Below are 57,671 nucleotides of genomic sequence, written 5' to 3'. Positions count from 1 at the left end.
TCTTTTTCTGGTCTGTTCATTCATACTGGCGTTGGGTATTCTGTCTAATAAAAGATTCGCCTTTGCAATTCCCTGATAATAGTCCTTCCAGTAACTGGCAGGCATAATGATAGGATTAATTGAATAATTGGAAAATCCCTGAATTCCTGCGCCATCTGAAGAATTTCCTCCTCCTGAATAGAAATCATCAGAAGCACCGTTAAAGAAGGTCACCATATTTTCAAATCCTCCAGCATATTTTCTCAGCATATCGTAAGTAGCTACCAGACCACTGAATGCCTGTTCTTCATTTTTAAAATAGTTTCCTGAATCAAAAGTTCCTGTGTTCTTCACATCTTCCAGATTTCCTTTATCGCAGGATACGGCTCCAAAACTTATACCTGTTAATAATAAAACAGTTACGCTTTTATAGATAAATCTCTTGTTTTTCATTTTTTTGTCTTTAAAATTGAACATTAGCCCCAAAAAGGAAGGTTCTTGCCTGTGGATAGAAAGCTCTGTCGATACCATAGGTATCAGTACCTGCAATTTCAGGATCATATCCTGTATATTTTGTAAAAGTTACAAGGTTTTCCGCTGTTACATAGAATCTTATTTTTGAAGCTCCGACAGCTTTTGCAGCATCTTTAGATAAAGTATATCCTAACTGAACTAATTTAAGACGTAAATAATCTCCTTTTTGAAGATAATAATCAGACATTCTGGTATAGTTCTGATTATCATCATTTCTTGTCACTCTGGCTATCGTATTGGATGTTCCTTCTCCTGTCCAGCGATCCAAAATTGCTGTTTGATAATTAGCCTCCTGAATATCCAGCCTTCTAAGTCCCTGGAAAATTTTATTTCCTGCCTGCCCTTGCGCAAAAATCATCAAATCCAAATTTTTATAATTCATATTGATGGTTAAACCAAATGTATATTTTGGTACAGAATTACCCAGGTTTACAAAATCTTTTTCATCAATCACACCATCACCGTTGGCATCAAGTCTCTTAAAATCTCCAGGTTTTGCGTTAGGCTGAATCAAAGCTCCATTAGCATTTTTATAAGCATCAATTTCTGCCTGATTTTGAAAAACACCAAGGTTTTTATAACCATAGAAAGAGCCATAGGATTCACCAACCTGTAATCTGGAAACAGTTCCAAGAGTTTGGAAGCCTGCAAAGTTTACATAGGGTCTGTTATCTTCAAGTCTCGTAATTTCATTTTTCAAATAAGCAAAATTACCATTCGCAGAGAAGCCGAAATCTCCCCAATTCTTTTTATATCCTAAACTTACTTCAACTCCATCATTATTCATATCCCCAATATTTCTAAATGGGTTATTAATTAAGCCTAAATAACCTGGAAGTTCAACTCTTCTTAAGATATCTGTACTCTTTTTTCTGTAAACATCAACACTTAGATCAAAATTTCTGAAAATCTTAAGATCTGCAGCAACATTGAGTTGTGATGTTCTTTCCCATTTCAAATTAGGGTTTTCAAGAGTACTCGGAGCATAGCCAACTCGGATAATATTATCTCCAAATGTATAATTGCTTCCCGCAACCAGGAAATTAGCAAATTGGAAATCATCAATAGCATCATTACCAAGCACCCCGTATCCACCTCTCAGTTTTAATGAAGTAACTACTTTATTGTCCGGCCAGAAATTTTCGTTAGATACATTCCAACCTAAAGACATTGCCGGGAAATTTCCCCAGTGGTTATTACCTCCAAATTTTGAAGAACCATCTCTACGGATAGTCCCCGTGAAAAGATATTTATTGTCATAATCATAAACTACTCTGGCAAAATAAGAAGCTTTGTGGGTTTGTTTTCCGTCCCATGCATTCCCTGTTTTATTTTCCTGGGCAATATCAAAATTGAAAGAAGCATCTTCCCAGTTATTAACAGGAAGATTAGTAAATCTTATATTCTGTCCTGAAGAGATGTTATACTCATAGTAGCCTTGTCCTAATAATACATTTAAACTATGTAATCCAAACTTATTTTGGTATGTTAATGTATTTTCAGTACTCCATTCAAATTTTTTATCGGTCTGTCTAAATAAATTGTTGATGTCATTTTTATTAGCAGTACTCAAATAGTTAGTGGGAGTAAACACCTGCTCGCCCCAATAAGAAAGTTTCCCGTTCATACTTGATTTAAAGCTGATGTGTTTATTAAGCTTTAATTCTGCAAATACATTCGCTATAATATCATCGGACCACTTATATCCTCCTAGTTTAGTTTGTCTGAAGGCCAGCGGATTGCTCATTTCTTTACTTACGTATTGAGAAATCCCATAAGGATTTCCATTAGGATCTCTTACATAATTTGGATTATTGACGTAGTCACTAAAGTTGGGTTCATTATTAATCCCATTAGTCACAATGACAGGTGTTAATGGATCCAGATTTATCGCTGAGCTTAACGGCCCGCCAAATTCTCCATTATCAGTAACTCCCTGAGATCTTGTGTGAGTGTATGCAAAGGTTTGGCCTATTGTCAAAAAGTCAAACACTTTATGGGTTGAATTTAATCTTGCATTAACTCTTTTATAATTTGAAATATCTCTTAATACAATTCCCTGCTGATCGTAGTATCCGAAAGATGAATAAAAAGTAGATTTATCATTTCCTCCATTAATACTGAATTCATGTGACTGACGCTGCGCACTGTTAAAGATCTGTTTTTGCCAATCTGTTCCTGTACCATAAGATGAAGGATCTCCTAATACAGGTTTCAAGCCGTCATTAATATAAGCCTCGTTCATAATGGTTGCATATTGAGATCCATTCAATAAATCAAGTTTTTTAGAGACTGTTCCAACACCAAAGAAACCATTATAAGAAAGATTTAATTTTCCTCTAGCTCCTTTCTTGGTGGTAATAAGAATAACTCCTTTCGCAGCAGATACCCCATAGATAGCAGCAGATGCACCATCTTTTAGGACTTCCATTCCTTCAATATCAGACTGGTTCAACCAGCCAATATTATCTACCACAATTCCGTCTACTACCCATAAAGGATCATTACTCCCAGCTCCAAAACTAGTAATACCACGAACGCGAACTGTTGCCGCAGTTCCCGGCTGGCCTGAATTTGATACGACAGAAATACCAGCAGCTCTTCCCTGCAGTACCTGTTCTGGTCTTCCTGCTGTGGGAGCATTCTCTATATCACTGGCTTTAATACTGGCTATAGCTCCTGTCACATTACTCTTTTTCTGAGTACCGTAACCGATAACTACAACTTCGTCTATTTTGTTTTCTTTAGCAAGTGTGTCCTTCACCTGTTTGGTCTGGGCACTGAAGTTGGCCGTAAAATAGAGGACGGCAACCACTCCTACGCTTCTTGATATTCTTACATTCATATACAGTTATTGTTTAATTCTCAAATTGAGACAATAAAAATATATTTTTTTTTAATTAATTAACATTCTATTCATAAATATTTTAATTTTTCTTTTATTTTTCAGGGTTAGAAGCCCTATCTTCGCATCAATATTTCATAAAATATCATAAAAAATTAATCAAGTTATCTCCCAAAATGATCGTCAAGCCTTCAAAAATATCTCTTCCTTTAAAACTTACCTTTCTTATTTTTTCAATGGTTTTAAACTGTATGGGACTTGTCATTCTGCAGTTATCTGAGGAGAAAATCACTTATGGAGAATTGGGGCTATTAGAGTCTTTTAAAGATTTACCTATTGCCTTCATTTCGCTTTTTGCGGTGAGCTTTATTAACAAAACCGGACCTAAAAAAGCTTTGATTTTAGCTTTGACGATTGTTGGGCTCTGTTCCTGCCTGCTTCCGTTTGTGGAGGTTTTCTGGTTCTACAAATTGTGGTTTGCCATTATAGGAGCCTGTTTTGCTATTGGTAAGATCTGTGTCTTTGGAATCATCAGGAATAATATTTCGGATGAAAAATCTTTGGCAAAAACCATGAATAATGTAGAGGCTTCTTTCATGATCGGAATTTTCGTGGTAAATACCGGGTTTGGTTGGGTAATTTCCAGCCAGTATTCAGAATTCTGGAAATTTGGTTTCTTATTAATTGCTTTATTAGCTGTGTTTACCATTTTTCTGCTTTCAAAAATAGAAATAGTAGAATCCAAGCCTATAGAAAACAAAAGTATTCTCTCTGAGTTATCAGGATTTACTACCCCGGCTGTAGCTTTATTTTTAGGAGTCGTATTTTTTATCGTTTTTGTAGAACAGGGATTCAATTCCTGGCTTCCATCTTTCTACAAAAACCATCTGAAAGTCAATTCTTTTTTTGCTCTTCAGGCTACTTCTTTTTTATCCATTTTTTCTTATGCGGGGAGAACTGCTACGGCTAACATTATCAAAAGATTCGCATTACCAAGATACTATATTACTTGCATGGCTCTTATTATCACGTTGCTTATCATGATAGTCTGCATACAGTATTTTGATTCGGAAGATTCCAGAATGCTTCTTTTCCTGTTTCCGGTTATTGGTCTATTCCTTTCGCCACTCTACCCTGTTATCAACTCGAGAATGATTGCGCAGGTGGATAAAGATAAAATCAATCTGTTCACATCCCTAATTGTGATTTTTTCTTCTTTGGGAAGCTCTGTCAGTTCAATTATTATGGCCGTTTTATTCGAAAAACAGCTGTTAAATTACTATCCATTATATATCTTATCCTCTGTAATTCTGCTTTTTGTGATTAGTTTAATATATTTTACTGTCACAAATAGAAAATAGTTTTATTTTTACTACCATGAAAATCAAAGACACAAAAAGTAAAGAAACGCTTCGGGAACTTATCGATACTAAAGATTTCGTAGCACATATTTCTGTTGACTGCACTATATTCGGCTTTCATAATAATATTCTGAAAGTTCTGCTTTTAAAATATCATGATCTCGATCTGTGGTCACTTCCAGGTGGTTTTGTTTTCAATGATGAGGACCTTAGAGAAGCGGCTGAAAGGGTTTTGCATGAAAGAACACATCTTAAAGGATTATTTTTGAAACAGTTTCACACATTTGGAAGGATAGACCGTACTGAGAACAATGTACATCAGATTCTTCTTCAAAATAAAGGTATAGCTGTTCCTGAAGACCACTGGATCTTTCAGCGTTTTGTGACGGTAGGGTATTGCAGTCTTATTGATTTTTCATTAGCTGATACTTTTCCGGATGCTTTCAATGAAAGTTGTGAATGGTTTGAAGTAAATAACCTGCCCAAAATGGCTTTCGACCATGACCGAATTATAGAAACCGGGCTGGAATATCTTAGAATGAACATCAATACAGAAGTTGCAGCAAGTAACCTGCTTCCGGAAAAATTTACGATGAAAGACCTTCAGGCTCTCTATGAAACTATTTTAGGACAGAAATTCAGAAGAAATAACTTTCAGCGAAAAATTTTAAGTTTAAATATCCTTGACAGAATGGAAAAATTGTACGACGGGTCGGCCAATAAAGCTCCCTATCTGTATAAATTTAAAACTGAAGTTCATAATTCTACCAATCAGTATCCCATCTCAAATGATGAGGAGTCATAAAAATATAAATTTAACCAAAATCATCAATAAAATAGCAGTATATTACTGAAAACCAATACAGAAATAAGTTTCTAAAAAAACTTTTCAGACATCACGAAAAATGCTATTTTTAACAAAATCAAAAAATCATGTCATATTATCCTCTTACAAGCATCCCTGATTATTATGGAATTGATGCTTTACTTACTGAAGAACACAAACTAATCCGCCAATCTGTAAGAGACTGGGTTGAAAGTTTTGTAATGCCGCAGATTGATCAGGCCGCTCAAAATCATACAGATCTACCTAATCTTATGAGAGAATTGGGGAAAATCGGAGCGCTGGGACCTTACATTCCGGTTGAGTATGGCGGTTCAGGATTAGACCAGATTTCTTATGGTTTAATTATGCAGGAATTGGAAAGAGGAGATTCTGCAGTACGTTCTGCTGCTTCGGTACAGAGCTCTTTGGTGATGTTTCCTATCAATGAATTCGGTTCTGAGGAACAGAAAATGAAATATCTTCCTAAGCTTGCTGCAGGAGAAATGATCGGATCTTTTGGATTAACAGAGCCTAACCATGGTTCTGACCCAAGTTCTATGGAAACTTATTTTAAAGATATGGGAGATCATTATCTTTTAAATGGTGCTAAAATGTGGATCACCAATTCTCCTCTATGCGATATCGCAGTGGTATGGGCAAAAAATGAGGAAGGAAAAGTACAGGGGTTAATCGTTGAAAGAGGAATGGAAGGTTTCACCACTCCTGAAACTCACAATAAATGGAGCTTAAGGGCTTCCAAAACAGGAGAACTGGTATTCAATAATGTAAAAGTGCCTAAAGAGAACCTTCTTCCTGGAGTAACAGGGTTGAAAGGACCTCTATCTTGTCTTAATTCAGCAAGATATGGAATTTCTTGGGGAGTAATAGGAGCAGCAATTGACTGCTACTGTACTGCTGTTCAGTATTCTAAAGAAAGAAATCAGTTTGGAAAACCAATCGGTTCTTACCAGCTTCAACAGAAAAAATTGGCTGAATTCTTAACAGAGATTACAAAAGCTCAGTTATTATGCCTTCAGTTAGGAAATCTTAAAAATGCCCACACGGCAACTCCAGCTCAAATCTCAATGGCAAAACGTAACAACGTGAAAATGGCTATTGACATTGCCAGAGAATCAAGACAGATTCTTGGCGGTATGGGAATCATGGGTGAGTTCCCAATGATGAGACATGCCGCGAACCTGGAATCTGTAATTACTTATGAAGGAACTCATGACGTTCATTTGTTAATCACTGGTTTAGATATTACAGGAATTAACGCTTTCTAAAGAAAGATAAACCTATAAAGAAAGAGTCTGGCCAATGGTCAGATTCTTTTGTTTTACTCACTTTTCAGAGAATTGATATTCAATGAATAATTATTGATGCTATAATGTTTTTGTCTGTTTATTAAAGTTATTACCTTAAACAACACAAAAAACCATCAATATGAAAAAAATTACGACTTTTTTATTGGGTCTTACGGCTCCATTTTATTTTGCACAACAAGCTGGTGATGTTGTAAGCGCCGAACAGAAACTGGATCTTACCCCACAGGGAGTTATCAATTTTATAGCCAATAATCTTGGCGATCAGAATGCACCGGAATTTGCCAGTTATCTAAACAGCTTTAATATTGGCCTGAAAGGATACAAGATTACTTACTACACCAAAAATGAAAACAATGTACTTGTAAAAGCAACCGGATTGCTTATGTATCCTAATGTACCTTTCAAACTTTCAACTGTGGTATCAGATCACGGAACAACGGACAGCAGAGATAATGTTCCTTCCAATTTCAAAGGGGCTTTAACTGCAGGATTTGTTGTGGAATTATCTTATGTACTTAACGGTTATATTCTAATGGCACCTGACTATGTAGGTATGGGATCTGGCGACGGAGTCCATCCTTATGTAGATTACGCTACAGAAGCCGGTGCGACCATTGATTTCGTTACTGCTGCCAATAAAGTATTGGCACAATTGAACATTAAACGTTATGACGAATATTTCTTAGCCGGATATTCTCAGGGCGCACATGCTGCCATGTCTACCCTAAAAAGATTAAGCATTTCGAATCCCAATAATATAAAATTCAAATATGCGTATATGGGAGACGGACCGTATGATTTTTCCGGAGTAACTTTAAATAAAGGCGTCCTGGAAAAAGATATTTATCCGTTTACTTCATTCCTGGCTAACGTTCTTCATACCTGCAACAATACAGGCTATAAAACGTACACTAACAACATTTCAGAAGTTATTTCTACTGAATATCTTGACAAATACAATTATCATGTTGTTCAGGATAATGGCGGGCTTTTATGGGGTCCTGTGATATGGAGAAAGCTCTTTACAACCAGCTTCGTGAATGATGTTACCAATAATCCCAATAACAAGCTCAGACTATGCATGAAGCCTAAGGATGTGTACGACTGGTATAATAAAACACCGATGACATTGGGGCATTCTACTATAGATTTAGCTATTCCGCCGGAAAATACTTCCAAAACGATTGATGTTCAGCGCGGATATTATCCATGGTGGGATCTGAATAAATACAAACTGGATTCTTTCTACTGGGGACCACTAGGACATGTGGGAGGAATTCTGCCATTTACTTTAGCTTCCAATGCGAAATTCAATACGTTGAGAAGCGGCGGACTTCTTAATGAATGGGCTATTGCAGGATCAATTTTTGGCAAACAGTCAGCAGAGAAAACTTCTGACAAGCCTACCCTTTTATCCTCACAGATAAAACCAGATTTAGGCAGCATGCAGCTGGTTGAAATTACTGATTTCAATAAAGAAAAAGCTCAGAGCAGAACAGCCAGTGGTGACGGCAGCTTATCAGCTTTAAAAGACGGAGTTTATCTGTTGAAAGTATCGGAAAACAATGAAAATAAAATAATTCCATACATCAAAAACACACCGAAAGAAGTTGCTGAAAACGAAATCGTACAATCTGCGAATGCATCACTTCTCCAATTAAAAGTGGATCAGGAAGAACTTACTGCAGTGAATATTTTTGACGAAAATAAAACGCTGATCAAAAGTATTTCTCAAAAACAATATCGAGAAGCCAGAGGGATCAACGTCCAGGATCTGGAGAATAAAAACTATACGTTTGAGGTAGTTACTCCTTATTATAATCTTCAGTTCAATAAAGCTGTTGGTGGTACTCCTTCACTGGAAAACAATACCGATATCTATGCTCAAAAGCAACAAATTGTTGCCAGATCCAGCAATGATATTAAAAATATCAGCATCTACAGTATTTCCGGTACTCTGATTGTTCAGCAGGAAGTTAACAAACCGTTGTTTGAATCCAGAAACCTAGAACCTGGCGTATATCTTGTACAAATCACACTTTCTAACGGAAAAGTCATCAATAAAAAAATAAAACTCTAGCAACAATCCTCTTCAATAATCTCATTTCAAGTTAATTTTTGGCACTTCAGCGATGAAGTGCTTTTTGATATCAGAAACCAAATAACTCCACAAAAAATAATTAGATATAAATTTCAATGAGAAACTATAAAATTACGTAATCCATTATTGCCTATCATTTTACACTCTTCAATTTTAACTTTTAATAAAAATAAGATTAAAATTGTATAAATGATTCTTGTCATTTATTTTAAATTATTCTAAATAAAATTAGCAAACTAATATTGAGGCTCCTACTTTTGCCGAAAGAATAATGCCAGATGGTACATAATGACTCCCGATTCCCTTTGAGGCTCCGATTTTTCAGTTTTCTTATTTTTTTCATCACGATTACAGCAGTCAAGTCACAGAATTTACAGTTTACAATTACTTTTGAAGTAAAAAGCAAAGATCAATCTTCGTTGAAAGACACCGAAATCAAGATTTCCAATGAAGAAAATTCCTATTCAATATCTACCGATGAAAAAGGAATCGCTACCATTTCTATTATCCCGGGAAAATACAAAATAGAAGCATGGAAAAATGGAATTCCAGGATATTCCAATAAAATATTTGTGACAAAAACAGAAACTTTCACTCTGCCATTTCAGGAAAAGCTCAATACGATTGAAGAAGTAGTGATTACGGCTAAAGAAGGAAAAGGACTTACCTCTTCTTCCATCATTAATCAGCGGGCTATGCAGCATTTGCAGCCATCCAGTTTCTCTGATCTTCTGGAACTTCTTCCCGGTGGAAGGTCAAATGATCCTGTTCTTAATCAGGTCAATAAGATCAGTCTCCGCGAAACCGGAAGACCCGGCACCGATTATAATACGTCTTCTATGGGAACTACATTTTTGGTGGATGGTGCTCCTTTGAACTCCAATGCCAACCTGCAGTATTCTTATGATTTTTCAGATAAAACAAATAACGGGCTTAAACGAAGGCTTAATATAACCAGCGGTGTGGATATGCGAACCATTTCCACAGACCAGATTGAAAGTGTGGAAGTTCTCCGCGGAATCCCTTCCGTCATCTATGGAAATCTGACTTCAGGAATTGTAAAAATCACGAACAAATCCGGATATACAAAATGGAAAGCCAGATTTAAAGCAGACGGCTACAGTAAGCTTTTTGCAGTGAGCAAAGGTTTTGAAAACAAAGAAAAAGATCTCAAAATAAATACAGGTCTGGATTATCTGAATGCAAAGACCGACCCAAGAGACCGTCTGGAAAGTTATAAAAGAATTACCGCTCATCTTGCCATAATAAAAGAAAAAAAATATGATCATGGAACAGCAAAATGGCAGAGCAATATTAGTTATACAGGTTCTCTGGATGGTTCAAAATCAGATCCTGATATCGATTTATCTGAACTCAACTCTTATGAAGTGAATAATCATTTGTTGAGTCTTTCTAACCTGTTCAATTATACTAAAAATGAACCTTCATTCTACCGTTCTACCGAAATTCAGGCAACAGTCAACCAGAGATTTGACAAAATCAAGCAGACTAAATTTATTCAACTTGAAAATGCAACCGCCTTTCCTCTATCCACAACGGAAGGAGAATATGATGGCTACTACCCTGAACCCCGCTATATTTCAAATTATACAGTAGACGGAAAACCTCTTGATCTGTTTGTCAAAATGATTAATAATTTTCAGATTAATTATAAATCGGTAACGCATGAGTTCAATGCCGGATTTGACTGGCAAATGAGCAAAAACTGGGGTAAAGGACAATTATTTGATAACTACAGACCGATTGATCCCAAAGCAACATTCAGACCGCGTGCTTACCGCGATATTCCTGCTTATATGACTTCTGCATTGTTTCTGGAATCTGTCAACTCATTACAAGCAGGTAAACATCAACTTATACTGGCATTAGGACTCAGAGGAAACACAATGATGAATCTGCCTTCTCATTTCAAAATGAATGGGAAATTGTATGCAGACCCAAGAGCCAATTTCCAGTGGGAACTTCCCTCTTTTGATTTGATGAATAAAAAGGCAACCTTAGCTTTAACATTAGGATATGGAAAACAAAGTCTCTTCCCTGATCTCAACCTTCTGTATCCGGAACTTATTTATAAAGATATCCAGCAGCTGAATTATTTTCATAATAATCCAAATTACAGAAGAATCAATTATAAAACACTGATTTACAATTCACAGAATCCGGAGATAGAACCCGCTGTGAATGAAAAATTTGAAGCAAGAGTTGATTTCAGTCTGGGAGCACATCAGCTTTCGGTGACTGTTTTTAAAGAAAATATGCGCAATGCATTCCGTTCTATGAATGAAAATGCTTTGTATCAGTACAAAAAATACGATACTTCAGGACTGAATCATGATGCCATCACTTCCCCACCGGATGTGAACACACTTCCCTATCAGACAGTGAATGAAAACTTTCTTTACACCACTCAGCGAAATGGAAGCAAAGTGGATAAAGAAGGTATTGAATTTCAATATTCCTCCAATAGAATTCCTGTAATTAATACAAGGTTTACTTTAAATGGAGCGTGGTTTCGCACAAAATATGGTAATAGTCTTCCGGTCTATAGAGGAAGAGATTTATTGATCAACGGAAGGCCTTATCCTTATCTCGGGTTATATGAAGGTATGGAACCCAATTCGGTGAATGAAGTTTTGAATACCAATCTGATGATGGACACTTATATTCCCCGCCTGGATCTTGTTTTTTCTTCATCATTTCAGTTTTCATGGTATTCTATGAGAAAAGTTCTTCCTATGAGCGGAATTCCAAGTCATTATGTAGATCAAAATGGTACTGTTCTCCCTTACAATCCGGATGCTGTAAAAGGAACGATATTGGAAAGTCTTATGATTGCTCAGAATGAGAATTTATACAATACCACCAGAAGGCCTATGGAAATGAATCTCAATCTGAAAGTAACCAAAAGTTTCAGAAATAAAGCGGTGGTCGTTTCCATGTTTGCCAACAGACTATTCAGCTATTATACCCCTTACAACATCAACGGATTTACCATCAATAGAAAAGGCGCTTATGATCCTTATTTCGGAATGGAAATCAATTTCAATTTATAAACAATTTCAATTCAATAAATTATGTTAAAACATGTATTAAGAACACTGTTCGTTTTGTGTGCAGCTTTTGCCATTACAGCTTGTTCTTCAGATTCAAACGATGCTCCGGAAGCAAAAACCTCATTAAAGCTTGAACTTAAATTAGTTCCTGACAATATTCAGGTTAAAGAATATAAAAATCTTACCATCAGTTTCAAAGAGTTAAATTCAGGATTTACCATTACTCAGGAGCTTAAAAACACTAACGTTTTGCAGGTTGTGCTTCCTTCAGGAACGTATAACATTACTGCAGAAGGAAGTATTATGTATGGTGATAATTCCGGTTCAATAGAAGCTAAAGTTGCCGGTGTACAGAATGGAATCGTAATCAATGGCAGTGAGACCAGCAAAACTTTAGAACTTTCTTTGAAATCAGGTGCCAGCAGTGATCTGATCCTGGAAGAAATTTTCTTTACAGGAACCAAAACACCACAGGGAGCCATGTATTTCGGTGATCAGTATTTTAAAATCACCAATAATACGGACAAAACTTTGTATGCCGATGGTATGTTGTTAATACAATCCAGCTTTATGACGAATGAAAAACAGGATTACAGCCCCAACATCATGGGAACTACTCTATCTGCCGGTGCTATTATCAGAATTCCAGGAAACGGAACGATGTACCCTGTAAAAGCCGGGGAATCAATTATTATTGCGGAAGATGCCATTAATCATAAAGATTTTAATCCCTCTTCCATTAATCTTTCCAGTGCCAACTTCCAGATTTTTAAAGAAGATTCTGATGATATTGACAATCCTGCCGTTCCGAAAATGGTAAATGTTTTTGAAAAAATGGTAATTCATACACAGGGCTATTATGCGTATGCTTTGGCACGTATGCCGCAGGGAATGACCAACGAAGCTCTGGTTGCCCAAAACACTTATACCTATACCTACAACCTTACGATAAATGGTGATGTGTATCCTATGGACGGAACCGCTGTCAAAATCCCAAATGAATGGATCACAGATGCTGTCAATTTAAGTGTACAGGATTCTTTCCAATGGCAGGTAACTTCTCCTTCTTTGGATATGGGATGGACTTCCGTAGCTGCTTTTGACAGAGATAAAAACCGTTTTGGAAAAGCTGTACGCAGAAAAGTAACCGGAAAAACAATGGATGGTAAAAATATCCTTAAAGATACCAATAACTCTACAACAGATTTTGAACATGGTGTAAAGCCATCTTTATTCAATTAAAATGAAATATTTTCTTTCCATATCGATCCTGTTACTATCTTTTTCTGGTGCAAAACTGCACGCTCAGGCCAATGATACCATCATAGAAAAAGTACGTGAAGAATACAGCTTTGAAAGGCTTATTAAAAACAATATTATGCTCAATCCTGCCAGTTATGCCGGAGGAAGGAAATACAGCATCACAACCTTTAATGTGTTTACGGAAAAAAGCAACACTCCCAATCAACTGAAACAGAAAGGAAAAGGGAAAAACCTATGGGGTGCAGAAGTTTACAGCTTACAAAAGCTCGATGACCAAACATCAGTCTGGGGGAATGCCTCATACACACAGGGGAAAAATAAGCAGGTGGTATGGAATGAAAATTCAGATTATGAACTCATTTATCCTTATGTAGCAGCAGATAGCGTGGGTGGTAATATGAAATTTGAAAACTATAGTTTTTCAGGAGGATATTCCCGAAAAATCAATACCTATACTTTAGGAATTACTGGAAGTTATCAGGCAACATTGAGTTATAGAGATGTAGATCCTCGACCGAAAAATACTGCGGCTCATTTTTCTCTGGCAATGGGAGCCAACAAACTGATGTTCCAAAAGTTCAAAATCGGAGCTTATGTGAATGCTGAAAAATATACTCAAAAACATTATCTGAGCTTTGTCAGCAATCAGGGATACCCTCTGATTTATAATATGAGCGGAATGGGAAATTACAATGAATTGCTTTCCGGGAAACTCCGTCAGGCCTATTATGAATGGTGGTCTTATGGAGGAGGTTTACAGATCTTTGAAGCTGAAAGCAGAAACTGGTATCTGAATATTGGCCTTAAAAAGTTTAATCTTGATAAACTATTGACAGAATATGCAGATCTCAACGCTTCAAAAATTGATGAACAGCAATTCAGCTTTTCCGCCGGAAAATTCTTTGATTCAGGAAAAACAGTCTGGGGAATTTCTGCCGAAGGAAACAGCACAGAGAGAAAAGGAACTGAAAACCTCTTTCTGAATGAAAATTCAAGAAATTATATACAGATCGGAAGTGTGGAAAAATATAATCATAAGATCAATACTATCATTTTCAAAGGGCTTATACAGATGGGTAATGAAAAGGCAAAATCCTCTCTGATACCCTTCTTTGGATGGATTCAGGAAAAGGAAAAATACAGCAGCCCTCTATCAAGAATAGAATTAAGTAAGCTTATGTATGGTGCGGATTATCAATGGATGAAAACTTTTGATCATCAACAGATATTGTCTGTAACAGCGGGACTTTCAGGAACCAATGTCTATCAAAAGGATGCTCTTTTCAACAATTCCGGAAAGCAGTCTATCAACGCTATGCTTCAGGAAAACTATATATTTCAGTCTTCGGATTTCTGGCAGGCAAAGCTTGATATCAATTTTCATTTCAACTTCCCGGTTGTTAAAAATGCTTTTGTAGGAGGCAAAATCATGTACACCAATTTTAAAAATGGCAGCAATGCTTTATTGGCAGTCAGCATAGGAAGTATTTTTTAAACACATTATGGTAAAATTTTCAGATATTAAATTAATTGCAGTTCTTGGAGGAATTTCTCTGTTCTTTATGCAGCATACTCTTCAAAAGTACAGAGTAGATTATGGAGAAACTGTGGAGCAATATAAAAAGCCTATAAAATACTGGCCAAAACCTTCAGTGGATGAAGAGGTCAATTGGAAAGAATTTGAGGCTATTGAATGGGATTCCAACTATTATGACACCCAGGAACTCCCTGAAGTAATGCTTGGAAAAAAGCTATTTTTTGATCCCAAATTGTCACAATCCAGTCAGGTATCCTGCAGCAGCTGTCACAATCCTGAATTGGGTTGGGGAGATGGCCAGGAGGTGGCATTGGGAACAGATCATTTGCAGGGAAAAAGAAATACACAGTCTCTGTTCAATATTGGAGACCGCCAGTCCTATTTCTGGGACGGAAGAGCCAAAACACTGGAAAAACAGCTTGTAGGACCTATTTCTGCTCATAACGAAATGAATATGAAACCGGAAAAACTGGCTGGAAAGCTATCTAAACTGAAAGAATACAGACAGCTTTTTAAAGAAGTTTATCAAACTGATAAAATCACATTTGATAAAATCGCAAAAGCATTGGCTACTTTTCAAAGAACAATCAGAAGCCAGCCCAGCAAGCTAGATAAATTCATCAAAGGTGATTATAAAGCCATGAGTGACAAGGAAATTTATGGGATGCATCTATTCCGTACCAAAGCAAGGTGTATGAACTGCCACTACGGAAAAAACCTTACAGATGAATCTTTTCACAATATAGGACTTACATACTACAAACGAGAGTATGAAGATCTAGGGCTTTATCATATCACTAAAAATCCGGATGATACGGGGAAATTTAAAACCCCTTCTCTGAGAGATCTTGATTATACCGCTCCATGGATGCACAACGGGCTGATGGATGACATGCATGGCATTGTTAGTTTATACAACAGCGGTATGCAGATGATTAATCCTACTCCCGAAGAAAAGAAAGCTGATCCTAATTTTCCGGTTACCGATCATCTGATAAAGCCTTTACACTTAAATGAGCAGGAAATGGATGCCATTGTTGCATTTTTAAAAAGTATGTCCGGAAGCTATTATAAAATGCCAAGACCGGAAATCCCAAGAAAATAGATTTAAAAAAGATTAAACAATTGATCCTATAAACAGCAAATCCTTTTATCTAAATCAGTATTTTAGATAAAAGGATTTTTAATATCTTCTAAATTGATACGTTATTCTTTAAAACTTGAAGCCTACACTGAAATAGATCCTTGAAAAATCAAGCACGTCATTTCTGGAAATATTAAGACTGATAGGACCTATAACAGATTCATATCCTAAATTCACTCCATAACCAAATATATCTTCGCTTTCATTAAAAGGAGAAAATTCGCCACTTGCTTTTCCATAACTAATTGAAGGGGTAAGATATAGTTTTTTCATAATTCTGTACTGAAATGATAGGGCTGCCTTAGCAACCGAAGTCACAGGAATCTCTTTCTGACGAAGCCCATTGAATTCAGGGCTTAGCATATCATAATTGTATTCACTTCCTCCAAGATTATATTTCTGATTGAGAAAAAGGTAAGGAACCTGATCATCCCTCTTTGAACCAAAACTTGCTCCCAAAAATATATTTGCTTTTACCGTTAACCTTCTTGTGATCGGATGATAGAAATTTTCATTTAAAGTAAAAGATATCAGATTTTTAGGTCGGAAGTACCCTTCCGTTTCAGGGTTTAGTATAACATTTAAAATAGGTTGTACTGTTTCCAGATCATAAAGCTGATACCTGTCACCGTAATAAAATCTTGTGCTCACCTGAAGATGGTTCCCTTTTGTTGTAAAGTATCTCTTATTAAGATTGTTCTGTTCAAACTTCAGAAATGTATTGAAATTGCTGTGGTTATACAATTTGTTACTGTAATTGTCCACTTTTGACTGATCTACTTTATCCAGTAAACTGTACATTCTTTCTGTACTGAACTCTGTTCCCAATGACAGATATGCGTTGGGAGTAATATTATAATTAAGAGCAATCTTTCCGGTTATGTTACGGTACATATGGTTAGGAAAGCGGTCACTGCCATCTTCATTGATAGAGTACAGTCTGAAGTTCAAATCATTACTTTTAAGATTAATCATCTTAGCCTCCAGATCCAGCCACAAACGATCTCCGTTATCCAGGAACTGCTGATAAGCTAATTTAGCCTTAAAACGTTCGGAAATATCTACCGTTGCCAAAAATCTTGATCTGTTCAGAATAATATTCCTGTAGGTATAATTAACAATAATTCCAACCGACTGCTCTGTATCATAGTGCAGAGCCAGTTTAAAAGCTCCTTTCTTTGCTCTTTTAACAAAAATATTCATTACAAGACCGTCATTTACATTCGTGTAAGTATAATACACTTTTAGATACAGGCGCATTCCGAATACCCGGTCTATTGCTTCATTAACAGTTTTCGCATCGTAATACTTCCCTTCCGTAAGTCCCATCTGCTTTTTCATTACTTCAATCTCTGCAGCATCTGTCATAGGAGTTCCATCTTCTTCATTAAAAGTGAATTTTACAGTAGGCAGCTGGACTTCTTCAATCATCGTGTGTTCATACTTGATTCCTAATTTTCTTTGAGCTTCTGCCAAAGCCACAAACTCAGGAAGATGCTTCTTTGCCTCAATCTCTCCTATTTTAATAATCTTTCTGAATTTGTCAAAATCTTTTGTTGTAATCTCTCCTAATGGATTTACGAAATCTACGAGGATGTTGGACAATTCTTTTTGATGCTTAAAATCTTCCACAGAACGGATGGCATGAGTCTGATAAATCATTTTCATCGGATTCTCAATTTCTTTTTTGGTAAAAAGTCTGAAACCGGTATACCCTCCGATTACAAAATCAGCTCCCATCTCCCGAACCTCATTAGCCGGATAATTACGATCCAATCCGCCATCTACCAGAAGCTTTCCGTCAATATAAACAGGAGCAAAAGCCGCAGGAATCGCCAATGTAGAACGAATAGCTAATGGTAAGGATCCTTCTTTCTGCATCACCAGACCTCCGTTTTCAATATCGGATGAAGTAAGCTGAACAGGAATTCTCAGTTTACTGAAATCGTTGATATGTTTTGCATTGAAAGTAAGCGTATTAAGAACTTCCCCCATATATTGCCCCTCAATATAAGAACTTGGAAGTGTAGGAATTCCTTTCACTACCGGAAATTCAAGGATGTATTTATCATATTCGTCTTTCTCGCTGATATTGATTTTATTATAAGGGATTTTATTACTCAAAATCCTGCTCCAGTCCATTTTATAAACGGTATTCTTCAACTCATCAGCATTATATCCCATAGCATAAAGCCCTCCCAAAATACCTCCCATACTGGTTCCTGTAATATAATCCACTTTAATCCCTAGTGAATCAATCATTTTCAGAATGCCGATGTGGGCAAATCCTTTCGCACCACCACCACTAAGAGCCAGACCAAATTTGGTATCTTTAGTTATATTCTGAAGGTTAGGATTAAGAGAGTCTTTTTTTTGCTGAGATTTGATAATAAGAGAAATGGCTATAGCTAAAAATATCAATATTTTTTTCATGTATATGCTTCTTCTAGTGTTTAATTTAAATCTTTAAAGTTTCCAAGAGTTAAAGATACACAAAAAATACACCCACATCATCTACATTATCAACAAAGTAAATAATTCTAATTCAGCCTATTCATCGAGAATAAACAAAGATTTAAACACAATTAAAACTAAAAATTTTTAATATGTTTTTATTGTTTCTAAGAAATTTATATCCGGATTCAGAATTTCAAGGATAAGGCTTTTAACAGATTTCATGGCATCATCAATATTTCCTTTATCAAACTGTAGAGAAACCATACCCTTTTTGGCATCTGCAAAACTCCAGATTCCGGTTTCAATCGGAAAGCCCCAAAACTCAGGAAGATGCTGCACAACGTAATGATAAATACAAAGCTGAAGCGCCTGTTTTCTGTCACTGTTATGGAAATATTCATCTACATTATCCTGATCAATTTTTACAGTAAGATTTTTAATCTTGGCCGTTTTATAATCAATAATTCTGAGGGTACCGTTCAGTTTATCAATTCTATCAATATATCCTAAGAAGGAAATTTTATCATTCCCATCGAGAGGAAAATCGATGTTTTCAAATTTTCTTTCGATATCAATTATCTCCAGTTTATTACCCTGCTTTATGAGTTCAAGATCGTGATTAAGGACATTTTCAATTACCTTTTTAGCAATCGCTTTATGGATATAGTTCATTCCTTTTTCATAGAATTCCGGCTGGTGTTTCAGCTTTTCTATAGCAATATTTATATATTGATCTATTGCTTTAACTGAATTCTTTAAATCACTTTCTTTTAAAACCTTACCCTTTAATACCTCATATACTTCTTGAAGTGAGTAATGAACCAAATTTCCGTAATTCTTTATAGAAAGTTCTTCTTCAATTTCATCCGTTTCGGAAGTATTTAAAATCTTGGAAAGATAGAAATCAATAGGATTATAGAGATAACTTGTAAGATGGGAAGCAGATACTTTTTCCTTCCATTTCTGAAGACGATCCTGTACAATCTGCGTCTTGGAAATCTCTATCGGTTTGGTCGTAATAGGCTCTGAAGAATTTTCAATAATCAGGTGCTCGATCTCATGTGAACTCTCCATTTCGATCTGGGTAATGAACCGGCTTTTTTCTCCGGTATTCACTCCTGAACTTAATGCATTATACAGCAAATGAACATTCTTAGCATCCTGAATCAGTCTGTAAAAGTGATAGGCATAAATGCTGTCATTTTCAAGGAAAGTATGCATATCAAAAAACCTTCGGATATCAAAAGGAATATAGGTATTCTGCGAGTTTCCAAGGGGAAGTTTACCCTCGTTTACAGAAAGCAGAATAACGTTTTCAAAATTCAGGAGACGTGTTTCCAGTAATCCCATGATCTGAAGCCCTCTCAAAGGTTCACCCTGAAAATCGATACTTTCAGAGTTGATATGCTGGTTGATCAGGATTTCCAGGGTTTCCATTTTGATCTCAATATTGTAAGGAGTTAGCTGGTTTTTGATAATCCTGAATGCATTTTCAAAGTGAGAGACATTCTCATACTGAATATCATCTATTTCAAGCCATTTAACCTGCTGGCAGAACGCAATCAACATATCCAGATAGACATTGGTTCCTGATGCCTTCTGCAGAAGTCCAAAATAAGACAATCCACCGAGCAGTTCGTGTAAAAGTTTCTTAGAGATATAAACAATATTCCTTTCTTCTACTTTGGCTTTAAAATCATTAATAACCTGCTCGTCTTCTGCAGATTTCGGCAGTTCTTCCAGAATAGGGAAAACATCCCTGTAATAGTAAGAAGATTTGTTTTTTTCAAGCTGTTTCTGCAGGTAAAAAAGACGTTTAACGGCATTGGAGAAAGATAAGTTCTTCAATGGAAATCCCATTGTAATATTCAAATTATCAACTCCATGCATTACGTCAAGACTGGCAGGAAGAAGATTTTCGTCCAGCAATACTACTGCAGTATTGGAATAGGTTTTATTATTGATCTCTTTAAAGATCTCAGGCAGCACTTTGGTCTGGGTTACATTCCCGGACACTTCGTATACCTTAATTTTTTTAGGTTGGTTAAAATCGTCTTCTATCCATTGGAAAGTTCTGTTTTCATCAAATTCTTTCCATGTTTTATGATTTCTAAGGAATTTTCCGGCTTCCTGTCTTTCATCATCGAAATAATAACGGTCGGCCTGAAAAAAGCATTGAGCTTTGTTCCACTGCAGGAGGCTTCTCACCAATTTTTCCTCCACCGGAGTAAAGGCGTTGAAACCGCAGAAAACAAATTCTTCTTTGGTATTTTTAGCAAAATCAACAATTCTGGCTTTAGCCGCTTCATGGATCATTCCGGAAGTTGCCCAGTTTTTTTCCTGTAACCTCTCCTTTAAAACAGGGAGAAAAACGTTCATATTCTGCCAGAAATTAAGAAACTTTTTTCTTGGGACATCATCATCCTCACCCAAGTCCTGGGCCCATTCTTTGATCCTTTCTTCATCAAACATATATTGAAGAACAGCCTGATCACTGTCGGAGAACTTGAGAATATCATCCCAATCTTTCTGGAGCGTAGGAAACCACTTCAAAAAGTCTGAAAAATCATCTCTTGGAATAAGATTCAAACTTCTGTAGACATCAAATGAAAAAAGCCACAGCGGAATTCCCTGAATGGGCTGCTGATCGGCAATTTTATTAATAAGTTCTTCTACAGTAAAAAAGTTGGGAAGAAACCCTGAATAATTATTTTCCTCAAGAATCTGTCTGATAAATACAATGGGACGTTTTCCGGGCAGAATGATATTAAACGCAGAAAGATCCGTGTTTTGTGCTAGCAGTTCGTGGATGATCTTATTGAGGAATTTCAAGGTGCTTGGTAGCTTTTTAAGTTGTTTAGTTGTTCAGAAATGGCATTATTATATTCTGTCTGTTTTTCTTTATCTATTCCATGGCGGGTATCTCTGTCATAGGCCATCTGGAAGTTTTTATAATCTGCGGATATTCCATCATAAATAGACTGGAAATATCTGTTATAATCCCCTGATGTTCTGATTTTTTCAGCGACTATCTTTCTGAATTTTCTTACAAATAATTCTGCAATATCAAAATGTTTTTGTTCATGAAGCAGGATGTAATCATCCATTTTTCTCACATCTTTCCAGGACTTTTCTTCGTGAAACAGAGTTTTAATGGTAACCGTAACCGGTGCTTTTGGATCAGAAGATTTTCTTGAATAAAACTCCCAGCCGCAGTGGGTGTATGCTGCTACATCAGGATTCTTTTTCTTGTTAACAGGGCTTTTAAAATTGTCCCACGTCAGTTTTTTGCCTTCTTCCCAGAAAATTTTCTGTCCGGACACAGCCTGAGCTGCCAATAAACACAATACAATTGTCAATCTCATTATTCCACTACAATTGTTTTGGTAATCCAATTATTCCCTCCATTCCAGAATTTAAAAGTATAGGTTCCTTTTTTCTGCGGACTGAAGTTGATTTGATTTGCTCCTACATAATTTCCCTGTGTGCAAGGGCCGTTTGTAATATATTTATAGGAAGTTACTGTTCTTTCCAGATTATTGTTATAAATGTAATCATATCCGTAAAAACCTTCGCAGTGAGACGGATAGGTAGAATAAGTCTTTATGCTCTGTATTGCAAAAACGCCCATGGTATCATTGACAATTTTTACGCTGTCTATTTTGATTTTATCAATAGACTCGATGGTATGATAATCGTCATCATTACACGAAACCAGAAGCATGCTCAACACGAATACTGAAAATCCAATATTTAAAAGTTTTTTCATAACCTTTACTTTTCTGATTATTAACAAATATTTAGCAAAAATTATTCCCTATTTACATAAAATCAGGAATTAAAATTACCTTTTGATACATAAACTACTTTTTTAGTATCAAAAAATTCTTCATCAAAATAGTGTTTAAGATTGAAAATTTCACATTTAAGTCCAGCCAGTTCTTCTGCAAGATCGCCACCTTTTAAATATAAAATCCCGTTATGTTTAGCGTTAAACTGTTCTTTTTCAAACTTTCCTTTCAGCCATCTTAAAAATTCAGGCATCTGGGTTACTGCTCTGCTGACTACAAAGTGGAATTTTTCTTTCAGTTTTTCCGCCCTTCCGTGGATAGCCGTTACATTGGTTAATCCTACTCCTTCCGCTACAGCCTGTACTACACTGATCTTCTTTCCAATAGAATCAATCAGGGTAAACTCTGTTTCAGGAAAAAGGATTGCCAAAGGAATTCCAGGAAAACCACCTCCTGTTCCGATATCCAAAACCTTGGTTCCCGGTGCAAATTCCATCACTTTTGCAATTCCCAAAGAGTGCAGAATGTGCTTTTCATACAGCGATTCCATATCTTTTCTGGAAATTACGTTGATCTTTTCATTCCATTCATTGTACAGATTTTCCAGTTTAGAGAACTGTTCTTTCTGTTTTTCAGTAAGATCCGGGAAATATTTTAATAGTAACGATGCAGACATGTGAATTATTATAAGCCACAAAAATAAGTTTTATTTCTTTTGTATTCAAATCTACTTTTCCTGATCTGGCTGCAATTTCAGCTTTTCATAGAATTGATTACTTCGCAATACCCGGAATTACAGGCACACTCAGGTTTCCGGACTGGCTGACGCTTTGTACGGCAAAAATATAGTTGTCTTTAGAAAGCGGAACCTTCATAGATAGTTCTGCTGTAAATATTTTTTCCTGCCATACCGGGCTGTCTGTCTCTCTTGCCAGCACATAATATCCTGCCGGAGTTCCTGATTTCGGTTTCTCCCAATGCAGCGTTGTTGAATTGGTCAATTCTTTTACATCCATTTCCACCTTCTCTGGTTTTGAAGTGGATTTTGCAAGATTCGCCAGCACCGCAACATTGGCAGCAACATTCTTTTTCAGATATTTAAAATCTATAAACTCAGGAAGATCACCATATTGTTTATTGTTTTCCGTTCTTATATCCTGATGCTGATGATCATAGTTTTCATAATACTCCGTTAATCTCACGGAAGGAAATCCGTTATTCACAAAGCTGGTATGATCTCCTCCACGCAAAAACCGGTCGTTTCTGTAGATCAGTTTTATCTCCAGCCCTTTCACATACTGTTCTGTAATTTCTTTGATGTAACGGGCAAGCTGTCTGGATTCACTGTCATTTTCAAATCCAAGATTCCTGATCATCATTGCTTTTTTATCCAGATCCTTATAAGGCAAACCTTCACTGAATACACGAAGCATACGAGTATTAATTTCTCCTGTTTCTCCGGATTTGGGATTACCAATCATATCATTATTAAGAACCGCTTCCAGTTGTAGATTTTCCCTTTTAATCTTTTCAGCCAGCTGCTTAGAGCCCAATAATGACTGTTCTTCTCCCGAAAAAGCCACAAAAATGATCGATGCAGGAAATGAAGATTTACTCAATATTCTCGCAGATTCTATAACCGCACTTACTCCACTGCCGTCATCATTGGCTCCGGGTGCTATAGAAGTCCTGTTCATCACATCGGTTACTCTTGAGTCAAGATGTCCTCCGATCAGGAAGATTCTTTTATCATTTGGGTCAGTTCCTTTCAGAAAAGCGACTGCGTTTCCAAGATTTACGACTTTATCAATTCGTTTTCCATCGGGCTGAATATCTTCCTGTTGAAGATAGACTTTCATTCTACTTCCGGAATTTTTTGCATAATCGTTGAATTTTTTAACCACCCAGCTTCTTGCCGCGCCTATTCCCCGCTTGGGATCATCTGTTGTACTTAAAGTGTGTCTTGTTCCAAAGCTTACCATTTTACCGATGTAAGATTTTAGCGAGTCTTCATTCACTTGCAAAACATATTTTTTCACTTCCTCATCTTTTGAATGTCTCTGAGAGAAAACAGTACAGGAAATCAGCAATAAAAAAACGGAATATTTCATAGAATATATCTTAGATTGTTAAAGATACAAAACCGTAGGCTCAATATCTAGTTTTTTATTTTAATGAAGTTCACTATTGGTTAATATATGCTAAACCGTAAAAAAAGAGATAATGATCCAAAACAGGTTAAATTTGGTTAAAACCTGATAAAAATCTTCCCATCTAACCCACTTTTATTATCCCTGCAAGACGTTTTTATTATATATTTGTTAAAATTCAAAAAATACAATGGATAAACTTTCAGATAGAGTAAAAAGATTAGGATACTCACAGACATTTGTAATGTCAAACAAAGCCAGAGAAATGAAAGCGAGCGGAATAGATGTGATCAGTTTAACTCTTGGCGAGCCGGATTTCGATGTTCCGGACAATATCAAACAGGCTGCCTTCGATGCCATCAATCAAAATTACAGCCATTACTCTCCTGTTCCAGGGTTCCTGGAACTGCGTGAGGCTATTGCATATAAATTAAAAAGAGATAATAACCTGGAATATAAGCCTGCTCAGATTTGTGTTTCCAATGGCGCCAAACAAGCTATTATCAATGTTTTGGCAGCTATTATTAATGATGGTGATGAAGTACTTCTTCCTGCACCTTATTGGGTAAGCTATGATGAAATGGTAAAAATGATGGGTGGAACTTCCGTGATACTTCCAGCCTCTTACGTTACCGATTTCAAAGTGACTGCAGAACAGCTTGAAGAGGCTATTACAGAGAAAACCAAAGCTGTACTTTTCAGCTCTCCATGTAATCCATCAGGAGGATATTATACTTATGATGAATTAAAATCTATCGCCAAAGTGATTGCTAAATACCCTCAGGTAACAATTATTTCCGATGAGATTTATGAATATATCAATTACGAAACTAATACAACTTCGATTGCTCAGTTTCCGGAGGTATATGAACAGACAGCCGTAATCAACGGAATGTCAAAGGCATTTGCGATGACAGGATGGAGAATCGGGTATTCTGCATGTCCGGAATGGCTGGCAAAAGCTTGTGAAAAAGTACAGGGACAAATGACCAGCGGAGCTAATACGGTCGCACAGAGAGCTTCTATCATAGCTTTGAAAACAGATCCTTCCGAATACAAATACATGATTGATGCTTTCAAAAAAAGAAGAGATCTTGTCTATGAGTTAATCAAAGAAATTCCAGGATTTAAAGTTGTTCTTCCAAAAGCAGCCTTCTATTTCTTCCCAGACATTTCACATTACATCGGAAAAAACCTGAACGGAACAGAAATTAAAAATTCTGATGATTTTGCCATGTTCCTTCTGGAAAATGCTCGTGTAGGATGTGTAGGCGGATTCTCTTTTGGAAGTCCGGAATGTATCAGATTCTCATATGCTGCTTCTGAGGAAGATCTGAGAGAAGCGATGAAACGAATTAAAGAACTATTGGAACCATTCAATTAATCAACTAACCATCAACAATAAAACACAACAGCAATGAATCTGTTAAAAAAACTAACCATCGCTACAAGTATTGCCGCTGCAAGTTTTGCAGGATATGCTTTCGGCCAGGATTTCCAATGGAAAGAAGGTACTTCCAATGGCTACAAGTACAAGTACGTAACCAATGACCCTACCTCCGCAAGGTATTACACCCTGAAAAACGGATTAACGGTTATTTTGAGCCCTACAAATAAGGACCCGAGAATACAAACGTATATTGCAACAAAAGCAGGAAGCAAAACCGACCCTGCAGACCACACAGGTCTTGCCCATTATCTGGAGCACATGCTTTTCAAAGGAACTAATCAGTTCGGATCTAAAGACTGGGCAAAAGAAAAACCACTTTTAGACCAGATTGATGCTCTTTACGAAAAGTACAACCAAACGAAGGACGAGGCTAAAAGAAAAGAGATCTACAAAGAGATTGACAGAGTTTCAGGAGAAGCGGCCAAGTATGCCATTGCCAATGAATACGATAAAATGATGGCTGGTATGGGAGCTGATGGAACCAATGCCTTCACTTCCTTTGAACAGACAGTGTACACAGAAGATGTGCCTGCCAATGTTCTTGACAAATTCCTTGCTGTACAGGCTGAAAGATTCAGAGAGCCGGTTTTGAGATTATTCCATACCGAGCTTGAGGCTGTATATGAAGAAAAGAACAGATCTCTTGACGATGACGGAGATAAAGTTTTTGATACGATGTTTGCCAATCTTTTCCCTAATAACAATTATGGAAAGCAAACAACCATCGGAACCATTGAACACCTGAAAAACCCTTCTCTACACGCAATCAGAGAATACTATAACAATTATTATGTTCCCAACAATATGGGAATCATCATGTCCGGAGATTTTAATCCAGATGAAGTCATTGCAAAAATTGACAAGGCTTTTTCATACATGAAGCCAAAAGCAATTCCTGAATATAAAGTAGGACAGGAAAAACCTATTACAACTCCGATTGTAAAAGAAGTTGTAGGACCCAACCCTGAAAACGTAATGCTTGGTTTCAGATTTCCGGGAGCCTCTACAAAAGATGCCAGAATGCTGAATCTTGTCGGAAATATGCTTACCAACGGACAAGCAGGATTAATCGACCTTGACCTTGTAAAAAAACAGAAGTTATTAGGTGCTTATGCCGGATCTTATGCTTTAAAAGATTATTCAGTTTTACTTTTACAGGGAAAACCAACCGAAGGACAGTCTCTGGATGAAGTAAAGAATCTTCTTCTTCAGGAAGTAGATAAGTTAAGAAAAGGAGAATTTTCTGATGATCTGATCCAGTCTATCGTCAACAACGAGAAGAAAGGAATTATTCAGAAAGATGAAAAATATTCGTCAAGAGCAAGTATTCTGATGGATGAATTCACTTCTGATATCGACCACAAAGCATCATTGGAATATGTTGACGAAATTTCAAAGCTTACCAGGAAAGACATCATGGATTTCGTATCCAAATATCTTCAGAATAACAACTACGTTGCAGTTTACAAAAGAAAAGGTGAAGATAAGAGTATTGTAAAAGTTGACAAACCAACCATCACTCCGGTTTCCGTAAACAGAGAAGACCAGTCTCCTTTCCTTAAGAAGATTGATGAAATGCCTGAAAACCCTATCGCTCCGATATGGTTGAATTATGATAAAGACATTGCTAAAAACAAATTAGCTGATGTAGATGTACTTTCTGTAAAAAATACAGATAATGCGCTATTCAGAATGTATTATCACTTTGATTCCGGAAAATGGAATAACAAAATTCTTCCATTGGCAGCGGAATACCTTCAGTATTTGGGAACTAAAGACAAATCTTCTGAAGTTATCAGTAAAGAATTTTACAAGCTTGCTTCAAGCTTCAATGTGGGAGCTGGAAATGAAGAAACATATGTATCTCTTGAAGGATTAAATGAAAACTTCGATAAAACGATTGCTTTATTTGAAGATCTTATTAAAAACTGCCAGGCAGACCAAACCGCTCTTGATGCTTACAAAACAAGACTGAAAAAAGCCAGAGCAAATGCTAAGCAAAACAAAGGAACCATTATGGCAGGACTAAGAAGCTATGCTCAATATGGTGCACAGAATCCTTTCAATAATGTACTGAGCGATGCTGAACTTGATGCATTAAAAGCTGAAGATCTGATTAATGTTCTTCACGATTTGTTTAATTTCAAGCACAAAGTACTGTATTACGGACCGAAATCAGGAAACGAAGTGGTGGCATCATTAAAACCTGTCCACAAACTTCCTGCAACCCTGAAAGACCTACCTAAGTCTAAAACCTTCGCTCAGATCCCGACTGATAAGAATAAGGTATTATTCGCTCATTATGACATGGTACAGGCAGAAGTTTTCTGGGTAAGAAATTCTGACCAATACAATCCTTCTACTACTCCAACGGTAAGTTTATTCAACAACTATTTCGGTGGCGGAATGGGTTCTATTGTTTTCCAGACGATCAGAGAGTCTAAGGCATTGGCCTACTCTACCTATTCTTATTTTGCACTTCCAAGCAAGAAAACAGACAAGGATATGGTTATGGCTTATGTAGGAACGCAGGCAGATAAATTCAATGAGTCTACAACGGCAATGAATGAGCTTTTGACTACTCTTCCAAAATCTGAGCAGTTATTCGAAACAGCGAAAAGCGGATTGAAAAAATCAATTGCTTCTGAAAGAATTACTCAGGACGGAATCATCTTCTCTTATCTGAAATCTCAAAGACTTGGAAACAACTTTGATATGAGAAAGAATGTCTATGAACAGGCACCAAAACTGTCTTTCACAGACATCAACTCTTTCCATGATAAGGAAATGAAGAATAAGAATTATACATACTGTCTTGTTGCTTCTCAAGACAAAGTAAATGAGGCCGATATGAAGAAATTAGGTGAAGTAAAAAAACTTAATTTAACTGAAATATTTGGTTACTAAAATAAACAAAAAGCCCTGATATCAGGGCTTTTTTATTTAACAACACACTAAAAACAATTATAGATTTTATTTATCGGTTTTAGTTTGTTCGATAGATGAATCTTTTATATATTTGCATAAGAAATTTAAATATAAAAACAGAAAAATTATGTCTTTAGTAGGAAAAAAATTCCCAAATTTAACAATTGACGCAATGTCTGAAATGGGTGACGATTTAAGAATCAACATCCTTGATGAAGCAGTAAACAACCAGCAAAAAGTTCTTTTATTCTGGTACCCTAAAGATTTCACTTTCGTATGTCCTACTGAGCTTCACGCTTTCCAGGAGGCTTTAGGTGAATTCGAAAAAAGAAACACTAAAGTGATCGGTGCATCTTGTGATACTAACGAAGTACACTTCGCTTGGTTGAACACACCAAAAGATAACGGAGGAATTGAAGGAGTAACTTACCCACTTTTAGCTGACACTCACAGACAATTGGCTAATACGTTAGGAATTGTTGATCAGGATTTCGAATATGATGAAGATGGAAATGAAGTTTTCACAGGTTCTAACGTAACTTACAGAGCGACTTACCTTATCGACGAAACTGGAAAAATCTTCCACGAAGCGGTAAACGATATGCCTCTAGGAAGAAACGTAAAAGAATTCTTAAGATTAATTGACGCTTACACACACGTACAAAAACACGGTGAAGTATGTCCTGCAAACTGGGAAGAAGGAAAAGACGCTATGAAAGCTGACAGAACTTCTACAGCAGAATACTTAGCGAAGAACTAATATAATGTGTTAATTTGAAAATGAGATAATTTGAGGATTATCAAAAATTATCTCATTTTCTTCTTTACAAAGCATTGACACATTTTCAAATTAACAAATTTTCAAATTACAATCATGTATACAGAATTAACCGAAGATACATTACAAAATATAGTTAACGACAACGAAAAAGTAGTTGTTCAGTATGGCGCAACATGGTGCGGAAACTGCAGAATTATGAAGCCGAAATTCAAAAAATTAGCCTCTGAAAATGATTCTATCCCATTTTTATATGTAGATGCTGAAAAGCTTCCTGAAAGCAGAAAATTAGCAAAAGTAGACAACTTACCTACTTTCGCCATCTTTAAAAATGGAGAATTAGTGAACCAGGTTCAATCTAACCAGGCAGAAAGTTTAATTAACCTTTTTAACGAATTAGCATAATGAAATTACCCGTAATCAGACAGTTTTATCAGAATCAGACTCCTGAAAACCTTGAAAAAACATTAGAAGTACTGGAAAGTTTCTGTGAATTCAGAGGAACAAGCGAAGAAGATCTAAACGTTGCAGGAGAATTGATTACCAACATTTGCGGAGCTTTAGAAGTTCACAGCAACGTACAAAATGGTATGAGTGAAAAAGATGCTTTAAACTCTTTTGCTCAGAAGGTTTTAGGATCCATCGACAAATAACATCCTGCGATTATTTTTAATCAAGAGACTGTAAAAACACAAAATATACAATACCTGAGGTTTTCCTCATTACTATACTTTTTTTTCTATTCTTTAAGAATCTTTTATTTCAACTGAAAAATGTACTTCAAAGGACTTTAACCGGTCACATGAGGCAGGAAGTTGCATGAAAAATCGTAAAGAATAACCAATTAAAATCCCGGTGATATTTTCATCAGGATTTTTTGGGCTTATGACTTAAAACATGAATATCACAAATATTTTTGCATAAATTCCACAAATAAATACACACGCAATCATCCGTGTCAATCCGTGAAATCCGTGGTTAAAAAATACTGCTTTAAAATCTTATTATAAGTTTCAGCTAAAGCCATTGGAAGATATCCGTAATGATAAAACAATAAAACAAGCTCCTTCGACCAGGCTCAGGATAATAACGCTCCTATTGATATTATTGAATCCGTATTATTAGTGAAAAAATTGGTGACCTTTGTGTTTAAATAATAAAAAAATCCCGATGAAAATATCACCGGGACTATTATTTTAAAAGCTAAGAAAACTTATCAATTAGCTTCTTCTGTTCATTAAAATACTTAGAATATACCAGAATAAAAGCATAATTGAAGCAAAAAGCTGCAATGCCGCTCCTACATATTGGTTAGTTCCATATGAGTCTTTTAATTTACTGGTCTGGTATAAAATTGTAGCTGAAGCAAGAATTACCATTCCAACTGAGAACCACAATCCAAGGTTAAAACCAAAGATCATCCCTCCTACAATCAGCCCGATTGAAATAAATCCACCGATTACAATAATATTTCTTAAAAAAGAAAAATCTCTTTTAGAAGTAAATGCTACTGCAGAAATACCAGCAAACATAGCAATCGTTAAAGTAGCCGCCTGGAAGATTACATTTGTACCACCTGTCATATTAGTTGCAATGAAAAGCAAAGGCATAAAAATAACCGCTTCCAGTAAGATATAAAACCCTAACCCCAAATATTGGGTAGATTTACTCTGTGAAAGTGACCATTTAGAAGCTAAAACAGAAGCCAGCCAGAAAACTCCTATAATCAGAAGCCAGATATATCTCTGAGCGAACATCATCGCAATAAGCTCTGCCGGAACAGTTTTTAATAATATCGTTTCAACTCCAATAAATGCAAGAATAGATAAAGCAACATGCAAATACGTCTTCTTGTAAAAATCCGCCTTCTCCACGTCCGAAGAATGAGCGACTAAAACATCTGTCATCATAGTTAATATTTTTTTAGTTAATCGAAAATAAATTTTATCTATTTCGCAGGCAATACTCCCAGAATTTTTCCATTATCCTCAAATACAGCTGTAATAGCCTCTTTGGAAGATGATTCTCCTGCGTATTTATATTTAATACTTGGATGATTGGTACCATCCATCGTTTTATAATATCCTGCTTTTAAGATTTCAAGCTTTTTATTTGGGTCAATGCCATCTTTGACCTTTTTAAGAACATCATCTGTCACGATTTCCTTTACTTTCTCAGAAAGTAATCCATCAATAGTTGCACGGTCAGAAGCCTGTAAAGCATCCACAAACTTAAGGAAGTTATCATTATACAAACTGACTTTTTCCTTACTTATAGCAGTCTGCTGCTCTTTCTTCTGGCCATTTTCAACCTTTACACCTGCTACCTTCTGCGCAAACACTAACTGCGCACCCACAAGAGCAAGCCCCAGCAATAATTTTTTCATAGTATTTATTTTTATCTGGTGAAATAAGTGATGGAAGATACGAAAATCAGACCAGTTCTAAAAATTTCATCGTATCTACATTATCTGCATACGTATCAAGCCCCGGATTTTGTGCTTCCCCAAACGGAATCGCATTCAAACCGACCTCTTCTTTTGCCACAATGCACTGGATATTTTCTTCATTCTCAGCAATGAAAGATTTCACATCATCCAAAGATTCATATCTGCTGAAATTGATCACAGAAAGCGGGCTGAACAGTTTATCATCCTCTTTCAGCATCACAAAATTATTATCCCAGAATTTATCCTGATTCAAAAGATAAACAGCTCTGTTATAATCATAATTGTTGGCATATTTGTTATGATTGATGATATCCTGGAAGCCTAAGAAGCTCTCAAACAATCTGTCTATCACAAAATCTTGCGGAATAAAAACCCTTGTCACATTTCTGCATCCTAATCCAAAATACTGGAAAATATCTTTTGCAAGCAGCTCCAGTTCTTCTTGCGTTTCGTCACCTTTCAGCACTGCAACAGAAGTTCTGTTTTTACGGATAATACTTAAATGATTTTTAAAATAATATTCCAGATATCTGGCAGTATTATTACTTCCTGTAGCAATAACAGCATCAAAATTTTCTAATTTTTCTACAAATTCAAAGGCTACATTCTCATTGGAAAACTCATTCCACTTCTTTAATAAAAACGGAATCATATACTTATCCTTTGAAGACAGCTTAATTACAGGAATATGATTGCTCAAAACAACGGACATCACATCATGAAAGCCTACCAAAGGAATATTCCCGGCTAAAATAAGTCCAACTCTCTTTGAAATTTTAGAGATTGAATAATTTCCAAGCCAGTTTTTGATATTTTCTTCAGTCAAAAGATCTGCCCATTGCTGTAAAGCAAATTTCTGATTATCAATGGTAAACCACGGATTCTCTATTTCGGATCTTTTCAACAATAATTCAATATCAACATCATCTTCATTGTGATCTTCCGGTTTCTTCGCTAAAAACGCTTTTATACAATCACTTAATTTAATAAGTCCTAAAACTTGATTTTCGGTATTCATAATTACTTTAAAATTGGGGAATATTTTGTAATTTTGTGCAAATTTAAAAAAAATTAGCGATGGCTATTAAAATAACTGATGAATGCATTAATTGCGGGGCTTGCGAACCGGAATGTCCAAACAATGCAATATATGAAGGAGCTGTAGATTGGAAAGCTTCTGACGGTACGGCTCTTCAAGGTACTATTACAATGCCGTCGGGACTTACTGTAGATGCAAATTCACCACAGGAACCTGTAAGTGATGATGTATACTTCATTGTAACAGATAAATGTACAGAATGTAAAGGATTCCACGAAGAACCTCAGTGTGCAGCGGTATGCCCTGTAGACTGCTGTGTTCCTGACGAGGATCACGTAGAATCTGAAGAAGCTCTTCTTAATAAAAAAGCATTCTTACACGGCGAATAAAAAATTCCGTCTCATGATCTGTGAGACGGCTTTTTTTGACCAAAACTCTCATTTAACCAAAATAAAGCCGAAGGATTTTCCAATCCCAAAGCGTCCAAAAAAATAAAAATATGAACAAAAAGCACAACTTCAGCGCAGGACCATGTATTTTACCACAAGAAGTATTTGAAAAATCAGCACAGGCTATCCTGGACTTTAACGGTATCGGATTGTCTCTTCTTGAAATCTCTCACAGAAGCAAGGATTTCGTCGCTGTAATGGATGAAGCGCGTGCCATTGTAAAAAGATTGATGAATCTTGGTGATGATTATGAAGTACTTTACTTAGGAGGAGGTGCCAGCCTGCAGTTTGCAATGGTTCCTTATAACCTGATGAAAGTAGGTGGAAAAGCAGCTTACCTGGATACAGGAACATGGGCAGCGGGAGCCATCAAAGAAGCAAAAAAAGTAGGAACAGTAGATGTAGTAGGTTCTTCAAAAGAAGAAAACTATTCTTTTATTCCTAAAGATTATACGGTAGGTGCAGAATATGATTATTTCCACTGTACTTCCAACAATACGATCTATGGAACTCAAATAAAATCTTTCCCTGAAGTGGATACGCTGATGGTATGTGATATGAGTTCTGATATTTTCTCAAGACAACTGGATTTTTCCAAGTTTGATCTGATCTATGCCGGTGCTCAGAAGAATATGGGACCTGCAGGAGTTACTTTAGTGGTAATCAAAAAAGAAATCCTGGGTAAAACAGGAAGAGAAAATATGTTTTCTATTCTCGATTATTCTCAGCACATTGCTAAAGAGTCTATGTACAATACTCCACCGGTATTCCCTGTATATGCCTCTTTACTTACTCTTCAGTATCTTGAAAGAAACGGAGGAATTGCTGCTGCTGAACAGAGAAATGAAGCTAAAGCCAAGCTTTTATATGATGAAATCGACAGCAACCCGTTATTTGAAACTTTCTGCGTAAAAGAAGACCGTTCATTAATGAATGTTTCTTTCAAAATTACAGATGAAAGCAAGAAAGAAGAATTTGACAACGCATGGAAGGCTGCAGGAATCAGTGGACTAAACGGACACAGAAGCTTAGGCGGATACAGAGCAAGTTTATACAATGCCTTACCTCTTGAAAGTGTACAGGTTTTGGTGGATGTAATGAAGTCAATAAAATAACTTATATTAGGCGACCGAAAAAATAAAAAGATATCAGACAACAGATGTCGGATAACAGGCCTCAAAATCTGGTTTCTGGCATCTTCAATCTAAAATCTGTAATAAAATAACTCATGAAAGTTTTAGCAAACGATGGAATTTCAAAAGCAGGAGAACGCGCTCTAAAAGAAGCCGGAATTGAAATTCTGGACAATAGAGTGGCTCAGGATCACGTTATTAATTTTATCAACGATAATAATGTGGATGTTCTTCTGGTAAGAAGCGCAACGAAAGTGAGACAGGATCTGATTGATGCATGTCCCGGCCTTAAAATCATTGGAAGAGGCGGTATTGGGATGGACAATATTGATGTAGAATATGCCAAAAGTAAAGGGATCAAAGTCATCAATACTCCTACAGCATCCTCAAAATCAGTGGCAGAATTGGTTTTCGGACATTTTATTTCACTGGCAAGATTCCTTCACGAATCCAACAGACTGATGCCTCTGGAAGGAGAAACTCATTTCAACGCTATGAAAAAGTCATTCAGCAATGCGTATGAACTTTCAGGAAAAACATTAGGAGTAATCGGCTTTGGAAGCATTGGTCAGGAAGTAATAAAAATAGGAATTGCTTTAGGAATGAAAGTAACCGTTCTGACAAGAAGCCCTAAAACAGAAATTCTTACCTTGAATTTCTTCAACGGGCAGTCTGTTGACTTTGAAATCACTTCCACCAATGATATGGACGCATTCCTTAAAGATGCAGATTTCATCAGTATCAATACGCCGAAAACGAACGAGTATATTATAGATACCCCTCAGTTTGAAAAAATGAAAGACGGGGTCTATATTGTAAATACTGCAAGAGGAGGTGTCATCAATGAAGTGACACTGATTGATTTTATCGAGTCAGGAAAAGTAGCCGGAGCTGCATTGGACGTTTTTGAAAACGAACCGAGCCCGGAACTGCCTCTACTGATGAACCCGGCATTATCACTTTCACCTCACGTAGGTGGCAATACAGTGGATGCGCAAGAAAAAATCGGTATCGAACTTGCAGAACAAATTATTAAGCTACAAAAAGAAACTATAAGATAAATATGCCTGTTTTTAAACCTTTCCGTGGAATTAGACCTCATAGAGACTTTGAGAGTACTTTCCCTACCCATCCACTGGATAATTTCACCCAGGAAGAGATCGCAGAGAAAGCTCAAGTTGAAAATACTTACATCAATATGATTAAACCTTATGTTGTAAGTAAATCTAAAGATATTGACCGGAACCTGCGAAAGATCCGTTCTACATTTGAAGAACTTCTGGACGAGAAGAAATTGGTCCAGGATAACTCAGCTTATTATCTTTATGAGCAGATCTACCCCAACAAACAAGTGTTCAGGGGGCTTCTCGGATTGGCTAGTATTGAAGATTTCTGGAATGGAAAAATCAAAAGACACGAAAGTACCATTCCTCAGAAAAAGGAAAAACTTGCTCATTACCTTGAAAAAGTAAATCTGCAGGCTGAACCTGTACTTCTTACTTATCCTGCCAATTCAAAAATTGAGCTGCTGATGAATCATGAGGAAAAAAACGTTCCTATCTTTAATCATGTAGACTCTATTGGTATCAGACATAAAATCTGGAGGATAGACAACCGTCTGAAGCTGCAGCAGTTTAAAGAAGTAATAGATCAGATTGATTCGTTTTATATTGCTGACGGACACCACAGAATTGGTTCCACAGCAATAAACGCCAAATATCATAAAGAAAAGAACAAAAAGCATAATGGTACAGAGCTTTACAACTTTGTATACAGCTTTATTGTTTCCAATCAGTCAATTAAGATTCATGATTATAACAGAATCCTACATGATCTGAACGGCATTTCACCAGAAGACTTCCTTAAACAGCTTGAACATTATTTCCTTATTCACGAAAAAGGAGAAACATCATACTACCCTTCTCAAAAATTCCATATTTCAATGTATTTGGACGGGAAGTTCTACTCTCTTCACGTGAAGCACGATCTTCGTTCCAAAGAAATGTCTCTGGATAACCTGGATCACCACCTTCTGGACAAGTATATTTTTAAAAATATTCTGAAAATTGAAGATCCGGACAGCTCTGAACTTATTTCTTACGTAAAAGGAACTTCTAACATTAATGGAATCAACCTTTTAAAAGAAAAAGTAGACAGCGGTGAAGGTAAAGTTGGTTTCGGAATCTATCCTGTAAGTTTTAATGATATGATTAAAATTTCAGACTTAAAATTAAGTATGCCTCCGAAATGTACATTCATTGAGCCAAAATTGATTACAGCCCTGTTAATGTACGACATGAAACCTTAATAAATTCCTATTTTTTCCCTACTTTTATCAACGGAAAAGATAAGTAAATAAAAAATGAAAAAAATATTCATTATACTTCCACTCTTTTTGAGTGGATTTTTATTTTCTCAAAAAAAGCCACAAAAAAGTCCGGCAAAAAAAGGTACTGTTGCCAAATTCAATTATCATGACGAGTTCAGAAAAATTTCAGATGAAATTATGACCAACGGTACTGCCTATAATAATCTCGGAGAACTCACTAAAGGAATTGGACCTCGTTTCAGTGCAACTCCCGGATATGCAAAAGCAGTAGAATGGGCTGAAAAAAAGTTCAAGGAAATCGGTATTAATATGATCTGGAGGCAGGAAGCCAAAGCACCTGTCTGGATCAGAGGAAAAGAATCCTTACAGATCAAAGCCGGAAATGGAGACTGGAAAAATATAAGAATGCTTTCTTTCGGAAACTCTGAGGGAACAGCCGGAAAAGACCTGACAGGAGAAATTGTTTTAATTAATTCCACTTCAGAACTTAACGCTATGTCAATAGGACAGTTAAAAGATAAAATAGTCTTTGTAAATGTTCCTATGGATCCGAAAATTATCAATACAAGTGATTCTTATTTACAGGCTGCAAAATCAAAATTAATTTCCGCTTCCGTAATTGCTAAAACAGGAGCAAAAGCATTAATTATAAGATCACTGACAACCGCTAATGACGATACTCCTCATGCTAAAATGATTTACTATGAACCAGACGATAAAGTTAAAATTCCCGCTTTATCAATTGGAGTAAGATCTGCAGATGAGTTGGAAAAAACCTTAAAAAAACAAAAAGTTACGGCAAAAATCAACATGACAGCCGAATCAAAAGGTGACACTACAAATCCAAATATCATTGCTGAAATTCAGGGCAAAAAAGATTCTAAAGTGATTGTTTTAGGTGCGCAGCTCGATTCCTGGGATGTAGGTGAAGGTGCTGTGGATGACGGAACTGGTGTTGTACAGTGCATGGAAGTCTTAAGAACGCTGAAAGCGCTTGGATATGAAAATAACCACACCATCCGCGTCGTTCTGTATGCCAACAGTGAAAACGGTGGGCAAGGCCGTGAAATGTACGCTGCCTATGTAAAAAAGAAAGACGAAAAACACGTATTTGCCTTGGGAACCGATGCAGGAGGCTATTCTCCTCGAGGATTTTCTTTGGATATGTCTCCTCAGAGAAGAAGATTGGTTTATCCATGGAAAGAATATTTCCTGCCTTATGGGGTTTATGATTTTGACCAGACAGAAGCTATTCAGGATATTTCACCTTTAAAAAAACTGGATATTCCTTTAGCAGAGCTTGTTGTGGATACACAAAGATATTTTGATTATCATCATTCCGAGCAGGATACTTTTGACAAAGTGAACAAAAGAGAACTTCTTCTCGGAGCCGTTGCAATAACGCAGATGATTTTTATGGTTGATAAAAACTGGTAACAATGAAAAAGATAATAGGAACCTTATTATTGCTTTTTGGGATGGCTGCATTTGGCCAGTCTAAAGAAGACTCTATTCAGTTCAAAAAAATTTCCACAGAAATTCTGAACAATGGCAAAGGATACAATGAACTGAGAGAACTTACCAAAACGATAGGCAACCGTTTAAGCGGTTCCGAAGCCTATGAAAAATCCGTACAATGGGCAGCTCAGAAGCTTCGTGATGCCGGAGCTGATAAAGTATGGCTTCAGGAAGTGATGATTCCGGCATGGGTAAGAGGAAAAGAATCTCTGAACATACAGACTTCCAACGGAAGATGGAAAAGTATCAAAATGCTTTCTCTTGGAAATTCTGAAGGAACCGGAGGAAAAGATGTCTCAGGAGAAATCATCATGGTAAAATCACTGGAAGAGTATGATCAGCTTCCTGCTGAAAAGGTGAAAGATAAAATTGTATTTTTCAATTACTCTTTTAATCAGGGAAATGTACAGACTTTCATTTCTTATCGCGATGCTGGTGCCTACAGACGAACTGCAGCTTCATTAACCGCTAAGAAAGGTGGTAAATTTGCCATTATTCGATCACTGTCATCCGCATTCGATGATATTCCTCACACAGGAAACATGCGTTATGACAAGAATATTTCAAAAGTGCCCGCCATCACGATAGGTAATACTTCTGCTGATGAACTGGAAACCTTGTTGAAGAAGCAGAAAGTCACCGCTAAGCTCAATTCCAATTGTGGAATGAAGGGAGAAAAGCCCTCCCACTCTGTTATCGGAGAAATCACGGGTAAAAAAGACCAAAGCATTATTGTTGTAGGCGGACACCTGGATTCCTGGGATGTGGGTGAAGGTGCTCATGATGATGGAGCCGGAATCGTACAAAGTATTGAAGTTTTAAGGACCTTTAAAAAATTGGGCATACAAAATAATCATACGATTCGTGCAGTTTGTTTCGCTAATGAAGAAAACGGCACAAAAGGTGGAAAAGAATACGGTAAAGTTGCCAAAGAAAACAACGAGAAACATCTTTTCGCTATAGAATTGGATGCAGGAGGCTTTTCACCACGGGGAATTTCCCTTGAAATGAATGAACCTCAAAGAAACCAGATCAAAAGCTGGCTGAATTTGTTTTTGCCTTATGGTGTTTATAACTTTGAAGGTAAATATTCCGGATCTGATATAGCCCCTCTTCATGAAATGGGAGTTCCCACAGCAGAGCTGGTACCCGATCCGCAACGTTATTTCGATATCCACCATACGGAAGAAGACACTTTTGAAAAAGTCAACCGAAGAGAACTGTTACTCGGTTCCGCGGTGATGACACAACTTATTTATATGATTGATAAAAATTGGTAACAATGAAAAAGATATTAGGAACCTCATTATTGCTTTTTGGAATGGCTGCATTTGGCCAGTCTAAAGAAGATTCCATCCAGTTCAAAAAAATCTCTACAGAAATCCTGAACAATGGAAAAGGATATACAGAGCTTAGAGAGCTTACAAAAAATATCGGACACCGTTTAAGTGGATCTGAAGCCTATGAAAAGTCCGTAAAATGGGCCGAACAGAAACTCCGTGATGCAGGAGCTGATAAAGTATGGCTGCAGGAAGTCATGATTCCGGTATGGGAAAGAGGAAAAGAATCTCTGAACATACAAACTTCCAACGGAAAATGGAAAAGTCTCAAAATGCTTTCCCTTGGAAATTCTGAAGGAACCGGAGGAAAAGATGTTTCAGGAGAAATCATCATGGTAAAATCCATGGAAGAATATGACAAACTTCCTGCTGAAAAGGTGAAAGATAAAATTGTATTCTTCAACTACCCTTTCAGCCAGTCGTTCATAGAGACTTTCAAAGCATATGGTGATGCTGCAAAATACAGAACTACAGCAGCTTCATTAACTGCTAAAAAAGGAGGAAAATTTGCCATCGTAAGATCCCTGTCTTCTGCTTTTGATGATATTCCTCACACCGGAGCTATGCGTTATGAGGACAAAGTATCTAAAATACCAGCCGTAGCCATCGGGAGCACAACCGCAGATGAACTGGAAGCATTATTGAAGAACCAGAAAATTACTGCTAAACTTAATTCCAATTGTGGAATGAAAGGCGATAAACTCTCCCACTCTGTTATTGGAGAAATCACAGGTAAAAAAGACCAAAGCGTTATTGTTGTTGGCGGACACCTGGATTCCTGGGATGTAGGTGAAGGCGCTCATGATGACGGAGCCGGAATTGTACAGAGTATTGAAGTATTGAGAACCTTCAAAAAGTTAGGAATTGCAAATAATCATACCATTAGAGTCGTTTGCTTTGCTAATGAAGAAAATGGAGTGAAAGGCGGAATTCAATACGGTAAAACAGTAAAGGAGAAAAACGAAAAACACCTTTTTGCCATTGAAACAGATGCCGGAGGTTTTGCTCCAAGAGGGATTGCGCTGGATATGGATGATGTAAAAAGAAATCAGATTAAAAGCTGGTCAAGTTTATTCCTTCCCTACGGAGTTTACAATTTTGAAGAAAAATTTTCAGGAACAGACCTTTATCCACTCCACGACATGGGAATTCCTGCGGCAGAACTGATGCCGGACTCTCAACGTTATTTTGATATTCATCATACAGAAGAAGATACTTTTGAAAAGGTGAACCGAAGAGAGCTTTTATTAGGCGCAACAGCTTTGACACAGATGATCTACATGATCGATAAAAACTGGTAAAACACAAAACCGTCTTTAAAGGCGGTTTTCTTATTTTTAAATAGTAATACTCCTATTTATTTCAATACAAACGGGCTTTAGCCAAACCTATAAGAGTCCCGCAGATCTTGCAGATTAACACAGATGGAGGATATTTTTAATCAATAAGTTCAAGTGAGTTTATTAGTGCCATTTGTGGTTTTTAATTTAAATACGAATAACCCTAATAATTTCACGAATAACACGAATTCAATAGAAATGGGTTTCCATATAGATTGATATCATGAATTGCTTAAAATGCTATAAGAAGAGTTGAGATTCCTTCGGAATGACCACCTACATACATTATTCTTTCAAATAAAAATCTGCATAATCAATAAAATCTACGAGAGATTATAATGCTATTTTTTCAGAAAATTCCTCTTCTGAAATAGTTTTCTTCTCAACTTATACACTAAGCTCTTCCATACATGATCTATTCCACCTTTGGATTCCCAATTCGCATCAAACTTTCTACCTTCTAATGCATATTCAGGTATAGGAATTTTTGAATGAAACATGGGCGGATTATCTTTTACAACAGCAAAATAATCAGGATTAAGATTTGATTTCCTATAATATTGAATTTCCAGAATTGTTTCATATTTGTTGACACGAAAAATATATAGAATAATATCATAAAGGTCGTTCATCTCCTTGTATAAAATTTCTACAGCAGAATCTAAATCCAATAGTGTTTTTGAATTATTGATCCTGCTTCGGGAAGCTCTGTACTCCGGGAAGTTTAATCCAAATTCATTAAAATCAGATACAATAAAAAACAGGTTGGTAGAAACAGTATTCCGACAATGAACCTTTGCAAGCTTTAAAACATTATTTATACAAAACTCAATATTATTTTTTAAATCCTCCTGATTCATTTTTCAAACGATTTCTAAAAGAAGCTTAAGATATGAAAAAAATCAACCATTTCACTTCTATTTTCTTATTTCAAAATATTGAAAATAAAGTAGATTTTTTTCTATGTTTAAGGAAATAACAGATAAAAACAGGCTCCAATACAGGCTTTCCTAATTTCCTAAAACAATGTGTTAATCGACAAAGCACAACTTTGGCATGAAATTGGCATGTAAAATAATAAGAAAAAAATTATAAAAAAGCACTAAGGATGAGAAAAAAGGTTTTCTGTGGATTTTCAGTTTTTCCACCGATTCAAGTTCATATCTAGTATATGAATCCTTTTTTTTCTACGATGCCGTACAAGATACGGGTTCGTGATTAATTAACCCCCGTTAATTCTTCACAGCAATTTTGCACCCCGTATCTAACTGGTATCATCAATAACCAGGAATCTTTATAGATTCAAAAAAACAAAAATTTCCCGGACTTTTAGCCCGGAATAACGATATAGATAAATGGCAAAGTCGTCGTGAACCTTAGCCCAGTAAAGGAATTTATTCTTTTTACCGTGATGAGTACGCCTTTATTTTTTAATTAATTGTATAACCCTTAAAATGTTAGTAATGATGAGATCCTTTTTTGAAATGATTTTTAAGAGAAATGAAGATGCTGCAAAATTGAATATCTGGAGCCTGTTATTGGTTCTGAGCTTTGCTGCGTTTTCTGTATTGGTATACGCTTCAAAACCAAGCTTTAACAGCTTAATTATATACCTGACGGCATTTGCCGCATATATTGGCTTTGGCCTCATATTCATCAGTTCCCTTGCCGGGAAAAGTATGAAGAAAAGATAACAGAAAACATAACTTTCAATTTACTTTTACTGAAAAAACCGCCCTATTTGGGGCGGTTTTTTTGATTTTGACAACTTTATTTCCAACAAAAAAGCCACTCCATCCGGAGCAGCTTTGCGACAACAACAAGTGCTATCGTCACATCGTAATAATTTATTCTTTAAATAGATCCTTCATCATTTCATCGAGGATCTTTTTGGTTTCTTCCTCAATCATTTTTCCGGACTTTTCAACAAGTTCTTCTCTGAAAGGTTCACAGCAGGCTTTTATACCGAAACCCTCGTCTGTTTTTACAAATTCAGGATTCAGGCCGTGTTCTTTACACACTTCCGATTCTATTTCTTTCTTTATCAGGTCATAATTAAGATCAAACATAATGTCTATTTTGTTTCTTTAAGTGCATGATAAAGATAGAAGTAATAAACCCTTGCCGAAATCCGTATTTCTACGGTATTTACAGGAAACAAAAAACCGCCTTTTCAAGACGGCATTATTTTAATAGAAATTGATGCTTACTGTTTAACCCTTTAAAATTTATCAAGAATTTTCTTCGGTAAGACTTTCACAAGTTCTTTTTTATATTCTTTTTCCAGAATAACAAATTTCCAGATTTTCTTGTCTTTTGAAACAGCACAGGCTTTCATATTGGCATTGATGAGATATGAACCTTCATTGGCTAGATATTTTACATTATTCGCGCCATATTTGGCTGTTAAAGCGCTGTTCATTTTTTGTTTCATCTCATCATTTAATGAACTGACATTGCATTTGAGTTTCAAAAAATAATGAGCAATAGAAAAATATTCACCAATAATGAGTTCGGGTTTTTCAATATTTCCAAACTTTAAATCCTGTACTTCAATTTTCATGAATGGATTATTGTAAGTCATATTCAAAATCTGTGTCATCTGTTCTTTTGAAACTATAGTGAAGAACTTTGGATATATACAACTTACTGCCTGATCTATCTGTTTAGATTTAATACTGTTTACAAAATAAGTAAGTGATTTTTTTATCGCTGCATCGTCAGGATTTGCTTTGATCTGAGAAAAAGCCATACACGACAGCAGAAGGAATAGAAACAGAAGTGATTTAGTTTTCATTATTAAATGATTGTTACAAATTTAAGATTGCTTTTTCCAGAAAAACCATTAACCTTTCCTGATATTAAAATAGGTCGCAACATGTACACAGATCGTTACAGAATGTATTTGAACCGCATAAAAAAAGCCGTCCTTTCGGACGGCTTCATATCTTAAAACGATTCAATTATTTTACTTTTACAAGCTCAACATCGAAAACTAACCAAGAGTTTGGCGGGATCACTCCTCCTGCACCTCTTTCTCCGTAAGCCATTGCCGGCGGGATCAATAATGTAGCAGTTTCACCTTCTTTCAATAACAGGATACCTTCATCCCATCCTTTGATTACTCTTCCCATTCCGATTGGAATTTCGATCGGCTCGTTTCTTTTGAATGAAGAATCAAATTCAGTTCCGTCTACCAATTTACCTGCATAGTGTACAGATACATTATCACCAACTTTCGGAGCTTTACCGTCAGCTGTTTTTGTAATTTTATAGTAAAGACCAGATTCAGTTTTTTGCATACCAGCTTTTAGGTTTTCAACTAATTTCTCCTGGTTAGCTTTGAATTCTTCTTCTTTTTTCTTCTTTTCAGCTTCTTCTTTAGCTACAAAAGCCTTATTGTTTTCTGCGATTTTAGCTTTTCCTTCGTTGAAAGTTTTAGCTGCATCGTAGTGCTTATACTCGTCACCTTTGCTGAAAACAGAAACTTTTTCTAAAACGATATCTGTTTTAGGCTTATCCTGAGCTCCTTTTTCAACGTTAGCAATAGCATCAATTACATCGTTACCCTTTACCACTTTTCCGAAAATCGTGTGTCTTCCGTCTAACCAAGGTGTAGCCACTTCAGTAATGAAGAACTGAGAACCGTTTGTATTAGGTCCTGAGTTTGCCATAGAAAGAATACCTTTTCCTGTATGTTTAAGGTCGTTTCTTTCATCCTCGAATTTATATCCCGGATCACCTGCTCCAGTTCCTTTTGGATCTCCACCCTGGATCATGAAATCTTTGATTACTCTGTGGAAAATAGTTCCATCATAGTAAGGAACTCCCTTAGCCTTAGCTTTGTTGTCGATTTTCCCTTCTGCAAGACCGATAAAGTTGGCTACAGTTACTGGTGCTTTCTTGTCCTCAAACTTTACAATTAAGTTACCTTTTGTAGTTTGAAGATTGGCATAAAGTCCGTCATTAAGACCTTCGTAAGTTTCTTTGTCTACGTTCATTTTTTTATAAATTGGGGTACAACTCATCAGCGAAATACTTGCCGCTGCCAGAATTATATTCTTGTTAAACAATTTCATGTATTATAATGCTTTTAATTTTATGATTAATGGAATGTCGTTGTCTATTTTCTTTTCGTCTCCGTAAGTTCCGTACGCTAAAGAAGACGGCACCAAAAGCGTTACTTCCTCTCCATCATGTATAAAACGCAAAGCGTTCTCCACTGCTCTCAGTTCATCAAAGTGCCCGAATTTGGCATCTCTTCTCTCAAAAGGCTTGTCATAAATTTTAGTCTGGTCAAAATCGTAAAGATCATAAGAATAAGAAATCAAAGATTCGTCTTTTCTTCTTTCTCTCTGATCATAACCTTCTACCGTCACCCAGTAATTAAGCTGCGTAGGATAATACTTAACAGACTGGCCACCGATCCAATCCTGAATCTGGCCTCTTTCTATGACGTTAAGATTTTTCATCCTGTTTTTAGAAACATCCAGATCTTTTTGGCTTAAAACACCACCTACAGGAGGGTGCGCCGTCTGTGCATTTCTGTTGCAGCTCAACAGGCTTATGGCTGATATGAAGAGTATTTTTTTCATAAACTTCTGCGAAAATACACATTTCGCTAATTAATTACAAAACTTATCCCGTATTTACAAGAACAATTTGACGAGAATAGAAATCCCAGCTTAACTTCCATAAAGTGATTTAAATATTTAAGCTAAATTTTATTTTTCTGAAAAAATAAAAAGCCGGGAAAAACCCGGCTTTCATATAGTTATTTATTTACTATTAAACTGTTTCTAAAGCGTGATCTACAGTAACTCTCCATCCGAAAGGATCTTCAGACAGGTTATTTTGAAGGTCTACCAAATCTTTCTTAAGAAGAGCAGCAAAGCTTTCTTCATCAGATAATCTTGGAAGTGCCAGTTTCTCACCCTGGTATCCTAAAGCCTGGAACTGAGTGGTTACAACCGCTGTACCTACTCCCCATACTTCTTTAAGTGATCCTCCTTTCAAAGCTTCAATAACTGTTTTCACAGGAATTGGTTCTACTTTTACTTCGATTCCTCTTTTCTTTGCTAACTGAATGAAGCTGTCTCTTGTTACCCCGTCAAGGATTTTCTCAGATGTCGGAGGTGTATAGATCGTATCGTTGATTCTTACAAATACGTTCATTGTACCACTCTCTTCGAAATATTCATGAGTAGCATCATCAGTCCAGATAATCTGCTCGTAACCTTCTTCAATTGCCAATTGTGTTGGGTAGAAAGACGCAGCATAGTTCCCTGCAGCTTTTGCAGAACCTACACCTCCGTTTGCCGCTCTTGAATAATGATCAGAGATTTTTACAGATACCGGCTCAGAATAATAGCTCTTCGCAGGTGTTGCAACGATGGCAAACATATATTTATTAGATACTCTTGCTTTCAGAGCTTCTTCCGTAGCAAAAATCAATGGTCTGATGTAAAGTGACATTCCTTCCCCCTGTGGAATCCACTCTCTGTCGATATCTACCAATGCTTTTAATCCGTCTAAAAACATTTCTTCAGTTACCTCAGGCATAGCAAGACGCTTTGCCGATTTATTGATACGTTCAAAATTCTTCTCAGGCCTGAAAAGGAAAACCTGCCCGTCTTTGTCTTTATAGGCTTTCATACCTTCAAAACAAGCTTGTCCATAGTTTACTCCCATCATGGCAGGTGTAAATGGTATTGGACCGTAAGGAACTAATTTTACATCTCCCCATTTTCCGTCTTCGTACTCACATATAATCATATGATCAATGAAAGTACCACCAAATGAAAAATTGTTAGGGTCAAATGTAGAAATTCTGGAGTTTTCAGTTTTTTGAATTATCATTTTTTAAAATTTTTACGATGTTCTACAAATTTAACATAATTTTCTAAATATAAAAATTTTAGAGTAAATTTGACAAAAAAATAGCTTGAAAAGAGAAATAAAGACCACAAAAGACGGTAGTAAAACATTGTTTATCAATGATTTAAATGAAAATTACCATTCTCATCACGGAGCACTTCAGGAAGCAGAACATGTGTTTATTAAAAACGGATTAAATCTGGTAAATGATTACGAAATTAATATTTTAGAACTCGGTTTTGGAACAGGTTTGAATGTTTTGGTGACAATTAATGAATATTTAAAAACTGACAAAAATCATGTCATCAATTATTTTTCGCTTGAAAAATATCCCATAAATGAATCTGAAGTTAATGATTTGGCTTACTTTGAGCTTTTTGACAACCCTGAGTTTAAAAATATTTATCAGAAAATTCATCTGGCAGATTGGGAAAAGTCAGTAGAAATCATTAGTGGATTCAACTTAAAAAAGATAGAATGTGATTTTTTCGACCTGAAAGACATAGATCTGCCCAAAATCAATCTTGTTTACTTCGATTGTTTTGGAGCCAGAGTGCAGCCAGATCTGTGGGAAAAACCATTATTTGAACTGGTTTCTGACAAAATGGCCATTAACGGATTATTAACCACCTACTCTTCTAAAGGCAGCGTAAGAAGAATTCTTCAGGAACTGAATTTCCAGGTAGAGAAAAAACAGGGACCTCCAGGAAAAAGAGAGATGATAAATGCTGTTAAATCATAGAATGGAAGCTTGAGGATGGAAGCTGGATGTGCGCAGCAAGCTGTTTAATCGTTTGATCAGGATTCCATCATCCGTCTATTTTTTCAACAAAAATCCTTACATTAGCTATACAAATTATTATACATTATATATATGATAGATAAGATCAACATTAGAGTGTATGCGTGTGCTGTAAAAGATAAACAAGTTCTGACCTTATTTGAGGAATATGCCGGCGAACCTTTAATGAAATTTCCGGGTGGCGGATTGGAATATGGTGAAGGAGTACTGGAATGTCTGCATCGTGAGTTTGATGAAGAACTTAATGTAAAGATCGACATTCTGGAACATTTCTATACTCAGGAAAACTTTCTGGTTTCCCGTTTCAAAGAAAATGAACAGCTTCTTACCATCTATTATATAGTAGATATAGTGAATGAGGAAGATTTCATTATTCTGGATCCCTGCATCGAAAAAACAGAATGGATCGATATAGACAGACCAGACAACCCTTTTCCTCTTCCCATTGATAAGATTGTCTTCGATAAATTAAAAGAAAAATTCCTGTAAGAATACTTACAGGAATTTATATTATTTCTTAACTTTAAAATCACTGGCTCCCGGGTAAGGCTGCAGATAGCCTGAATTCCAGTTGGACTGGAGGAGTGATTCTATAAATTCATCAGTTCTGTTAGTGTGTGGATCATAGCGGTCTTTCAAATCGATATCGGCCATTTTTCCTTTTACATTCCACCAGAAAGCGCTCCATCCACCTCTCAGTTCTTTGATAATTTCAAATACATTTTTTCCGGTAGCCCTGTTCATCAGCTTTGCAAAAACCTGCCCCTCGGTAGTGGTAAGATCTCTCAGTTGTTTTTCATACTGATCAGCAAGCATATTCTGTCTTTCTCTTACAAATTTTCTTTTGGCTTTGCTGTCCATATCATTCATATCTACCTGGATATCTCTGTACTGCTGTAACGCAGTCACAAATAGTGGATATACTCTGTACAGCTTTTTATTGAGGAAATAATAGTAATTCTTATCCAGCTGATTATTAAACCTTGGCTTATTCACCAAAACCAACTCATCCAGTACGACTACAGGTTCACCATTGATCTCGTAAACCTTCATCTTTTGCTGTTCGTCGTAATAATATTTATTGCCAAATTCATCCACTTTCAGGGATTCAGGCGGATATTGATTGAGCGGTTTTGCTACTATACCATCCTTTTGGCCAAAAACACTGACTCCAAAAAAGAATATGAAAAGGCAGATAATCTTACTAAAATTCATTATTTTTACACTTATAAGAACAAAAATTAAACGCAAAAATCATTCCTTTTTATGAAATTTGAAAAGAAATCTTTGAAATTTTTAGAAAATTATTTAAACACTTCATCACCAACCGGTTATGAACACAAAGGACAAGAAGTCTGGATGGACTATATCAGGCCGTATGTGGACAAAATAGAAGTAGATCATTATGGTACCTGTTATGGGATCATTAATCCGGAAGCCGAATTTAAAGTAGTGATTGAAGCACATGCTGATGAAATTTCATGGTACGTCAATTATATTACAGATGACGGATTAATCTATGTCATCAGAAACGGAGGTTCCGACCAAACAATCGCCCCTTCAAAAGTGGTTCATATCCACGGAGAAAACGGGATTGTAAAAGGCGTATTCGGATGGCCGGCCATTCATACGAGATCCAATCAAAATGAACCCACTCCAAAAATCGAGAATATCTTCATCGACTGTGGTGCCACCTCTAAAAAAGAAGTGGAAGAAATGGGAATTTTTGTAGGATGTATGATCACTTATCCTGATGAGTTCTTTGAAATGAACAACAGATATTTTGTATGCAGAGCGCTGGATAACAGAATCGGAGGTTTTATGATTGCTGAAGTAGCGAGACTTTTAAAAGAAAATAAAAAATCTATTCCTTTCGGGCTTTATATTACCAATTCTGTACAGGAAGAAGTAGGTTTATATGGAGCAGACATGATTGCTGACACCATCAAACCCAATATCGCGATTGTGACGGATGTTACCCACGATACCACTACCCCGATGATTGAAAAGAAAAAAGAAGGTGATCAGAAATGTGGTGCAGGACCGGTAGTATTTTTTGCTCCAAGTGTTCATCATACCATCAGAGAACTGATCATTGATACTGCAAAATCCAAAAAGATACCTTTCCAAAGAGCCGCTGCAAGCAGAGCTACAGGAACAGACACAGACGCCTTTGCCCATTCTAACGGCGGAGTACCAAGTGCGTTAATTTCCTTACCTTTGCGCTATATGCATACTACGGTAGAAATGGTCTCTAAGGAAGATGTAGGCAATGTGATTAAACTTATCTATGAAACCATTCTTAAGATCAAGCCGGAAATGAAACTGAAGTATCATTAGTAGAATCAAGATGCCAGACACAAGATTCAAGACAATCAAAATATGAACACAAAACACTTGTTTTCAACCTATTTTGATTCTTGGTTCCTGACTCTAAATATCTAATATAAAGTAAAAATGAAAACGAAGCTTATTGCTCCATCCCTTTTATCTGCAGACTTTGGGAATCTGCAAAGAGACATTGAAATGCTGAACAATTCTCAGGCCGACTGGTTCCACATTGATGTAATGGACGGCAGGTTTGTTCCTAATATTTCATTTGGTTTCCCGGTGATGAAAACAGTTCAGCAGCATGCCAAAAAATTCGTAGATGTTCACCTAATGATCGTGGAACCTGAAAAATACGTTGATGAATTCATCAATCATGGTGCAGATCTTATTTCTGTACATTATGAAGCATGTACTCATCTTCACAGAACCATTCACCACATTCAGAGTAAAGGAGCAAAAGCGGGTGTGGTTTTAAACCCATCCACTCCGGTATTAATGCTTGAAGATATTATTGCAGATGTGGATCTTGTCTTATTAATGAGTGTAAACCCAGGATTTGGAGGTCAGAAATTCATTGAAAACACCTACAAAAAGATTGCTGAAACCAAAGACCTGATCTTAAGCAACAACTCTACAGCGCTTATTGAAATAGATGGCGGTGTAAATATTGACAATGCTTCTAAGCTTTTTGAAGCAGGAGCTGATGTTCTTGTTGCCGGAAATGCTGTTTTCTCAGCAGAAAGTCCAGAAAGAATGATCGAACTTTTAAAAATTTAACAGATCGGTTATCCTAATAATAAACAAAAGGCAGCCAATGGCTGCCTTTTCTCTTGTTTGGAATTAAAGTCTTCGTGGTTATAAATCTTTTCTCAGCATATAAAATGTTAAGATCTGTTTTGTCTTGCTAACAACACAAAGATCAGAATAAAACCATTGCTGTACATCCGTAGAAATACCGAATCTTTTATTAAGTATTTTTACTTAATCCTTCTCTAAACTTCCCTGTCCCAGATACAGGCACAGACTACAAAAATGATTGAAATGACAGAGAAGACCGTCCTTATATTATTCAGAAAATTCCATCTGTTTTCAAAATTATCACGCATCTGTTTGATGGCTTCCGTTGTAGAACCGGAAATATCAAACTTGTCCAAAGCATCATTCATCGGAACATTCCCGGCAACTGTCACCCCGAAAACTCCAATCAGGTAAGCCAGTGCTGCCAGCAGGAGAAAAATAAAAACAGGCTGATGTCCCCGGAACATAAAAGCAGATACAGGAAGAAGTATTGCTGTTCCCATAAAACTCATAAAAAAGACCGGATTAAGAATTTCCCGGTTAATGTTCTGCATTGCTTTCAGGTATTCTGCATCAGAAAGTTTCCCAAGCCCAAGCACAACCGAACATGAATAAGCATAGAAAAGCCCTCCTATCAAAGCAGTGAGGACAGCGGTAATGATCAATACAAGTGTTGTCATTTTCATATAATTTGATTTTGGTTATCAGGATAGAATTAATAAGGATTCCATTTTTTAATAATATTCTGGGCAGTAAGAATCATTTCCAGATCCCAGTTCTCTGTTTTAAAATAATGAAAGTCCAGATCTTTAATAACCTTTGCCTCTACATTGTCAAAAAGAAGCTTGGTAAGCCTAGATTGCTCTTCAAACAAAACCAGATCCTCCAAAGGCTTCTCAGAGAGTTTTATTTCCTTCTTATTCCAGCTTTTCTCATCTCTTTGTTTCCAATCTGAAGCTTCGATGATTATTTTAACTTGATTAAAATCAGTCAGGAAATCATTTTTCTGTCTTTCTGTTTTCAATGTATGTCCCAGCCTTTCAATGATGACATATTCAAGATTTTGACATTGTGTCAGCACAGAAGATAAAACAGAAAATATTTCTTTGGGGATAACATCATCATGTGTATCTCTCCTCAACGGCTTTTTCCCGTAAACACTATCCTGCCAGCTCCCTCCGGAAAGATGAATCTCTTTTACTTTATTCAAAGGATACAAATCAATTATTTCCCGAAGCTCTACGTTGAAATTACAGGATTGACAATAAATATTATGAAGATCTAGAATCAGAAAACCATCAGTATCTTCGATCAGTTTATCAAGGAAAACACCTTGTTCTTTTACATCATCTATGGAAAATGAAAAGGCCAGATTTTCTATACCAACAGGAATATTAACAGCTTCCTGAAGCCTGTACAGCCTATCCTTACCTATCTCTAAAGTTTTGTGATGAAGTGATACAGGCAAAGGTACTCCCTGATGAAAATTTTCAGTATTCATGAAACCAAAATGTTCCGTGATGTGATTATATTTTCGTAAAGCGACTTCTTCTTTAAGTTTTTTCAGCCATTCTTCCTGTCTTTCTGTCCATCTTGCATCCAACAGCGAATAATAGACACCATGCCCTATTAAACGCTCATTCTCAGAATAAAAATTCAGAAGATCACGAAGCCAATCAGGTTCATGGGCATGATAAAGGGTATCAAAAGACCATTCCAATACATCCACGGAATTATCTTGTAGCAGCGGCAAAACAGCAGAAACAAATTCTGCTTCTGCCATCATTGATATTCCTAACAGCGGCTTGCTCATCTTTTATCCCATTCCGCAAGCCGGACAGCCATGACCATGAGGAACAACGCTATCTTTCTTCACAATAACTGCAGGCTTGCCTGGTTTTGGCTTCTCCGGAGTTTCAGTAACTGCTACTTTTTTAATTTTCTTTACAGGCTTCTTCGTTTTATCGACTGGTTTAGTAGTTTGTGCAGAAACCCCTACAGCCAATAAACTTGCCATTAATACTAGTGGAATTTTCATAATTGCTTTTTTCAGATAAAATTTACAATAAACGTTCCATTTATAAAAATACAATAATAAGCAACGTTTTGATACTATTTATTAATAAATAATAGAAACTATTTTATGCTGTAATGCTTTCTTTATTTATATTTATTGTTAAAATAAATCTTTATATGAAAAGCAGTCTGATTAAAGCTGTTTTCCTGGGATTAATATTATCTGCAAATAGTATTGGCGCACAGGTTCAGACGGTTGACAACAGCAAAAAGATGGAATGGTTTAAAAACGCCAAGCTTGGGATTTTTATTCATTGGGGAATTTATTCTGTCAATGGGATTTCTGAATCGTGGTCATTTTTCAACAATTATATCAACCACGAAAATTACATGAAACAGCTGAATGGTTTTTCAGCTTCAAAATATCAGCCTGGGCAATGGGCAAACCTTATTAAAGAATCCGGAGCAAAATATGCTGTTATTACAACCAAACATCATGACGGGGTTTCATTATGGAACTCAAAAGCAGAAAATGCAACCACGATTCCTCAACAGTCTCTGGCGAAAAAGGATGTTTTGAGCCCTTTTGTTTCTGCTCTGAAAAAATCGGGATTAAAAACCGGACTTTACTTCTCTTTACCAGACTGGAGCCATCCTTATTATGACATCAATACCCGTACAAAAAAACGCTACGAAATAAAAAATGATCCGAAACGATGGCAGAATTTCGTCAGTTACTATCAAACTCAGCTTAATGAACTCTCTTCTCAATATTCACCAGATCTTCTTTGGTTCGATGGAGACTGGGAACATACTTCTGAAGAATGGAAAGCTCCTCAGACATTAGATCTGCTCAAGAAATACAATCCTGATATCATTATCAATTCAAGACTCAACAATCATGGAGATTATGATACTCCTGAGCAGGGAGTTCCTGTAATTCCACCACAAAATCCGTACTGGGAACTTTGCTACACCATGAATGATTCATGGGGATATCAACCCTATGACAAAGCATACAAAACACCCAATATGATTGTCAGAACTCTGGCAGATGTGATCAGCATGGGAGGAAATCTTCTGCTTGATATTGGTCCGAAATCAGACGGCACCATTCCGGAAGAGCAGATTGAAATCCTGAAAAACCTTGGCCGATGGACATCCAAAAACCAGCAGGCCATTTATGAAACAACCCGCGGAGTTCCTTTTGAAAATTATAAAGGAAAATCTTCTTTGTCTACTTCTAAGAAATCTTTATTCCTTTATCTGGAAGAAGCCAAAAACTTCACAAAAATCTACGGACTAGCAATAAAACCTCTTTCAGCGAAAATCATAGGAGATCCTTCAGCTGTCATTACAATGGATCATAATTCCGAAAAAACACTGACCCTTCATTTTTCCAATGTGAAATTTGACAAAGATGTCACTGTTGTGGAACTTACTTTTGATACTCCACCCGTTTTTCTGAAAGATTTTAAAACAGAAGAACGTTCTCTTGCCGAAATATTAGATTATAAGAATACTCAGGAAGCGGCCTACAATATTGCCAACATGCTTTATAAGGGCAATAACCTGCTGACTTCTTCAGGGTTGACCAGTGATGGACTTGACATGAAAATCAGGAAAACAATTAAAACCAATCCGGAAACCATGCAATGGATAAGTAAGCATGCAGAAGCGCTTTTTGAAACTGAAAATGGATTACCAAGTGGACATTACTCAGGAATAAGCACACTGTCAAAAGACAAACAGACGCTTTATCTTTTTGTGGAAGGAGCACCTACAGGTCCAATTGCCTTAAAAGGAATAAAAAATGGGATTGCCAGAATAAGAGTTGTAGGTGAGGGCACGATGCTGTCACATACGATATACAATAAACTTTACTGGAGCAATCGGCCGGGAATTATTTATATTGATATACCAAAAGAAAAGCTTGATAAGCAGATGACCGTCATTGCTGTTCTACTTGATAAGCCCCTGGAACTGTATAAAGAAAATGTGGGAGCCATTGAAAATAATCTTTAGCATTACTAAAAATACGAACTATAAAAAGCAAAATCCGGAGAATTCTCTCCGGATTTTTTATTTTGTAAGATAATCTTCTTAGAAAATCTCTCTTCCTGAAAAATGGAACTGAGCTTCGATTAATGCATTCTCGTTAGAATCTGAACCGTGAACAGCATTTTCTCCGATGCTTCTTGCAAACATTTTTCTGATTGTACCTTCTGCAGCTTCTGCAGGATTAGTAGCACCGATTAATGTTCTGAAGTCTTCTACTGCATTGTCTTTTTCTAAAACGGCAGCTACAATAGGACCAGAGCTCATAAATTCTACTAATTCTCCATAAAATGGTCTTTCAGCGTGTACTTCATAGAATTTTTTTGCATCAGCAACTGTAAGCTGAGTTAATTTTAAAGCTTTGATTTTAAAACCTCCTTCAGCAATCTTACCCAATATAGCACCGATATGTCCGTCAGCAACAGCATCAGGCTTAATCATAGTGAATGTAATGTTAGACATAAATGTATATTTTTTTAATGGCGCAAAATTACAAAAAATATCTTTGATTTTTATTTTAATTTTTTTTTAACATAAAAATAACTTTTATTAAGAAATTGTGAACCAATCTTTGGCATAGTAATTGTTTATTCTATTGCGATTCTCATGTTTAATTTGAGTTTTCATGGTTATTAGTTTTTACCCAGCTTCGGCTGGGTTTTTTATTTTCAAAAAATAAGGCATTTTTTTATTAATTCTACAATTTTCAAACCGATATTAAATTATATTTAATGATATTGTAGCTTTTATTTCAATTGATAAAATAATTCGTCTTTATAAAAAATGATTTTTAAAATTAATCAAAATGTGACAAAAGTGGAGTTATCTGCCAAAATAGTCACAGCAAAAAGTAGAGTTATTTAAAAACTGATTTTTTTTCATTAAAATTCAAAGAAAATAGTTTAAGAAAAACAAAATACAATCAAGAGTATTAAATTTAATCTTTAAAAAAATATTTTCACTAAATATTTTTTTCCAAATAACAACAAGAGGATATGTACAGATTGTCCGAATAATCTGCAGCTGTTATAAATATGCGTATGTTTCTAATTATTTTTGAGAAGCCTCTTCTGCCTCATCCATCAGTTTAATGTAAGTGGCATAACGAGAATGCTGAATTTCGCCTGTTTCAAGAGCATCAATAACAGCACACTTTGGCTCATTAATGTGAAGGCAATTGTGAAATTTGCACTCTTCTCTCTTTTTGAAAATCTCAGGGAAGTAATGCTGTACTTCTTCTTTTTCAATATCAATCATGGCAAACTCACGCACACCTGGCGTATCGATAACATTTCCGCCAAAATGCCAGAAATGCATCTGTGCAAAAGTAGTTGTATGTTTCCCTTTAAGATGGGTGTCAGAAATCTCGGATGTCTTTAAGTTCAGTCCGGGCTGTAAAGCATTCACTAAAGTAGATTTCCCACAACCGGAATGGCCAAAAAATACCGAAGTTTTGTCTTTAAGAATTTCCTGCAGCTGATCAAGATTCAGTTTTGAATAGGATGAAATCTCCAACGTGTCATAGCCTATTTCCTGATAAAGAAACTCTATGTCCTTTACAATTTCAATTTCTTCTTCATGAAGAACATCTATTTTATTAAAAAGGATAACTGGTGTAATATTATAGGCTTCGCAGCATGCCAGAAACCTATCAAGAAATCCTAAAGATGTTTCGGGATGTTTCAGTGTAAAGATAAAACATGCAAGATCAATGTTAGAAGCAATAATGTGAGCTTCTTTTGAAAGGTTCACCGATTTTCTGATCAGATAATTGGTGCGTGGTTCAATTTTCGTGATCCAGGCGATATCATCCTGTTCCAGTTGAAACTCAACAAAATCTCCTACAGCAAGTGGATTGGTAAGTCTGGTTTTTATTAATTTGAATTTCCCCCTGATTCTGGCCTCGAAAATTTTATTTGTTTCCAATTCCAAAACCTGGTACCAACTGCCTGTAGATTTAATGATTTTTCCTTTCATAGATAATGCTGGTGCAAATATACGCAATTAGGGCTTAGCATTCAGGAAATAGGTTTAAAAACAAATGTTTCAATCCCCTTACATCCTGACGTCTAAGCCCTAATCTCTATTTTTAGCTGGAAATTTAGTAAAAGCTTTGCTTTCTTCTACCTGTTATCCGCAACTTATCTCTCAATCATAATATTATTCTGAACCTCAATAGACTCTTCGTGAATTGCTTTGAAAACTTTTTCAATGAATTCCTGAGACATTCCTGTTTCTTTTGCTTTCTGATTAGCGTATTCTGTGATTACTTTCCAACGTTCGGGCTGGAAGATCGCAATATCATTTTCTTTTTTAAGTTTACCGATCTTTTCAGAAATTTTCATTCTTTGAGAAAGAAGTTCAATTAACTGGAAGTCAAGATCTGAGATTAAAGTTCTGTGTCTTCCCATTTCTCCTTCAAAACCTGCAAGATTAGAGCTTCTTACTTTCAGATTACCGATAAGGTCGGCAAGAACCTCAGGTGTAATCTGCTGAGAAGCATCACTCCACGCCTCATCAGGATTACAGTGTGATTCAATGATAGCACCCTGGTATCCAACATTAAGTGCTTCCTGTGTGATATCAGCAAGACCTGTTCTATTTCCGCAGATGTGAGAAGGGTCTATCAGCATTGGAATATTGGGA

50 protein-coding genes (2 of these 50 cut by a window edge) are annotated in these 57,671 nt (G+C 36.3%); 26 read left to right on the top strand and 24 right to left on the bottom strand.

All coding sequences use genetic code 11. The features are described from left to right. Both LKL37_RS04545 and LKL37_RS04540 read right to left on the bottom strand, forming a co-directional pair. Positions 1-432: the start of a RagB/SusD family nutrient uptake outer membrane protein gene (locus LKL37_RS04545; protein WP_431609409.1), read on the bottom strand. The gene continues 1,107 nt to the left of window position 1, outside the view; 432 of the gene's 1,539 nt are visible here — the first part of the coding sequence; it begins with the start codon at positions 430-432; its stop codon lies beyond the left edge, outside the window. A gap of 10 nt (positions 433-442) precedes the next feature. Next, on the bottom strand, positions 443-3,358 hold the full coding sequence (locus tag LKL37_RS04540) for a SusC/RagA family TonB-linked outer membrane protein (protein ID WP_431609408.1): 2,916 nt from the start codon (positions 3,356-3,358) through the stop codon (positions 443-445). Between the two features lie 176 nt (positions 3,359-3,534). Here LKL37_RS04540 and LKL37_RS04535 point away from each other — a divergent pair, with 176 nt between their 5' ends. From LKL37_RS04535 to LKL37_RS04500, 8 genes are all read left to right on the top strand, one after another. Further along, positions 3,535-4,719, top strand: coding sequence for an MFS transporter (locus LKL37_RS04535; protein WP_431609407.1), 1,185 nt, complete (start codon positions 3,535-3,537; stop codon positions 4,717-4,719). A gap of 16 nt (positions 4,720-4,735) precedes the next feature. Then, positions 4,736-5,524: an NUDIX hydrolase gene (locus tag LKL37_RS04530; protein ID WP_431609406.1), complete on the top strand. Its 789-nt coding sequence runs from the start codon at positions 4,736-4,738 to the stop codon at positions 5,522-5,524. A 128-nt stretch (positions 5,525-5,652) separates the two neighbouring features. Beyond that, entirely contained in the window at positions 5,653-6,831 is a 1,179-nt protein-coding gene (locus LKL37_RS04525) for an acyl-CoA dehydrogenase family protein (RefSeq protein ID WP_431609405.1), read from the top strand. 160 nt (positions 6,832-6,991) lie between these two features. Next, positions 6,992-8,953 (top strand): T9SS type A sorting domain-containing protein, encoded by a 1,962-nt coding sequence (locus LKL37_RS04520; protein ID WP_431609404.1) that lies wholly within the window; start codon positions 6,992-6,994, stop codon positions 8,951-8,953. Between the two features lie 299 nt (positions 8,954-9,252). Continuing rightward, positions 9,253-12,048 carry a TonB-dependent receptor plug domain-containing protein gene (locus tag LKL37_RS04515; protein WP_431609403.1) on the top strand — a complete coding sequence of 932 codons (2,796 nt, stop codon included), beginning with the start codon at positions 9,253-9,255 and terminating at the stop codon, positions 12,046-12,048. A gap of 21 nt (positions 12,049-12,069) precedes the next feature. After that, positions 12,070-13,290: a DUF4876 domain-containing protein gene (locus LKL37_RS04510; RefSeq protein ID WP_431609401.1), complete on the top strand. Its 1,221-nt coding sequence runs from the start codon at positions 12,070-12,072 to the stop codon at positions 13,288-13,290. A gap of 1 nt (position 13,291) precedes the next feature. After that, positions 13,292-14,806, top strand: coding sequence for a DUF6850 family outer membrane beta-barrel protein (locus LKL37_RS04505; protein ID WP_431609400.1), 1,515 nt, complete (start codon positions 13,292-13,294; stop codon positions 14,804-14,806). 7 nt (positions 14,807-14,813) lie between these two features. Then, positions 14,814-15,953, top strand: a complete 1,140-nt coding sequence (locus tag LKL37_RS04500) for a cytochrome-c peroxidase (protein ID WP_431609399.1) — start codon at positions 14,814-14,816, stop codon at positions 15,951-15,953. A gap of 108 nt (positions 15,954-16,061) precedes the next feature. Here LKL37_RS04500 and LKL37_RS04495 read toward each other — a convergent pair whose 3' ends face one another. From LKL37_RS04495 to LKL37_RS04470, 6 genes are all read right to left on the bottom strand, one after another. Then, a complete protein-coding gene (locus LKL37_RS04495) occupies positions 16,062-18,425 on the bottom strand; it encodes a patatin-like phospholipase family protein (protein WP_431609398.1) in 2,364 nt (787 codons plus the stop codon). 168 nt (positions 18,426-18,593) lie between these two features. Further along, entirely contained in the window at positions 18,594-21,281 is a 2,688-nt protein-coding gene (locus LKL37_RS04490; RefSeq protein WP_431609397.1) for a PD-(D/E)XK nuclease family protein, read from the bottom strand. After that, positions 21,278-21,814, bottom strand: a complete 537-nt coding sequence (locus LKL37_RS04485; RefSeq protein WP_431609396.1) for a DUF922 domain-containing protein — start codon at positions 21,812-21,814, stop codon at positions 21,278-21,280. The genes LKL37_RS04490 and LKL37_RS04485 overlap by 4 nt, the downstream gene beginning before the upstream one ends. After that, a complete protein-coding gene (locus LKL37_RS04480; RefSeq protein ID WP_431609395.1) occupies positions 21,814-22,218 on the bottom strand; it encodes a hypothetical protein in 405 nt (134 codons plus the stop codon). Before LKL37_RS04480 ends, LKL37_RS04485 begins: the two co-directional genes overlap by 1 nt. Positions 22,219-22,280: 62 nt before the next feature. After that, positions 22,281-22,916: a 16S rRNA (guanine(527)-N(7))-methyltransferase RsmG gene (rsmG, locus tag LKL37_RS04475; protein WP_431609394.1), complete on the bottom strand. Its 636-nt coding sequence runs from the start codon at positions 22,914-22,916 to the stop codon at positions 22,281-22,283. A 97-nt stretch (positions 22,917-23,013) separates the two neighbouring features. Next, positions 23,014-24,351: a M20/M25/M40 family metallo-hydrolase gene (locus LKL37_RS04470; protein ID WP_431609393.1), complete on the bottom strand. Its 1,338-nt coding sequence runs from the start codon at positions 24,349-24,351 to the stop codon at positions 23,014-23,016. 229 nt (positions 24,352-24,580) lie between these two features. Here LKL37_RS04470 and LKL37_RS04465 point away from each other — a divergent pair, with 229 nt between their 5' ends. From LKL37_RS04465 to LKL37_RS04445, 5 genes are all read left to right on the top strand, one after another. Next, positions 24,581-25,774 carry a pyridoxal phosphate-dependent aminotransferase gene (locus LKL37_RS04465; protein ID WP_431609392.1) on the top strand — a complete coding sequence of 398 codons (1,194 nt, stop codon included), beginning with the start codon at positions 24,581-24,583 and terminating at the stop codon, positions 25,772-25,774. A gap of 33 nt (positions 25,775-25,807) precedes the next feature. Further along, positions 25,808-28,747, top strand: coding sequence for an insulinase family protein (locus LKL37_RS04460; RefSeq protein ID WP_431609391.1), 2,940 nt, complete (start codon positions 25,808-25,810; stop codon positions 28,745-28,747). Between the two features lie 148 nt (positions 28,748-28,895). Beyond that, positions 28,896-29,528 carry a peroxiredoxin gene (locus LKL37_RS04455; RefSeq protein ID WP_034698496.1) on the top strand — a complete coding sequence of 211 codons (633 nt, stop codon included), beginning with the start codon at positions 28,896-28,898 and terminating at the stop codon, positions 29,526-29,528. 114 nt (positions 29,529-29,642) lie between these two features. Next, positions 29,643-29,951 carry a thioredoxin family protein gene (locus tag LKL37_RS04450; RefSeq protein ID WP_034698499.1) on the top strand — a complete coding sequence of 103 codons (309 nt, stop codon included), beginning with the start codon at positions 29,643-29,645 and terminating at the stop codon, positions 29,949-29,951. Then, positions 29,951-30,199, top strand: coding sequence for a DUF6952 family protein (locus tag LKL37_RS04445; RefSeq protein WP_047495508.1), 249 nt, complete (start codon positions 29,951-29,953; stop codon positions 30,197-30,199). The genes LKL37_RS04450 and LKL37_RS04445 overlap by 1 nt, the downstream gene beginning before the upstream one ends. A gap of 567 nt (positions 30,200-30,766) precedes the next feature. Here the strand turns inward: LKL37_RS04445 and LKL37_RS04440 are convergent. The 3 genes from LKL37_RS04440 to LKL37_RS04430 are packed head-to-tail and all read right to left on the bottom strand — an operon-like array spanning position 30,767 to position 33,013. Further along, the gene (locus LKL37_RS04440; RefSeq protein WP_431609390.1) at positions 30,767-31,456 is read right to left on the bottom strand and encodes a Bax inhibitor-1/YccA family protein; all 690 of its coding nucleotides are present in this window, start codon (positions 31,454-31,456) and stop codon (positions 30,767-30,769) included. Between the two features lie 38 nt (positions 31,457-31,494). Next, positions 31,495-31,932, bottom strand: coding sequence for a peptidylprolyl isomerase (locus tag LKL37_RS04435; RefSeq protein WP_431609389.1), 438 nt, complete (start codon positions 31,930-31,932; stop codon positions 31,495-31,497). 46 nt (positions 31,933-31,978) lie between these two features. Further along, positions 31,979-33,013, bottom strand: coding sequence for an acyl-CoA reductase (locus tag LKL37_RS04430; RefSeq protein WP_431609388.1), 1,035 nt, complete (start codon positions 33,011-33,013; stop codon positions 31,979-31,981). 59 nt (positions 33,014-33,072) lie between these two features. Here LKL37_RS04430 and LKL37_RS04425 point away from each other — a divergent pair, with 59 nt between their 5' ends. The 7 genes from LKL37_RS04425 (at position 33,073) to LKL37_RS04395 (ending at position 41,104) form a co-directional block, all read left to right on the top strand. Then, positions 33,073-33,423 carry a 4Fe-4S binding protein gene (locus tag LKL37_RS04425; RefSeq protein WP_034698512.1) on the top strand — a complete coding sequence of 117 codons (351 nt, stop codon included), beginning with the start codon at positions 33,073-33,075 and terminating at the stop codon, positions 33,421-33,423. 110 nt (positions 33,424-33,533) lie between these two features. Beyond that, positions 33,534-34,598, top strand: coding sequence for a 3-phosphoserine/phosphohydroxythreonine transaminase (gene serC, locus LKL37_RS04420; RefSeq protein ID WP_431609387.1), 1,065 nt, complete (start codon positions 33,534-33,536; stop codon positions 34,596-34,598). A 113-nt stretch (positions 34,599-34,711) separates the two neighbouring features. Then, positions 34,712-35,677 (top strand): D-2-hydroxyacid dehydrogenase, encoded by a 966-nt coding sequence (locus tag LKL37_RS04415; protein WP_431609386.1) that lies wholly within the window; start codon positions 34,712-34,714, stop codon positions 35,675-35,677. 2 nt (positions 35,678-35,679) lie between these two features. Continuing rightward, the gene (locus LKL37_RS04410; RefSeq protein WP_431609385.1) at positions 35,680-36,924 is read left to right on the top strand and encodes a DUF1015 domain-containing protein; all 1,245 of its coding nucleotides are present in this window, start codon (positions 35,680-35,682) and stop codon (positions 36,922-36,924) included. 54 nt (positions 36,925-36,978) lie between these two features. Further along, positions 36,979-38,382, top strand: a complete 1,404-nt coding sequence (locus tag LKL37_RS04405) for a M28 family peptidase (RefSeq protein ID WP_431609384.1) — start codon at positions 36,979-36,981, stop codon at positions 38,380-38,382. Positions 38,383-38,384: 2 nt separating this feature from the next. After that, on the top strand, positions 38,385-39,743 hold the full coding sequence (locus LKL37_RS04400; RefSeq protein WP_431609383.1) for a M20/M25/M40 family metallo-hydrolase: 1,359 nt from the start codon (positions 38,385-38,387) through the stop codon (positions 39,741-39,743). A 2-nt stretch (positions 39,744-39,745) separates the two neighbouring features. After that, complete coding sequence (locus tag LKL37_RS04395; protein WP_431609382.1) at positions 39,746-41,104, top strand: M20/M25/M40 family metallo-hydrolase; 1,359 nt, start codon at positions 39,746-39,748, stop codon at positions 41,102-41,104. Positions 41,105-41,484: 380 nt separating this feature from the next. Here the strand turns inward: LKL37_RS04395 and LKL37_RS04390 are convergent, their stop codons facing one another. Beyond that, positions 41,485-42,003: a hypothetical protein gene (locus LKL37_RS04390; RefSeq protein WP_431609381.1), complete on the bottom strand. Its 519-nt coding sequence runs from the start codon at positions 42,001-42,003 to the stop codon at positions 41,485-41,487. 603 nt (positions 42,004-42,606) lie between these two features. Between LKL37_RS04390 and LKL37_RS04385 the strand changes: the two genes are divergently transcribed. Continuing rightward, positions 42,607-42,837, top strand: coding sequence for a hypothetical protein (locus LKL37_RS04385; RefSeq protein WP_431609380.1), 231 nt, complete (start codon positions 42,607-42,609; stop codon positions 42,835-42,837). Positions 42,838-42,990: 153 nt separating this feature from the next. On the opposite strand, the gene LKL37_RS04380 is transcribed toward LKL37_RS04385, so the two are convergent. The 5 genes from LKL37_RS04380 to LKL37_RS04360 form a co-directional block, all read right to left on the bottom strand. Next, positions 42,991-43,212: a hypothetical protein gene (locus tag LKL37_RS04380; RefSeq protein WP_431609379.1), complete on the bottom strand. Its 222-nt coding sequence runs from the start codon at positions 43,210-43,212 to the stop codon at positions 42,991-42,993. Positions 43,213-43,364: 152 nt separating this feature from the next. Then, positions 43,365-43,940, bottom strand: coding sequence for a hypothetical protein (locus tag LKL37_RS04375; RefSeq protein WP_431609378.1), 576 nt, complete (start codon positions 43,938-43,940; stop codon positions 43,365-43,367). Positions 43,941-44,106: 166 nt separating this feature from the next. Then, on the bottom strand, positions 44,107-45,144 hold the full coding sequence (locus LKL37_RS04370) for a peptidylprolyl isomerase (protein ID WP_431610436.1): 1,038 nt from the start codon (positions 45,142-45,144) through the stop codon (positions 44,107-44,109). A gap of 81 nt (positions 45,145-45,225) precedes the next feature. Further along, complete coding sequence (locus LKL37_RS04365; protein ID WP_105702988.1) at positions 45,226-45,738, bottom strand: hypothetical protein; 513 nt, start codon at positions 45,736-45,738, stop codon at positions 45,226-45,228. A gap of 193 nt (positions 45,739-45,931) precedes the next feature. Next, positions 45,932-47,002: a branched-chain amino acid aminotransferase gene (locus LKL37_RS04360; protein WP_431609377.1), complete on the bottom strand. Its 1,071-nt coding sequence runs from the start codon at positions 47,000-47,002 to the stop codon at positions 45,932-45,934. A gap of 85 nt (positions 47,003-47,087) precedes the next feature. Here LKL37_RS04360 and mnmD point away from each other — a divergent pair, with 85 nt between their 5' ends. Further along, a complete protein-coding gene (gene mnmD / locus LKL37_RS04355; protein ID WP_431609376.1) occupies positions 47,088-47,762 on the top strand; it encodes a tRNA (5-methylaminomethyl-2-thiouridine)(34)-methyltransferase MnmD in 675 nt (224 codons plus the stop codon). Between the two features lie 132 nt (positions 47,763-47,894). Continuing rightward, positions 47,895-48,311 carry an NUDIX hydrolase gene (locus LKL37_RS04350; protein ID WP_253316672.1) on the top strand — a complete coding sequence of 139 codons (417 nt, stop codon included), beginning with the start codon at positions 47,895-47,897 and terminating at the stop codon, positions 48,309-48,311. Between the two features lie 21 nt (positions 48,312-48,332). Here LKL37_RS04350 and LKL37_RS04345 read toward each other — a convergent pair whose 3' ends face one another. Next, on the bottom strand, positions 48,333-49,037 hold the full coding sequence (locus LKL37_RS04345) for a DUF4294 domain-containing protein (protein ID WP_431609375.1): 705 nt from the start codon (positions 49,035-49,037) through the stop codon (positions 48,333-48,335). A gap of 51 nt (positions 49,038-49,088) precedes the next feature. On the opposite strand from LKL37_RS04345, the gene chrP reads away from it, so the two are divergent. Beyond that, positions 49,089-50,162, top strand: a complete 1,074-nt coding sequence (chrP, locus tag LKL37_RS04340; protein WP_431609374.1) for a chryseobasin maturation metalloprotease ChrP — start codon at positions 49,089-49,091, stop codon at positions 50,160-50,162. 117 nt (positions 50,163-50,279) lie between these two features. Further along, positions 50,280-50,930, top strand: a complete 651-nt coding sequence (gene rpe, locus LKL37_RS04335; RefSeq protein ID WP_105702994.1) for a ribulose-phosphate 3-epimerase — start codon at positions 50,280-50,282, stop codon at positions 50,928-50,930. Between the two features lie 215 nt (positions 50,931-51,145). Here the strand turns inward: rpe and chrI are convergent, their stop codons facing one another. Genes chrI through chrA form a run of 3 tightly spaced genes read right to left on the bottom strand, consistent with a single transcriptional unit; the run spans position 51,146 to position 52,989 of the window. Further along, on the bottom strand, positions 51,146-51,637 hold the full coding sequence (chrI, locus tag LKL37_RS04330; protein ID WP_431609373.1) for a chryseobasin maturation helper ChrI: 492 nt from the start codon (positions 51,635-51,637) through the stop codon (positions 51,146-51,148). 29 nt (positions 51,638-51,666) lie between these two features. Continuing rightward, entirely contained in the window at positions 51,667-52,764 is a 1,098-nt protein-coding gene (gene chrH / locus LKL37_RS04325; protein WP_431609372.1) for an MNIO family chryseobactin maturase, read from the bottom strand. A gap of 3 nt (positions 52,765-52,767) precedes the next feature. Continuing rightward, the gene (gene chrA, locus LKL37_RS04320; protein WP_431609371.1) at positions 52,768-52,989 is read right to left on the bottom strand and encodes an MNIO class RiPP chryseobasin precursor ChrA; all 222 of its coding nucleotides are present in this window, start codon (positions 52,987-52,989) and stop codon (positions 52,768-52,770) included. 155 nt (positions 52,990-53,144) lie between these two features. Here chrA and LKL37_RS04315 point away from each other — a divergent pair, with 155 nt between their 5' ends. Then, on the top strand, positions 53,145-54,992 hold the full coding sequence (locus tag LKL37_RS04315; protein WP_431609370.1) for an alpha-L-fucosidase: 1,848 nt from the start codon (positions 53,145-53,147) through the stop codon (positions 54,990-54,992). A gap of 78 nt (positions 54,993-55,070) precedes the next feature. Here LKL37_RS04315 and LKL37_RS04310 read toward each other — a convergent pair whose 3' ends face one another. The 3 genes from LKL37_RS04310 to LKL37_RS04300 all read right to left on the bottom strand — a co-directional run. Further along, on the bottom strand, positions 55,071-55,487 hold the full coding sequence (locus LKL37_RS04310; RefSeq protein WP_076355787.1) for a nucleoside-diphosphate kinase: 417 nt from the start codon (positions 55,485-55,487) through the stop codon (positions 55,071-55,073). A 588-nt stretch (positions 55,488-56,075) separates the two neighbouring features. Beyond that, positions 56,076-57,002: a ribosome small subunit-dependent GTPase A gene (gene rsgA / locus LKL37_RS04305; protein ID WP_431609369.1), complete on the bottom strand. Its 927-nt coding sequence runs from the start codon at positions 57,000-57,002 to the stop codon at positions 56,076-56,078. A gap of 164 nt (positions 57,003-57,166) precedes the next feature. Further along, on the bottom strand, positions 57,167-57,671 hold the 3' portion of the coding sequence (locus LKL37_RS04300; protein ID WP_431609368.1) for a chorismate mutase. Its footprint extends 575 nt past the window's final position; 505 of the gene's 1,080 nt are visible here — the last part of the coding sequence; its start codon lies beyond the right edge, outside the window; its stop codon occupies positions 57,167-57,169.

It is taken from the genome of Chryseobacterium sp. 'Rf worker isolate 10', from assembly GCF_050753305.1.
In the GTDB taxonomy this organism is placed as follows: Bacteria; Bacteroidota; Bacteroidia; order Flavobacteriales; family Weeksellaceae; genus Chryseobacterium.
Note: the sequence above shows the minus strand (reverse complement) of the source record. Positions and strands in the feature narration are given on the sequence as shown.

What these genes read in the sequence shown, in the direction of transcription:
- LKL37_RS04540 (WP_431609408.1), bottom strand. Translation starts at nt 3,358, where the DNA reads ATGAATGTAAGAATATCAAGAAGCGTAGGAGTGGTTGCCGTCCTCTAT.
- LKL37_RS04535 (WP_431609407.1), top strand. Translation starts at nt 3,535, where the DNA reads ATGATCGTCAAGCCTTCAAAAATATCTCTTCCTTTAAAACTTACCTTT.
- LKL37_RS04530 (WP_431609406.1), top strand. Translation starts at nt 4,736, where the DNA reads ATGAAAATCAAAGACACAAAAAGTAAAGAAACGCTTCGGGAACTTATC.
- LKL37_RS04525 (WP_431609405.1), top strand. Translation starts at nt 5,653, where the DNA reads ATGTCATATTATCCTCTTACAAGCATCCCTGATTATTATGGAATTGAT.
- LKL37_RS04520 (WP_431609404.1), top strand. Translation starts at nt 6,992, where the DNA reads ATGAAAAAAATTACGACTTTTTTATTGGGTCTTACGGCTCCATTTTAT.
- LKL37_RS04515 (WP_431609403.1), top strand. Translation starts at nt 9,253, where the DNA reads ATGGTACATAATGACTCCCGATTCCCTTTGAGGCTCCGATTTTTCAGT.
- LKL37_RS04510 (WP_431609401.1), top strand. Translation starts at nt 12,070, where the DNA reads ATGTTAAAACATGTATTAAGAACACTGTTCGTTTTGTGTGCAGCTTTT.
- LKL37_RS04505 (WP_431609400.1), top strand. Translation starts at nt 13,292, where the DNA reads ATGAAATATTTTCTTTCCATATCGATCCTGTTACTATCTTTTTCTGGT.
- LKL37_RS04500 (WP_431609399.1), top strand. Translation starts at nt 14,814, where the DNA reads ATGGTAAAATTTTCAGATATTAAATTAATTGCAGTTCTTGGAGGAATT.
- LKL37_RS04495 (WP_431609398.1), bottom strand. Translation starts at nt 18,425, where the DNA reads ATGAAAAAAATATTGATATTTTTAGCTATAGCCATTTCTCTTATTATC.
- LKL37_RS04485 (WP_431609396.1), bottom strand. Translation starts at nt 21,814, where the DNA reads ATGAGATTGACAATTGTATTGTGTTTATTGGCAGCTCAGGCTGTGTCC.
- LKL37_RS04480 (WP_431609395.1), bottom strand. Translation starts at nt 22,218, where the DNA reads ATGAAAAAACTTTTAAATATTGGATTTTCAGTATTCGTGTTGAGCATG.
- rsmG (WP_431609394.1), bottom strand. Translation starts at nt 22,916, where the DNA reads ATGTCTGCATCGTTACTATTAAAATATTTCCCGGATCTTACTGAAAAA.
- LKL37_RS04470 (WP_431609393.1), bottom strand. Translation starts at nt 24,351, where the DNA reads ATGAAATATTCCGTTTTTTTATTGCTGATTTCCTGTACTGTTTTCTCT.
- LKL37_RS04465 (WP_431609392.1), top strand. Translation starts at nt 24,581, where the DNA reads ATGGATAAACTTTCAGATAGAGTAAAAAGATTAGGATACTCACAGACA.
- LKL37_RS04460 (WP_431609391.1), top strand. Translation starts at nt 25,808, where the DNA reads ATGAATCTGTTAAAAAAACTAACCATCGCTACAAGTATTGCCGCTGCA.
- LKL37_RS04455 (WP_034698496.1), top strand. Translation starts at nt 28,896, where the DNA reads ATGTCTTTAGTAGGAAAAAAATTCCCAAATTTAACAATTGACGCAATG.
- LKL37_RS04450 (WP_034698499.1), top strand. Translation starts at nt 29,643, where the DNA reads ATGTATACAGAATTAACCGAAGATACATTACAAAATATAGTTAACGAC.
- LKL37_RS04445 (WP_047495508.1), top strand. Translation starts at nt 29,951, where the DNA reads ATGAAATTACCCGTAATCAGACAGTTTTATCAGAATCAGACTCCTGAA.
- LKL37_RS04440 (WP_431609390.1), bottom strand. Translation starts at nt 31,456, where the DNA reads ATGATGACAGATGTTTTAGTCGCTCATTCTTCGGACGTGGAGAAGGCG.
- LKL37_RS04435 (WP_431609389.1), bottom strand. Translation starts at nt 31,932, where the DNA reads ATGAAAAAATTATTGCTGGGGCTTGCTCTTGTGGGTGCGCAGTTAGTG.
- LKL37_RS04430 (WP_431609388.1), bottom strand. Translation starts at nt 33,013, where the DNA reads ATGAATACCGAAAATCAAGTTTTAGGACTTATTAAATTAAGTGATTGT.
- LKL37_RS04425 (WP_034698512.1), top strand. Translation starts at nt 33,073, where the DNA reads ATGGCTATTAAAATAACTGATGAATGCATTAATTGCGGGGCTTGCGAA.
- serC (WP_431609387.1), top strand. Translation starts at nt 33,534, where the DNA reads ATGAACAAAAAGCACAACTTCAGCGCAGGACCATGTATTTTACCACAA.
- LKL37_RS04415 (WP_431609386.1), top strand. Translation starts at nt 34,712, where the DNA reads ATGAAAGTTTTAGCAAACGATGGAATTTCAAAAGCAGGAGAACGCGCT.
- LKL37_RS04410 (WP_431609385.1), top strand. Translation starts at nt 35,680, where the DNA reads ATGCCTGTTTTTAAACCTTTCCGTGGAATTAGACCTCATAGAGACTTT.
- LKL37_RS04405 (WP_431609384.1), top strand. Translation starts at nt 36,979, where the DNA reads ATGAAAAAAATATTCATTATACTTCCACTCTTTTTGAGTGGATTTTTA.
- LKL37_RS04400 (WP_431609383.1), top strand. Translation starts at nt 38,385, where the DNA reads ATGAAAAAGATAATAGGAACCTTATTATTGCTTTTTGGGATGGCTGCA.
- LKL37_RS04395 (WP_431609382.1), top strand. Translation starts at nt 39,746, where the DNA reads ATGAAAAAGATATTAGGAACCTCATTATTGCTTTTTGGAATGGCTGCA.
- LKL37_RS04390 (WP_431609381.1), bottom strand. Translation starts at nt 42,003, where the DNA reads ATGAATCAGGAGGATTTAAAAAATAATATTGAGTTTTGTATAAATAAT.
- LKL37_RS04385 (WP_431609380.1), top strand. Translation starts at nt 42,607, where the DNA reads ATGATGAGATCCTTTTTTGAAATGATTTTTAAGAGAAATGAAGATGCT.
- LKL37_RS04380 (WP_431609379.1), bottom strand. Translation starts at nt 43,212, where the DNA reads ATGTTTGATCTTAATTATGACCTGATAAAGAAAGAAATAGAATCGGAA.
- LKL37_RS04375 (WP_431609378.1), bottom strand. Translation starts at nt 43,940, where the DNA reads ATGAAAACTAAATCACTTCTGTTTCTATTCCTTCTGCTGTCGTGTATG.
- LKL37_RS04370 (WP_431610436.1), bottom strand. Translation starts at nt 45,144, where the DNA reads ATGAACGTAGACAAAGAAACTTACGAAGGTCTTAATGACGGACTTTAT.
- LKL37_RS04365 (WP_105702988.1), bottom strand. Translation starts at nt 45,738, where the DNA reads ATGAAAAAAATACTCTTCATATCAGCCATAAGCCTGTTGAGCTGCAAC.
- LKL37_RS04360 (WP_431609377.1), bottom strand. Translation starts at nt 47,002, where the DNA reads ATGATAATTCAAAAAACTGAAAACTCCAGAATTTCTACATTTGACCCT.
- LKL37_RS04350 (WP_253316672.1), top strand. Translation starts at nt 47,895, where the DNA reads ATGATAGATAAGATCAACATTAGAGTGTATGCGTGTGCTGTAAAAGAT.
- LKL37_RS04345 (WP_431609375.1), bottom strand. Translation starts at nt 49,037, where the DNA reads ATGAATTTTAGTAAGATTATCTGCCTTTTCATATTCTTTTTTGGAGTC.
- chrP (WP_431609374.1), top strand. Translation starts at nt 49,089, where the DNA reads ATGAAATTTGAAAAGAAATCTTTGAAATTTTTAGAAAATTATTTAAAC.
- rpe (WP_105702994.1), top strand. Translation starts at nt 50,280, where the DNA reads ATGAAAACGAAGCTTATTGCTCCATCCCTTTTATCTGCAGACTTTGGG.
- chrI (WP_431609373.1), bottom strand. Translation starts at nt 51,637, where the DNA reads ATGAAAATGACAACACTTGTATTGATCATTACCGCTGTCCTCACTGCT.
- chrH (WP_431609372.1), bottom strand. Translation starts at nt 52,764, where the DNA reads ATGAGCAAGCCGCTGTTAGGAATATCAATGATGGCAGAAGCAGAATTT.
- chrA (WP_431609371.1), bottom strand. Translation starts at nt 52,989, where the DNA reads ATGAAAATTCCACTAGTATTAATGGCAAGTTTATTGGCTGTAGGGGTT.
- LKL37_RS04315 (WP_431609370.1), top strand. Translation starts at nt 53,145, where the DNA reads ATGAAAAGCAGTCTGATTAAAGCTGTTTTCCTGGGATTAATATTATCT.
- LKL37_RS04310 (WP_076355787.1), bottom strand. Translation starts at nt 55,487, where the DNA reads ATGTCTAACATTACATTCACTATGATTAAGCCTGATGCTGTTGCTGAC.
- rsgA (WP_431609369.1), bottom strand. Translation starts at nt 57,002, where the DNA reads ATGAAAGGAAAAATCATTAAATCTACAGGCAGTTGGTACCAGGTTTTG.